The sequence below is a fragment of the Amycolatopsis sp. WAC 01376 genome, from assembly GCF_003947415.1.
Classification (GTDB): Bacteria; Actinomycetota; Actinomycetes; order Mycobacteriales; family Pseudonocardiaceae; genus Amycolatopsis.
This window is the reverse complement of the sequence record NZ_QHKL01000012.1, coordinates 114,170-170,190: the sequence shown is the minus strand read 5'-3', so window position 1 is coordinate 170,190 and position 56,021 is coordinate 114,170. Positions and strand designations below refer to the sequence as shown.

At 68.9% G+C, this 56,021-nt stretch carries 51 protein-coding genes (1 of these 51 cut by a window edge); 29 read left to right on the top strand and 22 right to left on the bottom strand.

The features are described from left to right. On the top strand, positions 1 to 104 hold the end of the coding sequence (locus tag DMH03_RS39930) for an SDR family oxidoreductase (RefSeq protein WP_125797190.1). 655 nt of this gene lie to the left of the window's left edge; 104 of the gene's 759 nt are visible here — the last part of the coding sequence; the start codon falls outside the window, past its left edge; the stop codon is at positions 102 to 104. On the opposite strand, the gene DMH03_RS39925 is transcribed toward DMH03_RS39930, so the two are convergent. Further along, complete coding sequence (locus tag DMH03_RS39925; protein ID WP_125797189.1) at positions 43 to 1,641, bottom strand: transposase; 1,599 nt, start codon at positions 1,639 to 1,641, stop codon at positions 43 to 45. The two genes, DMH03_RS39930 and DMH03_RS39925, sit on opposite strands and share 62 nt — an antisense overlap. Positions 1,642 to 1,784: 143 nt before the next feature. On the opposite strand from DMH03_RS39925, the gene DMH03_RS39920 reads away from it, so the two are divergent. The 4 genes from DMH03_RS39920 to DMH03_RS39905 all read left to right on the top strand — a co-directional run bounded on the left by DMH03_RS39920 (position 1,785) and on the right by DMH03_RS39905 (position 8,027). Continuing rightward, complete coding sequence (locus tag DMH03_RS39920) at positions 1,785 to 4,382, top strand: bifunctional FO biosynthesis protein CofGH (protein WP_125797188.1); 2,598 nt, start codon at positions 1,785 to 1,787, stop codon at positions 4,380 to 4,382. Between the two features lie 151 nt (positions 4,383 to 4,533). Further along, positions 4,534 to 5,385 (top strand): arpA protein, encoded by an 852-nt coding sequence (locus DMH03_RS39915; RefSeq protein WP_125797187.1) that lies wholly within the window; start codon positions 4,534 to 4,536, stop codon positions 5,383 to 5,385. 21 nt (positions 5,386 to 5,406) lie between these two features. Next, positions 5,407 to 6,249: a class I SAM-dependent methyltransferase gene (locus tag DMH03_RS39910; RefSeq protein ID WP_125797202.1), complete on the top strand. Its 843-nt coding sequence runs from the start codon at positions 5,407 to 5,409 to the stop codon at positions 6,247 to 6,249. Beyond that, positions 6,246 to 8,027 carry a choline/carnitine O-acyltransferase gene (locus DMH03_RS39905; RefSeq protein ID WP_199749206.1) on the top strand — a complete coding sequence of 594 codons (1,782 nt, stop codon included), beginning with the start codon at positions 6,246 to 6,248 and terminating at the stop codon, positions 8,025 to 8,027. The genes DMH03_RS39910 and DMH03_RS39905 overlap by 4 nt, the downstream gene beginning before the upstream one ends. 66 nt (positions 8,028 to 8,093) lie before the next feature. Here the strand turns inward: DMH03_RS39905 and DMH03_RS39900 are convergent, their stop codons facing one another. Next, complete coding sequence (locus DMH03_RS39900; protein ID WP_125797185.1) at positions 8,094 to 8,531, bottom strand: hypothetical protein; 438 nt, start codon at positions 8,529 to 8,531, stop codon at positions 8,094 to 8,096. Positions 8,532 to 8,545: 14 nt separating this feature from the next. Then, positions 8,546 to 9,883, bottom strand: a complete 1,338-nt coding sequence (locus DMH03_RS39895; RefSeq protein WP_199749209.1) for a hypothetical protein — start codon at positions 9,881 to 9,883, stop codon at positions 8,546 to 8,548. 100 nt (positions 9,884 to 9,983) lie between these two features. On the opposite strand from DMH03_RS39895, the gene DMH03_RS39890 reads away from it, so the two are divergent. Continuing rightward, positions 9,984 to 11,426 (top strand): ABC transporter substrate-binding protein, encoded by a 1,443-nt coding sequence (locus DMH03_RS39890; protein WP_125797201.1) that lies wholly within the window; start codon positions 9,984 to 9,986, stop codon positions 11,424 to 11,426. On the opposite strand, the gene DMH03_RS39885 is transcribed toward DMH03_RS39890, so the two are convergent. Further along, entirely contained in the window at positions 11,406 to 12,305 is a 900-nt protein-coding gene (locus DMH03_RS39885; protein ID WP_125797183.1) for a LysR family transcriptional regulator, read from the bottom strand. The genes DMH03_RS39890 and DMH03_RS39885 overlap by 21 nt on opposite strands. A 71-nt stretch (positions 12,306 to 12,376) precedes the next feature. Between DMH03_RS39885 and DMH03_RS39880 the strand changes: the two genes are divergently transcribed. Continuing rightward, the gene (locus DMH03_RS39880) at positions 12,377 to 13,411 is read left to right on the top strand and encodes an SDR family oxidoreductase (RefSeq protein ID WP_125797182.1); all 1,035 of its coding nucleotides are present in this window, start codon (positions 12,377 to 12,379) and stop codon (positions 13,409 to 13,411) included. 210 nt (positions 13,412 to 13,621) lie between these two features. Here DMH03_RS39880 and DMH03_RS39875 read toward each other — a convergent pair whose 3' ends face one another. Then, on the bottom strand, positions 13,622 to 14,362 hold the full coding sequence (locus DMH03_RS39875; protein ID WP_125797181.1) for an SDR family oxidoreductase: 741 nt from the start codon (positions 14,360 to 14,362) through the stop codon (positions 13,622 to 13,624). A 221-nt stretch (positions 14,363 to 14,583) separates the two neighbouring features. Between DMH03_RS39875 and DMH03_RS39870 the strand changes: the two genes are divergently transcribed. Further along, positions 14,584 to 14,991 carry a DUF1508 domain-containing protein gene (locus tag DMH03_RS39870; protein ID WP_125797180.1) on the top strand — a complete coding sequence of 136 codons (408 nt, stop codon included), beginning with the start codon at positions 14,584 to 14,586 and terminating at the stop codon, positions 14,989 to 14,991. A 157-nt stretch (positions 14,992 to 15,148) separates the two neighbouring features. Beyond that, entirely contained in the window at positions 15,149 to 16,237 is a 1,089-nt protein-coding gene (locus tag DMH03_RS39865; RefSeq protein WP_125797179.1) for a substrate-binding domain-containing protein, read from the top strand. Positions 16,238 to 16,315: 78 nt separating this feature from the next. Here DMH03_RS39865 and DMH03_RS39860 read toward each other — a convergent pair whose 3' ends face one another. The 3 genes from DMH03_RS39860 to DMH03_RS39850 form a co-directional block, all read right to left on the bottom strand. Further along, positions 16,316 to 18,214, bottom strand: coding sequence for a S8 family serine peptidase (locus DMH03_RS39860; protein WP_125797178.1), 1,899 nt, complete (start codon positions 18,212 to 18,214; stop codon positions 16,316 to 16,318). A gap of 229 nt (positions 18,215 to 18,443) precedes the next feature. Further along, positions 18,444 to 19,328: a sortase gene (locus DMH03_RS39855; protein WP_125797177.1), complete on the bottom strand. Its 885-nt coding sequence runs from the start codon at positions 19,326 to 19,328 to the stop codon at positions 18,444 to 18,446. Then, a complete protein-coding gene (locus tag DMH03_RS39850) occupies positions 19,325 to 21,706 on the bottom strand; it encodes a hypothetical protein (protein ID WP_233611864.1) in 2,382 nt (793 codons plus the stop codon). Before DMH03_RS39850 ends, DMH03_RS39855 begins: the two co-directional genes overlap by 4 nt. A gap of 196 nt (positions 21,707 to 21,902) precedes the next feature. On the opposite strand from DMH03_RS39850, the gene pstC reads away from it, so the two are divergent. From pstC to DMH03_RS39830, 4 genes are read left to right on the top strand one after another with little or no spacing between them, the layout of a single operon-like run. Then, positions 21,903 to 22,892 (top strand): phosphate ABC transporter permease subunit PstC, encoded by a 990-nt coding sequence (gene pstC, locus DMH03_RS39845; RefSeq protein ID WP_125797176.1) that lies wholly within the window; start codon positions 21,903 to 21,905, stop codon positions 22,890 to 22,892. Beyond that, a complete protein-coding gene (gene pstA, locus DMH03_RS39840; protein ID WP_125797175.1) occupies positions 22,889 to 24,025 on the top strand; it encodes a phosphate ABC transporter permease PstA in 1,137 nt (378 codons plus the stop codon). Before pstC ends, pstA begins: the two co-directional genes overlap by 4 nt. Positions 24,026 to 24,069: 44 nt before the next feature. Next, on the top strand, positions 24,070 to 24,867 hold the full coding sequence (locus DMH03_RS39835; RefSeq protein WP_255431278.1) for a phosphate ABC transporter ATP-binding protein: 798 nt from the start codon (positions 24,070 to 24,072) through the stop codon (positions 24,865 to 24,867). Next, positions 24,864 to 26,393: a substrate-binding domain-containing protein gene (locus DMH03_RS39830; protein WP_125797173.1), complete on the top strand. Its 1,530-nt coding sequence runs from the start codon at positions 24,864 to 24,866 to the stop codon at positions 26,391 to 26,393. Before DMH03_RS39835 ends, DMH03_RS39830 begins: the two co-directional genes overlap by 4 nt. A gap of 292 nt (positions 26,394 to 26,685) precedes the next feature. Here DMH03_RS39830 and DMH03_RS39825 read toward each other — a convergent pair whose 3' ends face one another. Then, entirely contained in the window at positions 26,686 to 27,597 is a 912-nt protein-coding gene (locus DMH03_RS39825) for an NADP-dependent oxidoreductase (protein ID WP_125797199.1), read from the bottom strand. Between the two features lie 100 nt (positions 27,598 to 27,697). On the opposite strand from DMH03_RS39825, the gene DMH03_RS39820 reads away from it, so the two are divergent. Next, positions 27,698 to 28,159 carry a GNAT family N-acetyltransferase gene (locus tag DMH03_RS39820; RefSeq protein WP_125797172.1) on the top strand — a complete coding sequence of 154 codons (462 nt, stop codon included), beginning with the start codon at positions 27,698 to 27,700 and terminating at the stop codon, positions 28,157 to 28,159. Here the strand turns inward: DMH03_RS39820 and DMH03_RS39815 are convergent. Then, entirely contained in the window at positions 28,137 to 29,090 is a 954-nt protein-coding gene (locus DMH03_RS39815; RefSeq protein ID WP_125797171.1) for a YafY family protein, read from the bottom strand. The two genes, DMH03_RS39820 and DMH03_RS39815, sit on opposite strands and share 23 nt — an antisense overlap. A 62-nt stretch (positions 29,091 to 29,152) precedes the next feature. Between DMH03_RS39815 and DMH03_RS39810 the strand changes: the two genes are divergently transcribed. The 3 genes from DMH03_RS39810 (at position 29,153) to DMH03_RS39800 (ending at position 31,734) form a co-directional block, all read left to right on the top strand. Then, positions 29,153 to 30,280 carry an epoxide hydrolase family protein gene (locus DMH03_RS39810; protein ID WP_125797170.1) on the top strand — a complete coding sequence of 376 codons (1,128 nt, stop codon included), beginning with the start codon at positions 29,153 to 29,155 and terminating at the stop codon, positions 30,278 to 30,280. A 2-nt stretch (positions 30,281 to 30,282) separates the two neighbouring features. Continuing rightward, positions 30,283 to 31,362: a winged helix DNA-binding domain-containing protein gene (locus DMH03_RS39805; RefSeq protein ID WP_199749205.1), complete on the top strand. Its 1,080-nt coding sequence runs from the start codon at positions 30,283 to 30,285 to the stop codon at positions 31,360 to 31,362. A gap of 75 nt (positions 31,363 to 31,437) precedes the next feature. Next, entirely contained in the window at positions 31,438 to 31,734 is a 297-nt protein-coding gene (locus DMH03_RS39800; protein ID WP_125797169.1) for a hypothetical protein, read from the top strand. Positions 31,735 to 31,751: 17 nt separating this feature from the next. On the opposite strand, the gene DMH03_RS39795 is transcribed toward DMH03_RS39800, so the two are convergent. Next, positions 31,752 to 32,522, bottom strand: a complete 771-nt coding sequence (locus DMH03_RS39795; RefSeq protein ID WP_125797168.1) for an FHA domain-containing protein — start codon at positions 32,520 to 32,522, stop codon at positions 31,752 to 31,754. An 84-nt stretch (positions 32,523 to 32,606) separates the two neighbouring features. Here DMH03_RS39795 and DMH03_RS39790 point away from each other — a divergent pair, with 84 nt between their 5' ends. Further along, positions 32,607 to 32,978, top strand: a complete 372-nt coding sequence (locus tag DMH03_RS39790) for a PH domain-containing protein (protein WP_125787591.1) — start codon at positions 32,607 to 32,609, stop codon at positions 32,976 to 32,978. Between the two features lie 240 nt (positions 32,979 to 33,218). Here the strand turns inward: DMH03_RS39790 and lpdA are convergent, their stop codons facing one another. From lpdA to pip, 3 genes are all read right to left on the bottom strand, one after another. Next, complete coding sequence (gene lpdA / locus DMH03_RS39785) at positions 33,219 to 34,604, bottom strand: dihydrolipoyl dehydrogenase (protein WP_125797167.1); 1,386 nt, start codon at positions 34,602 to 34,604, stop codon at positions 33,219 to 33,221. 47 nt (positions 34,605 to 34,651) lie between these two features. Further along, positions 34,652 to 35,422: a 1-acyl-sn-glycerol-3-phosphate acyltransferase gene (locus DMH03_RS39780; RefSeq protein ID WP_125797166.1), complete on the bottom strand. Its 771-nt coding sequence runs from the start codon at positions 35,420 to 35,422 to the stop codon at positions 34,652 to 34,654. A gap of 63 nt (positions 35,423 to 35,485) precedes the next feature. Continuing rightward, entirely contained in the window at positions 35,486 to 36,898 is a 1,413-nt protein-coding gene (gene pip, locus DMH03_RS39775) for a prolyl aminopeptidase (protein ID WP_125797165.1), read from the bottom strand. A gap of 38 nt (positions 36,899 to 36,936) precedes the next feature. Between pip and DMH03_RS39770 the strand changes: the two genes are divergently transcribed. The 5 genes from DMH03_RS39770 (at position 36,937) to DMH03_RS39750 (ending at position 42,510) form a co-directional block, all read left to right on the top strand. Beyond that, positions 36,937 to 37,977, top strand: a complete 1,041-nt coding sequence (locus DMH03_RS39770; RefSeq protein ID WP_125797164.1) for a LacI family DNA-binding transcriptional regulator — start codon at positions 36,937 to 36,939, stop codon at positions 37,975 to 37,977. A gap of 251 nt (positions 37,978 to 38,228) precedes the next feature. Next, positions 38,229 to 39,380: a dihydrodipicolinate synthase family protein gene (locus tag DMH03_RS39765; RefSeq protein WP_199749204.1), complete on the top strand. Its 1,152-nt coding sequence runs from the start codon at positions 38,229 to 38,231 to the stop codon at positions 39,378 to 39,380. Further along, on the top strand, positions 39,380 to 40,186 hold the full coding sequence (locus tag DMH03_RS39760) for a sugar phosphate isomerase/epimerase (protein WP_125797163.1): 807 nt from the start codon (positions 39,380 to 39,382) through the stop codon (positions 40,184 to 40,186). Before DMH03_RS39765 ends, DMH03_RS39760 begins: the two co-directional genes overlap by 1 nt. 70 nt (positions 40,187 to 40,256) lie before the next feature. Then, the gene (locus DMH03_RS39755) at positions 40,257 to 41,729 is read left to right on the top strand and encodes a nitrilase-related carbon-nitrogen hydrolase (protein WP_125797162.1); all 1,473 of its coding nucleotides are present in this window, start codon (positions 40,257 to 40,259) and stop codon (positions 41,727 to 41,729) included. Positions 41,730 to 41,805: 76 nt separating this feature from the next. Further along, entirely contained in the window at positions 41,806 to 42,510 is a 705-nt protein-coding gene (locus tag DMH03_RS39750; protein ID WP_125797161.1) for a response regulator transcription factor, read from the top strand. Here the strand turns inward: DMH03_RS39750 and DMH03_RS39745 are convergent. The 3 genes from DMH03_RS39745 to DMH03_RS39735 are packed head-to-tail and all read right to left on the bottom strand — an operon-like array spanning position 42,504 to position 44,787. After that, positions 42,504 to 43,607 (bottom strand): FtsX-like permease family protein, encoded by a 1,104-nt coding sequence (locus tag DMH03_RS39745; RefSeq protein ID WP_233611862.1) that lies wholly within the window; start codon positions 43,605 to 43,607, stop codon positions 42,504 to 42,506. The genes DMH03_RS39750 and DMH03_RS39745 overlap by 7 nt on opposite strands. An 8-nt stretch (positions 43,608 to 43,615) precedes the next feature. Continuing rightward, on the bottom strand, positions 43,616 to 44,275 hold the full coding sequence (locus DMH03_RS39740) for an ATP-binding cassette domain-containing protein (RefSeq protein WP_125797159.1): 660 nt from the start codon (positions 44,273 to 44,275) through the stop codon (positions 43,616 to 43,618). Further along, positions 44,272 to 44,787 carry a lipoprotein ABC transporter ATP-binding protein gene (locus DMH03_RS39735; protein ID WP_233611861.1) on the bottom strand — a complete coding sequence of 172 codons (516 nt, stop codon included), beginning with the start codon at positions 44,785 to 44,787 and terminating at the stop codon, positions 44,272 to 44,274. The genes DMH03_RS39740 and DMH03_RS39735 overlap by 4 nt, the downstream gene beginning before the upstream one ends. 77 nt (positions 44,788 to 44,864) lie before the next feature. On the opposite strand from DMH03_RS39735, the gene DMH03_RS39730 reads away from it, so the two are divergent. Both DMH03_RS39730 and DMH03_RS39725 read left to right on the top strand, forming a co-directional pair. Continuing rightward, positions 44,865 to 46,202, top strand: a complete 1,338-nt coding sequence (locus tag DMH03_RS39730) for a HAMP domain-containing sensor histidine kinase (protein WP_125797158.1) — start codon at positions 44,865 to 44,867, stop codon at positions 46,200 to 46,202. 225 nt (positions 46,203 to 46,427) lie between these two features. Then, entirely contained in the window at positions 46,428 to 47,063 is a 636-nt protein-coding gene (locus tag DMH03_RS39725) for a TetR/AcrR family transcriptional regulator (protein WP_125797157.1), read from the top strand. Between the two features lie 94 nt (positions 47,064 to 47,157). Here the strand turns inward: DMH03_RS39725 and DMH03_RS39720 are convergent, their stop codons facing one another. After that, a complete protein-coding gene (locus DMH03_RS39720; RefSeq protein WP_125797156.1) occupies positions 47,158 to 47,895 on the bottom strand; it encodes a TetR/AcrR family transcriptional regulator in 738 nt (245 codons plus the stop codon). Positions 47,896 to 47,955: 60 nt separating this feature from the next. Between DMH03_RS39720 and DMH03_RS39715 the strand changes: the two genes are divergently transcribed. Continuing rightward, positions 47,956 to 48,825 carry an alpha/beta fold hydrolase gene (locus tag DMH03_RS39715; protein WP_125797155.1) on the top strand — a complete coding sequence of 290 codons (870 nt, stop codon included), beginning with the start codon at positions 47,956 to 47,958 and terminating at the stop codon, positions 48,823 to 48,825. 375 nt (positions 48,826 to 49,200) lie between these two features. After that, complete coding sequence (locus tag DMH03_RS39710) at positions 49,201 to 49,683, top strand: hypothetical protein (RefSeq protein WP_125797154.1); 483 nt, start codon at positions 49,201 to 49,203, stop codon at positions 49,681 to 49,683. Here the strand turns inward: DMH03_RS39710 and DMH03_RS39705 are convergent. After that, positions 49,632 to 51,122 (bottom strand): carotenoid oxygenase family protein, encoded by a 1,491-nt coding sequence (locus tag DMH03_RS39705; RefSeq protein WP_125797153.1) that lies wholly within the window; start codon positions 51,120 to 51,122, stop codon positions 49,632 to 49,634. The genes DMH03_RS39710 and DMH03_RS39705 overlap by 52 nt on opposite strands. Positions 51,123 to 51,251: 129 nt before the next feature. On the opposite strand from DMH03_RS39705, the gene DMH03_RS39700 reads away from it, so the two are divergent. Both DMH03_RS39700 and DMH03_RS39695 read left to right on the top strand, forming a co-directional pair. Then, on the top strand, positions 51,252 to 52,217 hold the full coding sequence (locus DMH03_RS39700; protein ID WP_125797152.1) for a helix-turn-helix domain-containing protein: 966 nt from the start codon (positions 51,252 to 51,254) through the stop codon (positions 52,215 to 52,217). A 74-nt stretch (positions 52,218 to 52,291) separates the two neighbouring features. Beyond that, positions 52,292 to 52,480, top strand: coding sequence for a DUF5302 domain-containing protein (locus DMH03_RS39695; protein WP_076164687.1), 189 nt, complete (start codon positions 52,292 to 52,294; stop codon positions 52,478 to 52,480). 236 nt (positions 52,481 to 52,716) lie between these two features. Here the strand turns inward: DMH03_RS39695 and DMH03_RS39690 are convergent, their stop codons facing one another. The 3 genes from DMH03_RS39690 to DMH03_RS39680 all read right to left on the bottom strand — a co-directional run bounded on the left by DMH03_RS39690 (position 52,717) and on the right by DMH03_RS39680 (position 55,919). Next, entirely contained in the window at positions 52,717 to 53,787 is a 1,071-nt protein-coding gene (locus tag DMH03_RS39690) for a Glu/Leu/Phe/Val dehydrogenase (RefSeq protein ID WP_125797151.1), read from the bottom strand. A 159-nt stretch (positions 53,788 to 53,946) separates the two neighbouring features. Then, positions 53,947 to 55,140: a kynureninase gene (locus DMH03_RS39685; protein ID WP_125797150.1), complete on the bottom strand. Its 1,194-nt coding sequence runs from the start codon at positions 55,138 to 55,140 to the stop codon at positions 53,947 to 53,949. Further along, entirely contained in the window at positions 55,137 to 55,919 is a 783-nt protein-coding gene (locus tag DMH03_RS39680; protein WP_125797149.1) for a tryptophan 2,3-dioxygenase, read from the bottom strand. The genes DMH03_RS39685 and DMH03_RS39680 overlap by 4 nt, the downstream gene beginning before the upstream one ends. Positions 55,920 to 56,021: the final 102 nt, after the last annotated feature.

Sequence of the window (56,021 nt, the reverse complement as noted above, 5' to 3'; positions counted from 1 at the left end):
TCTTCTGGGCGGCTTCGCAGCCGGAGCACGTGAACATCAACGTCATCGAGTTGATGCCGGTGGTGCAGAGCTTCTCCGCCTTGCATATCCATCGGGAGAGCTGAGACCGAAGAGGTCGAAGAGCGCCTGCTGTTCCGGGCTCCGCTCGGTCAGCAGGCGCCGGGTCCGCGGGCGGCCGCCGGTGGACGGGTAGCGCAGCACCGTCTCCCCTATCCCCGCGAGACTGTCCATCAGCTCGCGGACCGACAGGTTCATCCCGGCGCGGTCGGCCTCGCGCCGCATGAGGTGCGTGACCGTGGACGCGAGCACCGTGACCAGCGTGTGCACCGCGATCCGGTGCGGGGTCCAGTCCCAGCGCGGGGCCGGGCCGGCGACGGCGGGTCCGGTCAGCCAGCGGAACGTCGAGTCGAGGTGGGTCCTGGCCCGATACGCGGTGACGACCTCGGACACCGGCCAGTCGTGGTCGGTGACCAGCACCTGTTTGCCGAAGAACTCGTCGTGCAGCCGCGACACTGCGGCGTCGTCGACCTTCCAGGTCAGCCGGATCTCCCCCGGTTTCGTCCCCGTCAAGGAAGGGGAGAGCACCCGTTCGACGCGGCGGCCGCGGGTGATCCGCGCGATTTCGGCGTTCACCTGGCTCCGGTCGCCGCGATACGTGCCGGCGGCCAGTGCGGCGTCGAGGCCGGCGAGTTCACGCGTCGCGGTGCTCAGTTCCTCGCCGAGCGCGCGCGCCTGCGCGTTGTGCAGGGTCTCCGAATGGGTCAGGATCACGCGCCGCCGGACGCCCGCGACCACGGCTCTGGTGTCGAGAGCGGTCAGCCCGGCGAAGCGTTCCGGGTCGACGGGTTTGCGCGCGGACGGCGGTTTCGCCAGCAGCTCCGGATGCTCCGAAAGCGGGAGCGCGCCGACGAAATGCCGCCCGAGGTCCAGTTGCGCGGCCTGGCCGGCGGTGAAGATCAGCGTGACGGGGTACAGCGAGCGGAGATCCTCGGCGAGCGCGGCGAACGGCGGCGCCCCTTCCCGCGGATACACGTGCGATGCCAGCGGGATCGCGCCGTCCTTGGTCACCACGAGGCCGAGCCCGGCGAGTTCGCAGCGGCAGGGCTCGGCCGTGGTGAAGGTGGCGAACTGCGGCACGTCGACGGCGAGCGCGGCGTTCCCCGTCCCCAGCCAGGAGAGCACCGCTTCGGCGACCGTGGTCTCGATCCGCGCGATCCGTTCCGGGGTGAGCCGTTGCAGCGCTCGCCGATGATTCGCCAGGTCGGCTTTGAGGAATTCGCGTGCGACACCGTCCTCCCACCAGGTGGCGAGGTCCGTGTCCGGGGCTGTCGCCCGGTGCAGGACGGCGAGCGCGAGATGCGTCCCCAGTGTGGTCGCGGCGCGCTGGGCTCCGACGGCTTCGTCGACCCGGCGCACGAAGTCGAGCTGTCGCAAAGTGGCCCACACAGCCGCGACGTCACCGAAGGTCCGGTGACGCGCTTCGCCGGGGGCGGAGACCTCGCCGTCCATCGCACGCCCGATCTCCTCGGCCGTGCCGAGGTAGCGCTGCGACACGACCCTGGGCTCGCCGTCGACCCGTGCGGAGGTGACGAGGTAGTAGTACGTCCGCCCGCCTGCCTTCTTGCCGATCACCGAAGCCACACTTTAGGTAATACACGCCGGCCCGGTGATCGGCAACCAAGATCACGCTCTGACCAGCGAGAACGGTGACCACGCCCGCGTGGGTGACGCGGTGGCGGGATGCGCACTGGCAGGTGGAGCGAGTCCGGCCATAGCGTGCGGGAATGGCATCCCCTGCTGACGCGAACGCCCCCACCACCTCGGCGATGCGCCGGGCACTCGCCAGGGCGCGCGACGGGAAGACCCTCGACCTGACCGAGGCCTCGATCCTGCTCCAGGCGCGCGGCGACGACCTCAAGACGCTGTCCGGGCACGCCTCCCGGATCCGTGACGCCGGGCTCGTCGCGGCGGGCCGTCCCGGCGTGGTCACCTACAGCCGTTCGGTGTTCATCCCGCTGACCCGGTTGTGCCGGGACCGGTGTGGTTACTGCACCTTCGCGACCGTCCCCGGCCGGGTCGAGTCGCCGTTCCTCTCCCCCGACGAGGTACTCGACATCGCCCGCAAGGGTGCCGCGATGGGGGTCAAGGAAGCGCTGTTCACCCTCGGCGACCGTCCGGAGGACCGCTGGACGGCGGCGAAGGACTGGCTCGACGCGCACGGGTACGACGACACGCTGTCCTACGTCCGGGCGATGGCGATCCGGGTATTGGAGGAGACCGGCGTCCTGCCGCACCTCAACCCCGGTGTGCTGACCTGGCAGGACTTCCAGCGGCTGAAGCCGGTCTCGGCGTCGATGGGCATGATGCTGGAGACGACGGCGAAGCGGCTGTACACCGAGAAGGGGGGCCCGCACTACGGTTCGCCCGACAAGGACCCCGACGTGCGCCTGCGGGTGCTGGAGGACGCCGGCCGCAGTTCGGTGCCGTTCACCACGGGCATCCTGATCGGCATCGGCGAGAACTTCGAGGAACGCGCCGACTCGCTGTTCGCGATCCGCAAGGTCGCGAAGACCTACGGCGGCATCCAGGAAGTGATCGTCCAGAACTTCCGCGCGAAACCGGACACCAAGATGCGCGCGACCCCGGACGCCGATCTCGAGGAACTCGCCGCGACCATCGCCGTCGCGCGGCTCGCGCTCGGCCCGAAGATGCGCATCCAGGCGCCGCCGAACCTGATCGGCCAGCAGTACGAACTGATGCTGAACGCCGGGATCGACGACTGGGGCGGCGTCTCGCCGCTGACCCCCGACCACGTGAACCCCGAACGCGCGTGGCCGCAGATCGACGAACTCAAACGCCGCACCGAGGCACTCGGCTTCACCGTGCGCGAGCGGCTCCCGATCTACCCGGAGTACGTCAAGGCCGGCGAACCGTGGCTGGACCCGCGGATGAACGCGCATCTCGCGCCGCTGACCGACACCGAGACCGGGCTCGCGATCGAAGAGGCCATCCCGGTGGGCATCCCGTGGCAGGAGCCCGATGGCGGCTGGAAGGAGGCCGGGCGCACCGATCTGCACGTCGAGGTCGACACGATCGGGCGTACGGAAGACCGCCGCAGCGACTTCGACTCGGTCTACGGCGACTGGGCCGAGATCAAGGGCAACATCAAGACCGCGCCGCAGCGGTTCGACCTCGACATCCGGGATGCTTTGCGCAGCGCGGAAAAGAACCCCGCCGGACTGTCGGACGACGAGGCGCTGGCGCTGCTGCACGCCGACGGGCCGGAGCTCGACGCCTTCACCAAGATCGCCGACGACCTGCGGCGTGAGGTGAACGGCGACGACATCACCTTCGTCGTCACGCGGAACATCAACTTCACCAACGTCTGCTACACCGGTTGCCGGTTCTGCGCGTTCGCCCAGCGGCGCACCGACGCCGACGCGTACACGCTTTCGCTGGAGCAGGTCGGCGACCGGGTCGACGAGGCGTGGGCCGCGGGCGCGACCGAGATCTGCATGCAGGGCGGCATCCACCCGGATCTGCCGGGGACCGCGTACTTCGACCTCGCGGCCGAGGTGAAACGCCGTCAGCCGGACATCCACCTGCACTCGTACTCGCCGATGGAGGTCGTCAACGGCGCTTCGCGGACCAACCTCTCGATCGAGGACTGGCTGGCGCGCGCGAAGGAAGCCGGCGTCGACTCGCTGCCGGGCACGGCCGCGGAAATCCTCGACGACGACGTCCGCTGGGTGCTGACGAAGGGCAAGCTGCCGACGTCGGAATGGATCAACGTCGTCACCACCGCGCACAAACTCGGCATCACCACGACGTCGACGATGATGTACGGCCACGTCGACACGCCGTCGCACTGGGTCGGGCACCTGAAGCTGCTGGCGAAACTGCAGCGGGAAGGCCTGGAGCGCAACGGGCGACGCGGGTTCAGCGAGTTCGTGCTGCTGCCGTTCATCCACCAGAGTTCCCCGATCTACCTCGCCGGGCTCGCCAGGGCCGGGACGACGCTGCGCGAGAACCGCGCGGTGCACGCGCTGGCCCGGCTGCTGCTGCACGGGACGATCGACAACATCCAGAGTTCCTGGGTGAAACTCGGCGAAGAGGGCAGCCGCGCGGTGCTCCAGGGCGGGGTCAACGACATCGGCGGGACGCTGATGGAGGAGACGATCAGCCGGATGGCGGGGGCGGCCAACGGGTCGTACAAGACGATCAGCGACATGCGCGCGATGGTCGAACCGCTGGGCCGTCCGCTGCGGCAGCGGACCACCGAGTACGGCACTCCGACGGCGGAGCGGATCGCCGCTTCCCAGGCGTCCGACGGCGTCGCGACCGCGGTGCGGCGGCCGCTTCTGCCGCTTGTCACCAGCTGACGAAAGCTCCATGACGGCCCCCTTATCCGCGTACGAACGCGGATAAGGGGGCCGTCACGTTCCGTGTGGCACCGCTCACAAGGCGCGGGGGTCGTGGGCGTTTTCTGTGCTAAACCCGAGAATCACTTCCGGGCCAGCCGAGAGGACGTCGATGACCGCGAGCGCAGTCCAGGTGGCCGACACCGCCCGCTATCCGTTGTCCGCCCCGGGAAGCCCGGCGTGGCGCGAAATCGTTTCCCGGACCCGTGCCGAACTGCGGGAAACGGGCTGCAGTGTGCTGACCGACTTCATCCGTCCGGAGCTGCGTGACGCCCTTCGCCATGAAGGCGCGGAGATCGCTCCGGAGGCGTACGCGAAGGTCGAACGCGTCAACGCCTACAACATCGCCATCGACACTCCCCTGCCGGAAGGCCACCCCGGCCGCACGATCATGGAACGCGGCAATGCCTTCGTGGCACGCGACCGGATCCCGGCGACCGCGATCATCCAGCAGCTGTACGCGAGCAGCGAGTTCCAGCGGTTCGTCGCCGACTGCTTCGAGCTCCCCGAACTGCACGAACTCGCCGATCCACTGGCAGGCCTGGTGCTCAACGTGATCGAACCGGGCCGCTCGCATCCGTGGCATTTCGACACCAACGAGTACACCGTCAGCATGCTCACGCAGCAGGCGGCCGAGGGCGGCGTCTTCGAATATTGCCCGAACATCCGCTCCGAAACGGCGGAGAACTTCGACGACGTCCGTGCCGTGCTGGCGGGCGAAGGGGATCACCTGATCCGACGGCTCACTCTGCGTCCCGGCGATCTTCAGCTGTTTCGCGGACGCTTCGCGCTGCACCGGGTGAGTAGTGTTCAAGGGGCAGTCGCCCGCCATTCCGCGATCTTCGCGTACAGCGAGCGTCCTGGGGTCATCGGCAGTCCGGAGCGGACGAGACAGCTGTTCGGCCGGGTCCTGCCGGAACACGTCGCGTCCGCGGCGGTCCGGGGCGATCAGCTGCTCGACTAAGTCAGGAGCTTGGCCGTGCCATTGGATTCGACCGGCAAGATCTCTTTCGATCACATCTACACCGAGCCCGATCCTCGTGCGTTCTTCGGCACCTTGCGCAGACTGGACTACTCCATCCCCCAGCAGGCGAAGGCCTACTTCGCGAAACTGATCGACGAATACCGCGCGGAGACCGACGTCAAGGTCCCGACGGTGCTCGACCTCGGCTGTTCCTACGGCGTCAACGCGGCGCTGCATCGTTGTGACACGTCGATGGAGCGGCTGTACGACCACTACCGGGACAGCGAAGCGCTGAGCCGGGACGAACTGATCGCGCGCGATCGGCGGATGGTCGAGGAGCTCGCCGTGAGCGACAAGGTCCGCTTCATCGGCCTCGACGCCTCCGCGCCCGCGTTGGACTACGCGCTCGCCGCGGGCTTCATCGACGACGCGATCCACGCGGATCTGGAGAGCGAAGACCCGACAGAGCAGCAGCGCGCGCTGCTGGCCGAAGTCGACATCGTCATCTCGACCGGCTGCGTCGGCTACGTCACCGAGAAGACCCTCGTCCGGATCGCGCGGGAGAACCGGCCGTGGATGGCGCATTTCGTGCTGCGGATGTTCTCCTACGCGTCGGTCGCCGAAAGCCTCGCCGAACTGGAGTACGACACGACCGGGGCCGACGGCGTCTTCCGGCAGCGGAGGTTCGCCTCGGCCGAGGAACGGACGCAGATCCTGGACAATCTGTCCGTCGCGGGTGTCGACCCGCGTGGGCTGGAGTCCGACGGCCGGCTGTACGCGCGGCTGTTCGTCTCCCGCCCGGACGGCGCGGCCGGCGAACTCGCCGCCGCGCTGAACGCCCTTCCCCTTCGAGATCAAGGATGATCGTGAGCAGTCCGGAACCGTCCACCCGCACGTTCGGCAACGAGGAGGTCCTGCCGAGGGTCCCCGTCCCCAGCTTGGAGGACACCTGCCGCCGGTTTCTCGAGTGGTGCTCGCCGCTGCTCAGCCCCGGCGAGCTCGCGGAGACCGAAGGCGCCGTCGCCGAATTCCTCGCGGAAGGAAGCCCGGCGCACGAACTGCAAAGCGCGCTCGAAGCCTTCGACAAGCGGGAAGGCGTCCAGAGCTGGCTCGACACCTTCTGGCCGTACCGCTACCTCGGCCGCCGCGACCGGATCGCGCTCAACGCGAACTTCTTCTTCCTGTTCACCGAATCCCCGCTGGGACAGCTGGAACGCGCGGCCGAACTGGCGGCGTCGGCGGTGGACTACAAGCTGAAACTGGACGAGGAACTGGTGCCGCCGATCATGCTGCGCGGGCAGCCGCAGTCGATGGTGCAGCACAAGTACCTGTTCTCGGCGACGCGGATCCCCGGCGCCGTGCAGGACACCTCGCGCAGGCCGTACAGCGAGGAGTGGCCCGGACCGTCGAGGGCGCGGCACGTCGTGGTGTTCCACCGCGGCACCCCGTTCCGGATGGACGTCATCGCACCCGACGGTCGCCCGTACTCCCCCGAACAGCTGGTCGCGGGGCTGCAGGTGATCGTCAAGTCCGGCAACTTCGTCGAAGACCCGCAGACCTCGGCCGGGCATTTCACCACCAAGGCGAGGGCGGAGTGGGCGGCGACGCGGGAAGCGCTGCTCGCCGGCGGGAACGCGGCCGCGCTCGACGACATCGAGACGGCGTTGTTCTGCCTGTGCCTGGAGGACTTCGCGCCGGCGGACACGCAGGAAGCGTGCGACAAGCTGCTGCACGGCGACAGCGGGAACCGCTGGTTCGACAAGGCCGTGTCGCTGATCGTGTTCGAGGACGGCACGGCGGGGATCAACGTCGAGCACTGCGAACTCGACGGGACCACGATCCTCGGGTTCACCGACGCGCTGCTGAGCGGAACACGACTGGAGCGGCCGCCCGCCGACGGCGTCCCGGCGTCCGAGGTCATCGAGTTCGTCCTGGGTGACGCGCTGCGCGAGGACGCCCGTGCCGCGGCGGTGGCCTTCGCCGAGTACGCCGACGCGACCGCTACGAAGACGGTGTCCTTCACCGACTTCGGCGCGAAGCGGGCGAAGGAGCTGGGGATGTCCCCCGACGCCTTCGCGCAGATGGCGTATCAGCTCGCGCACAAGCGTGCGAAGGGGATCACCGGCACGACGTACGAGTCGATCGCGACGCGGCAGTACCAGAACGGGCGCACCGAAGCGATGCGGGTCGTGACGCCCGAGGTGCAGTGGTTCGTCCGGGTGATGGACGATCCGCACGCCGACCGGCAGACACGTCAGGCGGCTTTCCGCGCGGCGGCCGCGAAGCACGTCACGCGGGCGAAGGAATGCCAGGCGGGCGACGCGCCGGAGCAGCACCTGTGGGAGCTGCAACTGATCCAGAAACGGCGTGGCGTCGAGGACTCCCCGTCGCTGTACTCGTCGCCGGGCTGGCTGAAGATGCGCAACGACTACCTGAGCACCAGCTCGGCGCCGTCGGTGAACATCCGGTACTTCGGCTTCGGGTCGACCAGCCCGCAGTGCATCGGCGTCGCGTACGTGCTGCTGCCGGACTCGCTGAATCTGTACCTGTGCACGCCGAAGCACGTGGCGCACGAGATGGAGCTGTTCGCGACGGAACTCGACGCCGCCATCCGTGAGCTGCAGGAGTTGCTCGCCTCTTGAGGGTGTCGCGAGTGGGGATTCGGGTCAGAACCCGAATCCCCACTCACGACCCTGAGCACTGACCCGCTACATCGTCGTCGACATCAGGAACGCCTGTTCGGAGCCGTCGACCACGAACGCCGTCCGCGATTTGGTGGTCGTGGGCAGCTCGCAGGAGAGCCACTTCACGCCGGACGGCACGAGCGTTTCCAGCTGTTCCGGCGCCGGCGGGGCCCCGGCATGACACTTGAGATCGCTGATCACCTTCGACACGGCTTCGAGCCGAAGCTTCACCAGCGCGAACAGCCGGAGGTCGGAGGGCCCGGGCGCTTCGATCCGGCCTTCGGAGACGCCCAACCGCTCCTCCACCCAGTGTGCCTCGACGATCTCTCCGACGTCCGGGAAGTCCTCGGCGACCGGAGCCGTATCGGTGCGGACGGCCATTTTCTCCGGCGGTTCCGGGGCACAGGCCGCGATCAGGACGATCGCGGCCAGGCTCCCCAAGGTCTTCCCCATGGTGCGCATGGGGACATCTTCGCTCAGACGGTGAGCTTCAGGATGTCGATTCCGCGAGTGTTGTCGGCGACATAGACGTAACCCTTGTGCCAGTAGGGCGCCCACGCGCTGGCGTCCGCCGGGCGGAAGTAGGCGATCTGCTTCGGGTCGGTCGGGTCGCTGACGTCGAGGAAGCGCGTGCCCTGCCCGTAGAACGACTGCACCAGGACCTTGCCGCGGATGTCGAAGTAGTGCGCGGAGCAGTCGCCCGACGCCGGGTCGCTGCCCTCCTGACCGGCGACGCTCCAGGTGCCGACGGATTCGAGGCGGAACGGCTTCTCCGGCGTCGAGCGCCAGCCCTCGCCGTTGTACGAGTTCTTCAGCGACGAGATCGTCAGCACGCCGTCACCGGCGCACCCGTCGAGGAAGCTCTCTTCGGTGGCGTAGATGAGGTCGCGGCCGCGCCAGCGGTTCGAGTCGGCGCCGTCGGCCGAGCGGTGTCCCGCCGGGTGGAAGCTGTTGTGCATGAACTTCGACGGCGCCGCCGTCTCCTCGACCCCGCCGCCCGCGTAGGGCACCGGGTCGAACGCCGTCGCGCGGCGGACCTTGCCCTGGACGGGGTCGCGGTGGAAGCCGTTGGTCCAGTAGCCGCGGACACCGCCTCGTCCGGACACCCACGCCACGCCCTCGTCGTCGACCTGGACGTCGTGCACGTAGTCGGTCTTGCCGTCGTTGCGCGCGAGTTCGATCGGGTTCGGGAACGTCTTGGGGTTGCGCGGATCGCGGATGTCGGTCACCCAGATCGGGCGGCCTCCCCAGTCCGCGGGCTGGTTCGCGGCCTTCGCGGGACCGCCGGTCCAGAGGTAGCGGCAGTCGTCGACGCAGCTGGTCGTGTGGCCGGCGGGCACCTTGGTGTAGCTCAGGATGGCCGGTTTGTCCGGGTTCTTGAGGTCGATGATGTAGATGCCGGACTCGCCGGTCTGCGTGGTGCCGCCGTAGGCCCGCGGGTCCCGCGCGAGGAAGACGAGCTTGCGCTTGACGTCGACCTCGGTGTCCTCGGTCTCCCAGAGGCCGGGCAGGCTGACCTCGCCGATCAGCTTCGGCGCCGTGGGATTCTTCGTGAGGTCGTAGACCTTCAGGCCGAACTCGCCGGAAACCGCCATGACGTCGCGCTTGCCGTACTGCAGGAACCCCATCGCGATGGCGCCTTGCGCGTCGGGCACGTTGCCGACGGCCTTGACGTTCTTCACCGCGCCGGGCGCACCCGCGACCCGGACCTTCTCGTTGGCCGGTTTGTCCTCTTCGCCGCACGCGGCGGCGGGCAGGCCGGTGGCGATCAAGGTCGCGGTGACCGTGGTGAGCGCCAAGCACGAACGGAGCAACCAGTTTCCTCGCACAGAAACCTCCCAGGCTGGTCCCCTCACCATAAGATCACCACTTTGCCCGCACAACCACCGTTGGTCGGTGCCGGACTGCTATGACATGACCATGCGCTTGCGTCTTCTGGCCCCGCTCCTCGCCGCCGCACTGGCCGCGGCGGGCTGCACGGAATCCGGTGAACCGCCCGCACCGGACGTTCTCCGCGTGGGCTTGGCCGCCCCGGCGACCCTCCTGCCCGCCGATGTCCGCGACCAGCCCGGACGCCTGCTCGCCGGCGCGTTGTGGACGCCGCTCTCCGATTACGACCCCGCGACGGGAAAGCTGACGCCGCGCGCGGCGGAATCGGTCACCAGCGCCGACCGGATCACCTGGACGGTCAAGCTCAGGGACGGCGGGAAGTTCCACGACGGCACGCCGGTGACCGCCCAGTCCTATGTGGACACCTGGCAGGCGATCGGCGCGGAGCGGTGGCAGGCGTCGCGCGTGGTCAAGGATCTCCTGCGGGCCAAGGAGATCACCGCGCCGGATCCGCTGACCATCCGGCTCGTGCTCGACCGGCCGTCCGGGCAGGTCCCGGCGCTGCTCTCGTCGCCCGCGCTCGTCCCGCTGCCCGCGTCGGTGCTGAAGTCGCGCGATTGGCCGGGGTTCGCGCAGCGGCCGGTCGGCAACGGGCCGTTCCGGCTGGACGGCGCCTGGCAGCCGTCCGGCGGCAAACTGATCCGAATGGCGGACGCGCCGGGCAAGGCGCGCGTGATCGAACTGAAGACCGGCGACGCGGCGGCGCAGTACGACGAGGTCAAGGCCGGGAAGCTCGACCTCTCCACGTTCGTCCCCGGTGATCGCCACGAGGCCATGCACGCGGATTTCGCGCAGCGGCACGTGATGTGGGCGCTGCCGACCGCCGCCTACCTCGGATTTCCCTTGACCGCGAAGCATTTCTCCGACGCGACGGTTCGTCACGGCTTCGCGCTCGGGATCGACCGCGCGGCACTGGAGGCCGGCGCTCTCGGCAAGCAGGTGGACCCGGCGAAGTCGCTCCTGCCGCCCGCCGTCGCCCCCGGTGAACGCAGCAGCACCTGCCGCCCCTGCACTTTCGACGCCGGAGCCGGGAAGTCCCTGTTGACGCAGGCGGAGTTCCCGACCACGCCCGTCCACTTCGGACAGTCACCGGCGAGCTGGCTGCGCCCGCTGGCGGATCAGGTCAGCGCGGCCGTCGGTGTCCCGCTGGCCGCCGAGCCCGGGGAGGGACCGTTCGCGCTCGACGTCGCCCTGATGACGCCGAGCCCACAGGAGACGCTGGCCGAGATCGTGAAGGCCACTGGGTACTCCAGCGACGGGTTCGCCGACCTGCTCAAGTCGGCCGAGGAGACCGACGCCGCCGATAGCGGCGAGGTGTACCGGCTGGTGGAGAACCAGTTGCTGCGGGATCTCCCGGTCGCGCCGCTGTGGTCCGGGCACGGGCACGCCGTCTGGGCGGAGCGCGCCGGCGAGGTGAAGGCGACGCCGTTCGGCGGCGTGGACCTGTCAGGCGTTTCGGTGCGGTGAGCCGAGCGTGCACTCCCCCGCGACGACGTCGATGAAAGCCGAGGTCAGCGGGTCGGGCGTACTGCGGCAGTAGGCGGCGAGCGTGCGCCGGATCGCCGGTTCGGGCCGCAGGACACGGCCGTGGAAACCTTCGGGCAGCACGTTGGCCGGCACCAGCGCGGGACCGAGTCCCGCCGCCGCGAGCACCGGCGCCGCCGCGGTCTGTTCGGTCCGGACCGCGGCCCTCGGCTGGAATCCCGCCGCGGCACACGCCTGGTCGACGAGATCGGCCAGGCCGTTGCCCGGCGCGTAGTGCACCCACGCGCAGTCCGCGAGGGTCGCCAGGTCGACGACGCCGGAGCCGTCGTCCTCGCGCGGCCCGTCGATCGGCAGGACCACGACGAACTCCTCGGCGCCGAGTTCGCGGACCGGTCCGTCCCAGCCCGGCGGGACCGGGCCGACCGCGACGTCGGCCTCCCCCGCCGCCATGGCCTCCCGGAGTTCGTCCGCGTGCCGGAACTCCACCAGGCGGACGTCGACGTCCGGCCGCTCCCTGCGCCACACCCGCAACGCCGCGGGCAGGACGCCGAGGCCGACCGAATAGACCGTGGCGATCTGCAATTCCCCGGCTTCCAGCCCGGACGCCTGCCGGGCCGCGCACCGCGCGCGTTCGGCGTCGGCGAGGGTGGCGTGGGCGTGCGGCAGCATGGCCCGCCCCATCGGGGTGAGCCGGACGCTGCGCGGCAACCGTTCGAGCAGTGGTCCGCCGACACCCTTCTCCAGCGCGCGCATCTGATGCGACAGCGCGGGCTGGGTCACGTGCAGCAACTCCGCGGCCCTGGTGAAGGAGCCGGTGTCGACGACGGTCACCAGGTACTCGAGTTGGCGCAGGCTGGTCATGAAGAAAGTTTATCGGAGTGGTGATATCTATGCCTTGGACTTATCGCAACGCCGGGTCCAGGCTTGAGGACATGAACGAAGAACGCAAGGTCGCCCTGGTCGCCGGGGCCAACGGGGTCATCGGCAAGAACCTGATCGAGCACCTGGAGACCCTGCCGGGCTGGCGCGTCATCGGCCTGTCGCGACGCGGCGGCCCCGGCCAGATCGCTGTCGACCTCCTCGACGCGGACGACACTCGCGCGAAGCTCGGCGGCCTGGACGACGTCACGCACGTGTTCTACGCGGCCTATGTCGACAAGCCGACCTGGGCCGAACTGGTCGCGCCGAACCTGGCGATGCTGACCAACCTCGTCGACGCGATCGAGCCTGTTGCGCCAGGGCTGCGCCACATCAGCCTCATGCAGGGCTACAAGGTCTACGGCGCCCACCTCGGCCCGTTCAAGACCCCGGCACGCGAAGACGACGCGGGCCATATGCCGCCCGAGTTCAATGTGGACCAGCAGGACTTCCTGGAACGCCGTCAGGCCGGGAAATCCTGGACATGGTCGGCGATCCGGCCGTCGGTGGTCGGCGGCACCGCGCTGGGCAACCCGATGAACCTGGCGCTGGCCATCGCCGTGTACGCCTCGATCTCGAAGGAACTCGGCCTGCCGCTGCGCTTCCCCGGCAAACCCGGCGCGTACGACAGCCTCCTGGAGATGACCGACGCCGGACTGCTCGCGAAGGCCACCGTCTGGGCCACCGGCTCGGAGAACGAGGCGTACAACATCGCGAACGGCGACCTGTTCCGGTGGAGCGACCTCTGGCCGCGGATCGCGCGGTACTTCGACCTGGAGGTGGCGCCGCCGCTGCCGATGTCGCTCGACGTCGTCATGGCGGACAAGGAGGAACTCTGGACGTCGATCGCCGCGAAGTACGGCCTCGAGGTGCCCTACAGCGCGGTCTCGTCGTCGTGGGCGTTCGCGGACTTCGTGTTCGGCTGGGACTACGACATGTTCGCGGACGGCTCGAAGGCCCGGCGGGCCGGTTTCCACGAATACGCGGAGACTTCGGCGATGTTCTTCCGGCTGTTCGACGAATTCCGGAAGGCGAAGGTGATCCCCTGACTCGCCGCTCGGTTCTGGGTCGTGAGCTGCTCGAGGCACGCGTCAAGCCCCCTGAGTGTCCACAAGGGACACTTTCGAGCGGTGAAATGTCTGATTGATGGCTAGATGCGCGGTTCTCGAGGGGGTCGTGAGTGGTAATGAGCGTTCTAACGACACTTACCACTCACGACCCCGCCGCGTGGTCCGTGACGGCAAGCCGGGCCAGAACGCCTAACCCCGCCCGATGTACGGCATCGCGGTCGCCGTGACGGTCAGGAAGCCGACGTTCGCGTCCAGCGGCAGCCCGGCCATGTACAGCACGGCGTCCGCGACGTGCCGGGCGTCGAAGGTCGGCTCGACCTTGACGCTGCCGTCGGCCTGCGGGATCCCGTTCGCCATCCGCAGCGTCATCTCGGTGGCGGCGTTGCCGATGTCGATCTGTCCACAAGCGACGTTCCAGGCCCGGCCGTCGAGCGAGATCGACTTCGTCAGCCCGGTGACCGCGTGTTTCGTCGCGGTGTAGGCGACGGACGCGGGGCGCGGGGCGTGTGCGGAGATCGAGCCGTTGTTGATGATCCGGCCGCCGCGCGGGTCCTGCGCCTTCATCAGCCGCACGGCCTGCTGCGCGCACAGGAACATCCCGGTCAGGTTGGTGTCGACGGCGCGTTTCCAGTCCGCGAAGGACAGTTCGTCGACGGTCCCGCCCACCGACACACCCGCGTTGTTCACCAGGAGGTCCAGCCGCCCCCATTCCGCGCGGACCGTTTCGAACAACGCGGCGACGGAATCGGGATCGGCGACGTCGGCAGGCACGGGGAGCGCGTTCACGTCACCGCCTGCGGTCTCGGCGAGCGCGTCGCCGCGGCGGCCCGCGAGTGCGACGCGGTAGCCGGCGCCGAGTAACGCGCGGGAGATCTCCCTGCCGAGCCCGGAACCCGCTCCGGTGACGACCGCGGTCCTGCCGTTGCCCATCGATCCTCCTCGCAGACCGTGCCGGAGCGAACCGGCTCGGTCATCGTTTTCCGATTACCCGCGTCCGTTCAGGCTAGCGCGCCGCCGTCAACGGAAAACGTTCACCCGGCGGCCGTCGCCCCTTAAGGAAAACCGGTAACCCCTTCACCACATCGCGGCGATTCACCGGATGTGCCCAGGGGGAATTCACACCGTTCACCTCGTCGCCGGAGCGGTGAACAGTGACGAAGAATCCACGTTTCCAGCTGGTCCAGACCGGCGAACGGACCATCCGATGGCGGCTGCTCGGCGGCAACAACGTGTCGCTGGGTTCGGCGCCCGCCGACTGTCCACGCGCCGAGGAATGTCTCGCCGCCATCGCCTGGCTCAGCGCGAACATCACCGAGCTGACCAGCGATTTCAGTCATCTCAGCGGCGGTCGCTGGCGCTGGCGCCTGCATACGGAAGACCGGATCGTGGCGATCGCCAGCCACGCCTACGGGCGGCGTATCGAGGCGCAACGCGGCCTCGACCGATTCCGGTCCGCCACCACCGAAGCCTCCATCGGCGAAGGGATCGAGACCATAACCGATTGGCGCCGGAAATACCGCCGCGATTCCGACGGATATTCACCGAATCGTTCTCGGTGACGGCCGATCACGGAAAGTGCGTTACCCGGACATTAACCACCAGGACGTCGGGCGGGAACGCGGAACACCGCCGCCGGACAGTGTTGCGGAGCGAGGATTGGCGGCAAGTCACGGAATCCCGTGACGACTTGGGGACTAGAGAAAGAGTGCAAACAAGATGCGTGCTCGTACCACTCGGTTTCTCGGCGCCACCGCGATCGCCGCATGCGCCTGCCTCACCCTGACCGGCACCGCCTCGGCGGTCGCCCCGGCCAACGGCCTCGGTGAGGTCATCGCCGCGGCCGGCTCGGACACCACCGTCGACATCACCGGCGCGATCCTGGCCAACGCGAACGGCGGCGCCTGGAACAGCGACCCCGACAACTTCGTCAACGTGCCGCCGCTGCTGTCCGGCACCCAGACGTTCACCGTCCCGGCCGACCCGTTCGCCGACGAGGTCGTCTACAGCGCCGGCAACCCCGCCCCGAACGGTTCTTCGCAGGGCAAGGCCGCGCTGAAGGCGTCGGCCGAAGCGGGCGACGGCAAGATCGACATCGCGCGGTCGTCCTCGGCCCGCGGCTCGTCCGACCCCGCCACCTTCGAGTACTTCGCCTTCGCGACCGACGGCGTCACCTGGGCCTCTTCGGCCACCGGTTCGGGCGCGGGCCTGAGCCTGACGCTGGCGCAGCTGCGCGGCATCTACGACGGCTCCATCACCAACTGGAACCAGGTCGGCGGCGCCAACTCCCCCATCGCGGTCTACCTGCCGCAGACCGGTTCCGGCACGCTGAGCTTCTTCACCGGCACCGTCCTCGGCTTCGACCCGACCACCAAACCGGTCACCATCAAGCGGTTCCAGGAGCACGACGGCAACTCCATCCCGGTCGGCGACCGCGCCACCGCCATCGCGCCGTTCTCCATCGCGCAGTGGATCGCGCAGGGCAACACGGTCGTCGCGGACAAGCGGGCGGGCTTCACCGTCAACCCGCTGACCGGGGCGGGCTTCAACGGCTCCCCGGTCTCCGGTTCCGCCGGTAACTACACCCCCGCCTTCACCACGGCGTTCCTGGGTTCGCGCAGTGTCTACAACATCGTCGACTCCCGCACCCCCAGCTACGACCAGGCCAAGCGCGCCGTCGGCTTCGACGACGGCGACTCGGCTTCGACCGCCAGCCCGCTGTGCGGCGGCCAGCTCGCCGCCACGATCCAGCGGTACGGCTTCCTGACCGTGTCGGGCCCGAACGGCCTGTCCTGCGTCAAGTCCTGACCCTCTCCTAGCGCGTGAAGGCCCCCTTCCCTCGGCTGAGCCGAGGGAAGGGGGCCTTCACGCGCGAAAGGGTGTTACTCAGGGGGACTTCGGGGCGACGCCGAGGGCGGCGAGCGCCGGATCGGTCATGATCACGCCAGCCCCGGTCACCGGGTCGAAGCCGGGGGCGCCGAGGTCGATCGCGGTCGACGTCAACGCCGTGCGGATCTCCGCCGGGGTGGCGGTCGGCTTGCCCTGCATGAGCAGCGCGGCGATGGCGGCGGCGCTCGGCGCGGCGGCGGAGGTCCCGAAGAACGGCTGGAAGCCGGTCACCGAGGTCGCGACGCCGTCGGCCGCGGTGATGTCGGGCTTGTTCCGCGTCGCACCACCGGTCGAGGACACGTTGCCGGGGGTGATCACCGAACCGTCCGGGTTGTAGAACTGGTGACGGCGACCGTCCGAAGTGAACCGCTCCCATTTGCTGGCGGCGGTGAACAGCCCCGGGTACGGGCCTGCCGGGTTCGCCGGGTCACCGGTCTCGAGCGCGCGGCCGAAGGCGCCGGCGGCCGGGGCGGCCGCGACGCTGAAGGCGTTGACGGCTGCCGAGTGGCCGGAGGTGACACCGTTGGTGCTGAAGGCTTTCAGCTCGCCCGAGGTGACGAAGCGGCCGCGGATGACGTTGAGCGCGATGAACCGGTCGGAGCCGCTGTACTTGACCACGGCGACCTTGAAGCCCGAGCCGCTGGCCGGGACCTGGGCGATCTCGTACGGGTTCTGGGTGCCGTTCTGCGAACCTTCGCTGGACGCGACGACCGAGCCGGCCGAGTTCAGGACGAACAGGTCGTAGTCGCTGGTGGCCTTGCCCCACGGGTCGGACCAGAACAGGGTGACGTAGCGGCCGACCGAGTTCGGCGAAAGCGCGTTGTACAGCTGGGTCGTGCTGCTCGGGTCGAAGTCGTGCGGCGTGCCGGTGATCCCGGAGATCTTGCTGGCCGAGCCGCGGAAGTCGCCCTCGTAGTAGCCGCTGGTGCCGTCGGTCAGGTTGCCCGAGTTCCCGGCGGAGGAGAAGTAGAGCGCGCCCGCCGCGGTCACGTCGTTGACGGCCTGCGCGACCGGGCCGTCCTGGAACGGCGACTCGTCGAAGTAGGAGACGTCGTCGACGATGATCGTGCACTTGCCGGTCGTGCGCAGCGCGCGGATGTTGTCGGCGAAGCTCTGCTCGCTGGTGAAGGCGGTCGCGAAACCGAGGGCGGCGCCGGGCGCCATGTCGTGGATGATCTCCAGCATCGCGGTGCCCTCGTCACCGCTGCCCGCCTGGCCGGGGAGGACGTCGACGGCGGGCAGTTCGCCGGCGGTCTGGGACGCCTTGAGCGACTTGATGCCGTCCGAGAGCACGCAGACCTTCTGGCCCGCGCCGGTGACGCCGTATTTGGTGCGGGCGGTGTCGTTGCCGTGCGCCTTGTCGCCCTCGGCGACCTGCAGCGCGGCGGCGGTCTGCTTGGCGGCGGCCTGCCGACGGTCCTGCGGGGCGGACTCGTTCCAGGTCATGGCCTGGGAAGCGGCCTTGACCTCGGCGACGTCCCCGCGTCCGGCGATCGTGTCGACGGCGTTCAGTGGCAGGTCGGCGCGGATCGCGCCGGCGGGAGAGGCGTGGCGGACGGTGCCACCGGCCGCCTTGACGGCGTCCACGAGTGACTGGCCCGCGCCCTTGATGTCCACCGCGACCGTGCCGGCGTCACTGACGCCCAGCCCGGTCCGGTACTCGGGCAGCTTGCCCGCCAGGCCCTTGTCGGCGCGGAGGCGCTTCTCGATGACGAGCTGGCTCGACTGCTTGCGCTCGGCCGGGGTGAGGCTCTTCTTGATGCTCTGCAGCGCGGTGATCCCGGTCTGCGTGCGCGCCTCCTCCGACGGCTGGGCACCGGACACCGCGGTCGACAGCAGCAAAGCGCCGACCGCGACCGGAACCGAGCATGTGACCACCCGGCTGAATCTGCTCATCGAACTCTCCCTGTTTTCAGCAATCCAGTCGCGCTCCGGCTAAAGCACGCTGGTGGCATGACACTCCGTCAGAAGAATTCCTTCGGTTGCCCGAATGAGTTACCCCTGACCGGGTGTAATGGGGAGAATCTAAAGAGCCGTCGGTGATCAGTCCACCGACCAAAGTCGGGAACGGGCGAAGATCCACATGCTGAGAGCGAGTCCGGTCCGAAAAGACCGAAATCCTGGATTACGCCCAAGCCGGAAAGAGCCGCCACAGCGCCAATGCCGCCAGCGCGGCGAAAGTGAGCAGGACCGGCCCGGTGATGACATAGGTCGAAACCGGACGCCACCGGCGATAAAGGAAAGTCGCCCCGGCCGCCGCCACCACGAATCCGCCGAAGGCCAGCACCAGCCCCGCCCACGCGTCACCGTCGCCGGTCCGGCCGTCCTGAGCGTCCGCCTTGCCGTTCTGCGGGGTCGGGCGGAACGGCCTGCCCTCCAGTGCGGCGGTCACCACCGTCGCCTCGGCCGAGGCCAGCGGCCACCACGACGCCGAGGTCACCAGCGTCAGCCGATCGTTCTCGGTCTTGCCGTAGTCGGCGCCCTCGTCGAGGGACCGGGTGGCCGTGCCGGTCACCCGGTAGACGGACTTGCCCTGCGTCGTCGCGACGACGATCTCGTCACCCTTCGCCAAGGCGTCGAGTGAGCCGAACGGGCCGCCGAACCCGGCGTTGCGGGCGGCGATCACGGCGTTGCCCGGCTGCCCCAGCCCGGCCGTCCCGGGGACGTGGCCGGGTCCGGACGCGGTTTCCCCGCTCGACGCGCCCTCGATGACGACCTGTTGCACCTTCAAGGCCGGGATCTCCAGGACGGCCACCGGCTTGCCGAATTCGACGGGTTCGGCGGGCGGCGCCGCGCCGAACAGGCTCTGGCTCGCGCCCAGCGCCACGCCGATCTCGGCGCGGATCTCCGTCAGCGCCTTCCGCTGATCACTCGACTGCAGCATCGGGCCCAGCGCGTAGACCACCAGCGCCAGCGCCACCAGAGTGGTGACCAGCCACGCGAACACGACGGCACCGATCCAGCCGGGACCGAACCGCAGGAACTCCCTTTCTTCGACCTCGGTGCTCACGCCACGCCACCCGAGGGCTTACGGCGCAGGAGAGCCAACAGCATGGCGAACGCGGCACCGATCCCGGCCAGCGCCCTGGTCAGCCAGGACGGCACCGGCCGTCCGGCCGCGAGGTACGCCGTCGCGGACGGCAAGGTCGCCAGGATCACCAGCGCCACCAGGGGAATCAGGGCACCAAGCGCGCCGGCGCCCGCGAACTTCGGGATGTCGATCGACTCGGCGAGGTTCTTCGCCGCGGCCACGCTTTCCGGGGACGGGGCGACCGCGGGCGCCGGTCCGGTGGCGGCCGCCACCGGCGTGCCGGCGGACGAACCGGGTCCCCCGGAGGGGCCGCCCAAGGAAGAATTGGCGGCCGGTGTTGCACCGGTCGCGCCCGGCGGCGGCGGGTTCTTCGCCTCTTCCTTTTCCTGACAGGCTTTTTCGGCGGTTCCGGTACCGATCTTGCCGATGCGCTCGCCGGCGGTGGCGGCCAGCCCGGGGCTCAACCGGACCATTCCGGGAGGAAGCAGCGCCTGCCCGAATCCGGCCGCGAGGCCGGCGAACGACTTCAGCTGCTCCTGCTTCTCCTTCATCGGCTGACAGTTCGCGTCGATCAACGGGTTGATCGGAACGGCCATGTACTCGACGAAGGTGAGCGGGTACGCGCCGTCCTGGGAAACGGTGCCGGTCTCGGCCGTTCCGTCGGGACCGATCGTCATCGCGTCGGCCGCCAGCCGCAGGCTCTGCTCGGTCGGCGCGACGAAGTTCCCCTTGCCGTCCGGGAGCGCCACCGGCGTCCAGCGGTTGACCGTCGCCGTCGCGAGGTCGGTGATCACCCAGTTCATGCAGCCGCCGGCGCAGTCCGCGCCCCTGCCGACGACGGCGTTGTCGACGGTCTTGCGCACCGACAGCTGACCGGTCTTCGCGTCGACGTTGTTGATCCGGAACTCGCCGGGGTCCAGCGCGTTCAGGTCGGTGATCACCCCCGGTGACTTCCCGTCCAGGTCACCGAAGTAGCGCTTCCCCTTCTCCGGGAAGACCCAGGCTCCGGGTGCCGATCGGACGAGGGCCCGGCTCAGGGTGACCGGGACCGTGCCCGGTCCGGACTCCCCGGTCGCGCCGAAGAAGTCGGTGTTGCCGCCGTAACCCGACCGGGCGTTCACCGCGATCACCCCGGCGGGCTGGCCGTCCTTGATGGCCGCGAGCGCCGGATTCCTGGTGACCAGCGGGGAACCGTTCTTGAAGATGCCGCCGCGCCCCTCGGCGTCGGGGACCTGCCCGCCCTTCGTGAACATGTTCGCCACTTCGTCGTAGGCGAAGGACAGGGCTCCGGTGAACTTCGAATTGAGCGGGCTGCCCCCGTCGTTGACGTCGGTCGGGGACCAGCCGACCGCGGCGATCACCGCCGCGTTGATCCCGACCGGGACGTATTCCCTGGACCGCACGGACTGCGCGGCCAGCGCGTTCCCGCTGCCGGTGATCATGAGATCGGAGGCGCCCTTGTCGAACGCGGTCAGCCCGATGTCCTCGGTCTCGCTCACGATGTTGGTGGGCTGGTCGGATCGCGTGGGAGCGCACAGCGCCTGGTTCCAGGCGACCGCGGTCCGGCCGAGCCGCTCCGGCATGCTGGCGTTGAGCGTGTTCCGGCCGATCCCCTTGCAGCCCTTGACCCCGATGCCCGGCAGGTACGGCGTGAACTTGAGGGATTCGTCGACCCAGGTCACCGTCTTGCCCGCGGCGTCCTGTGCGGTGATCTGGATCGTGACGGTGCACGGATTGTTCTCGTCACAGGTGAAGGAGAACTGCCTTCTGGTCTTCGCGCCGGTCACCGGATCGACGACGACGGGATTGTCCGCCCACGGCACCTTCGGGAATTTGTCGCCGGGATTCACCGCTTTTTCATAAGTGGTGTAAAGCGGATCCCAGGCCACCGCATGCGGGCGCAAGGTACCGCGCGGGATCGTCGTGTCGAAGACGATGTCGCCGGTCGTGCTGCTCCGCACCCTTTCCATCGACTGCATTCCCGCGGCCTTGCCGGTGAATTCGTCGCCGAATTCGTCCTGGCAGTAGGCCTGCACCCGGGTGAGCAGCGTGCTGTCCTTGCTCCACGGCGGGACATACACCTTCTTCATGAGATTGTCCGGCACATCCTTCGGGCAGACGACGAGTTTCGCCTTCGCCCCCTTGGGCAGGCCCGAGAGCGTGATCCGCAGTGGATCGCCGTTCTGCACCGCCGACAGGTCGGCGGGCTCGGTCTTGAGCTTGTACGGCGGATTCGCGGGCGCCTGCGCCTGCGCGGCGGGGACGGACACACCCGCGACCGCCAGTATCCCGCAGATCAGCACGACCCCGGCTCGTCTCGCCCGGACCAGGAACACGGACGACTCCCCAGATTTCACGGGATCCAACGTCCACGAGTCACCCGTTCGGGGTCAACCGGCTCGGACCGTCTGCCGCACTGATTCACAAACGCCCCGTCGGGCGTTCCCCGGGTGGACACCTTTCCCTGCCACGGGCACCACATACTGGCCGCATCGAGGGGCGACGTGGTGTGCCCTGAACTCCTTTACTTGCCAACACGAAGGAAGGCCGCCCGTGACCATCGCGCCACCCCGGCCCGACCCGCCCCCACCCGGAACCCCGGTACGGCGGGTGATCACCGAAGTCCTGTCACGGGCCGACCGCGCCTTCCGCCGCGTCACCACCGGCGCCGGGCTGACCATGCTGGCGATCCTGGTGGTCATCGGTTTCTTCCTCGTCTACCGATCCGGGTCGGCCTTCGAGGCCAGCGGTTTCGGCTTCTTCACCACGATCCGGTTCGATCCGGCCTCGGGTGTCCTCGGCGTGCTCGGCCTGCTCTACGGGACCATCGTGGTCGCGCTGATCGCCATCCTGATCGCGGTCCCGCTGAGCATCCTGGCCGCGTTGTTCATCACCGAGTACTCGAGCGGGCGGATCCGCGGGTTCCTGACCGGGCTCGTCGACCTGCTCGCCGCGATCCCCAGCCTGCTGTACGGCCTGTGGGGATTCGCCTTCCTCGGCCCGCAGATCGTGCCCGTCTCGCTGTGGCTCACCGAAAACCTCGGCTGGTTCCCGTTGTTCTCGTCGAAGGAGAACGCGCTGTACATCCAGTCCATGTTCATCGCGGGTCTGGTGGTCTCACTGATGGTCCTCCCGATCACGACGTCGGTGATCCGGGAGGTGTTCGCGCAGACGCCGCCCGGTGAGAAGGAGGCGGCGCTCGCGCTGGGCAGCACGCGATGGGGAATGGTCAGGACGGTGGTCCTGCCCTTCGGCCGAGGCGGCGTGATCGGTGGCTCGATGCTCGGGCTCGGCCGCGCGCTCGGCGAGACGATCGCGGTTTCGCTGCTGCTGCCCCAGGTTCCGGAGATCACGAAGCACGTCCTCCAGTTCGGCGGCGCGACGATCTCCGGGTTCATCGCCAACAACTCCGGCGCGTCGGGGCTCGCGCTGTCCGGGCTGATGGCCGCGGGCCTGGTGCTGTTCGTCTTCACCCTGGCGACGAACTTCACCGCGTCGGTGATCATCTCCAGGAGCCGTTCGGGCGCGGGGGTGGACGCGTGACCACGACCTTGACTCCGCCGGTCACCCCTTCCCCGCGCAAGCTCGTCAAACGCCGTCCGTCGGAGACGACCAGGCAGGACCGGCTCGCGGCGCTCGGCTGCGCGGTGTCGGCCACGCTGCTCACCTGGTTCGTCATGCATCTGCTGCTGGATTCTCCCGGCTGGCTGGCCGACCTGATCGTCGCGTACCTGCTGTACCTGTCGATGCTCTACCTGGTCACCCGCGACCGGCTGGGCAAACTCGCCGCGTCGGACCGGCTGGTTTCCACCGTCGTCGTCAGCGGGGCGCTGATCCTCCTCGCGCCGCTGCTGTCCCTGCTGATCTACATCGTCGCGGAAGGCGCGCCGTATCTGCGGCTGGCGTTCTTCACCCACGACATGTCCACGGTCGCGCCGACGGATCCGGTGACCGACACCGGCGGCCTGCACGCCGTCATCGGCACCTTGCAGCAGACCGCGCTGACGTTGGTCCTGGTCGTCCCGCTGGGCGTGCTCACCGCCGTCTTCCTGAACGAGACCCGGTCACGGTTCCGCCGTCCGGTGCGGATCATGGTCGACGCGATGAGCGGCCTTCCGTCCATTGTGGCCGGTCTGTTCGTCTACGCGGCCTTGATCATCCCGGGCATCCAGGCGGGGGTGGGCTTGTTCAGCTACAACGGGATGATGGCCACGCTCGCCTTGACGATGGTCATGCTGCCGACCGTCACGCGGACCGTGGACGTCGTGCTCCGCCTGGTCCCGGACGGCCTGCGCGAGGCGTCGTTGGCACTCGGCGCGAGCCGGGCCCGGACGGTGTGGTCGGTGGTACTCCCGACCGCGCGAACCGGCGTCACCACCGCCGTGATCCTCGGCATCGCCCGGGTGGCCGGTGAAACCGCGCCGCTGCTGTTCACCTCGTTCGGCGCGCTCGGCATGAACGCCAACCCGTTCTCCGATCCGCAGGAGAGCATCCCGCTGTTCATCTACCGCTTCATCAAACAGCCGCTGGAGAACGTCCAGCAGCGCGGCTACGTCGGCGCGCTCGTGCTGATCCTGCTCATCTTCGGCCTGTTCGCGATCGCCCGCGTGGTGGGCCGCGACCGGTCCAAGCGCAAGGCGAAGAGAACCACCGTCAAGACACAGGAGAACCGGTGACCGACACTGAAGTGTCCTACGTGGACAGTCCGGCGCGCCCGCTGGTGGCACTGACCGGCGGTCCGCCGCCCGGCGCGGCGGAACTCGAATCCCGCGAGATCGGCGCCTGGTTCGGTGAGCGGCTGGTGCTCGAAGGGGTATCGCTGCGGATGCCCGCGAAAGAGGTGACCGCGCTCATCGGCCCGTCCGGCTGCGGCAAGTCGACCTTCCTGCGCATCCTCAACCGGATGCACGAGCTGGTGCCGTCGGCGTCGCTGACCGGTGAGGTCCTGTTGGACGGCAAGGACATCTACGCCGACGGGACGCGTCCGCAGCAGGTGCGGCTGCGGATCGGCATGGTGTTCCAGAAGCCCAACCCGTTCCCGGCGATGTCCATTCGCGACAACGTGCTGGCCGGGTTGAAGCTCGCCGGCGTCAAATGCGGTGACAAGGACGCGCTCGTCGAGCAGAGCCTCGAACGAGCCGGGCTGTGGCGCGAGGTCCGCGACCGGCTGAGCTCCCCCGGCGGCGCGCTGTCCGGCGGGCAGCAGCAACGGCTCTGCATCGCGCGATCGCTGGCCGTGCAGCCGAACGTGCTGCTGATGGACGAGCCCTGTTCCGCGCTCGACCCGACGTCGACCCGGCGGATCGAGCAGACCATCGCCGAGATCGGGCACGAGGTGACGGTCGTGATCGTCACGCACAACATGCAGCAGGCCCAACGGGTTTCGGATCACTGCGCGTTCTTCCTCGCGGCCGAGAACGAACCCGGCCGGGTGATCGAACACGGTCCGACGGACACCATCTTCAACGCGCCGTCGGACGAGCGCACCTTCGACTACGTGAACGGGCGATTCGGATGATCCGGCGGCTGGCCGCGCTGGGCGGGGTCACGGTGTTGCTGTCGCTGGTGATCACTCCCGGCGCCGCGGCGCTGTCCAGGGTCACCGGCTCCGGCTCCAGCTACGTGGGCCCGGCGATGAACGACTGGCAGAACGGCGCGACGTCACGCGGTATCCCGGTCAACTACTCGGCCACCAACTCCCCCGCCGGGGTCAACCAGTACGGCGACCGGACGGTGGACTTCGGCGGGACCGAGGCCGAGGTGTCCTCGCTCATCGCGGCCGGTGGTGGCGGACTTTCCGCGCAGACCCGCGGCTACCAGTACGTCCCGGACGTCGCGGGCGCGGTCGCCGTGATGTACAACGTGACCGACCAGGGCGGGAAGCGCGTCGACTACCTGCACCTCACCCGGGAGGTGATCGGCCGCATCTTCAGCCGGGACATCACCCGCTGGAGCGATCCGGCCATCACCGCGACCAACGGCGGCAAGCCGCTGCCCGATCAGCCCATCACGCTGGTCGGCCGGACCGGGCAGTCCGGGACGACGGCGTTGTTCTACGACTTCATCGCCCACGCCGCACCGGCCGCCTACAACCGGTTCGTCTCCCGCAACATCGGGAACGGCATGGGGAACCTGCCAGCGGGTGTGCGTCCCATCCAGCTTCCCGGACAGGGGCCAGACGCCGAGTGGTACCGGCTGCTCGCGGACTCGGACCAGATCGCGAAGTCCGTGGGTTCGGGCAGCATCCCGTTCTCCATCGCTTACGACGAATTCGCCTACGCCCAGCTCTACAAGGTGCCGGCGGCGTGGGTGCAGAACGGCGCGGGCCAGTACACGCAGCCCTACGCGGAGAACATCGCTGCCGCGTTGAAGCACGCGGAACTGCGGCCGGACCTGAGCCAGAAACTGGACAAGGTCTACTCGAACACCGATCCGAAGTCGTACCCGATCTCGGCGTACTCGTACGTCATGATGCCGTGCACCAGCGGCCGTGACACCTGCCGCGGCGGCTACGGCGACCCGGGCAAGACCGACACGATGACCGCGTTCCTCGAGCACGTCGCCTGCGACGGCCAGATCAACATGGCCCGGATCGGCTATTCGCCGCTGCCGCCGAACCTGTCGCAGGAGATCATGAACTCCAACGCGCGACTCACCGGGCGACCGGCGAAGCAGCTCAACGCGGGCAACTGCGGCAACCCGACCTTCCACGGCAGCCTGGGCGCCGGTGCCGCCAGCCCGCCAGATCCGCTGGTGACCGGCGGGATCATCAACCCGGACGGCAAACCCAAGGCGGGCACCTCGGGTCCCAAAACCTCCGCCGGGCCCAGCACCGGCCCGGCCACCGGCGACAAGACCGCGACCGCCACGGCCAACCCCGACGAAGAGTCGGCGGGCGGCGGCTCGAAGAACTGGCGGGAGGCCGCACCGGCGGCTTACGACGAGGGCGGTTTCGGCGGCTTCGGGGGCTGGGCAGCGTTGGTGCTCTTCGTGGCGATCGTCGCGCCGCTCGTGATGCGCGGGGTGGTTCGGAAGTTGCGGTGAGCGTGAGGCTCGGCACCAGCGCCCTTACCCCGCCTGAGTACATGAAGGACCCCTTCCTTGCGCCTAGGTACAGGAAGGGGTCCTTCATGTACCTCGGCAAGGTGCGAAGGTCGAGTTTCCTCGGCTGAGCCGAGGGAAGGGGGCCTTCACGCGCCACTGCTGTGACCACTGGTGCCGGTGGGGCGAACGTGGCGATCACCGAAGTCCGTGAAGGCCTCCTTGAGGGACTCTGGATCCCTCAAGGAGGCCTTCACGGACCGGACCCGGCATCAAACCGCAGCCGGAACGAGGCTCACGGGAAGGTCAGCACGACCTTGCCCCGCCCGTGCCCGGTCTCGATCTCCCGATGCGCCGCCGCGGCCTCGCCGAACGGATACGTCCGCCGCACCAGGAACCGCAGTTCCCCCTTGGCGTACAACGACGCCAGCATCCCCAGCCGCTCCGCCGACCGCGTCCCGGTGACCATTCGCGCTCCCGCCTCGGGCGCGCGGGCGTGCTCGACCAGGGTGAGCACGCGGTCCGGGTTCCCGACCAGCTCCAGCGACAGGTCGAAGGCGACCCCGCCCGCACCGTCGAGCGCCGCGTCGATGCCGGACGGCGCGAGGGCACGCACCCGGTCGGCGAGGCCGTCGCCGTAGACCACCGGTTCGGCGCCGAGCGAGCGGACGTAATCCTGGTTCGCCTCGCTCGCCGTCCCGATCACCCTGGCCCCACGCAACACGGCGAGCTGGACCGCGGCTGTGCCCACCGCACCCGCCGCCCCATGGACCAGCAACGTCTCGCCACGGGCGACCCGCAGGCCGTCCAGCGCCAGGTAGGCGGTCTGCGTCCCCGCCGTGAAGCCGCCCGCGACCTCCCACGGCATCTCCGCCGGCTTCGGCGTGACGTTCTCCGCGGGCACCACGATGTACTCGGCGTACGCCTGCACGGCGGTGAAGCCGAGCACCTCGGCCCCGGCGACGAGGCCGGTCACCCCCGGACCGACCTCGTCGACGACCCCGGCGAACTCGTTCCCCGGGACACGCGGCCAGCTCAGCTCGAACCCCGCGGGTTCCCAGCCCGCCCGCACGGCCGCGTCGTACGGCTGCACGCCCGCCGCCTTCACCCGCACCCGGACCTCTCCCGCCCCGGCGTGCGGCTCCTCCAGCTCCAGCACCCGGAGCACTTCCGGGCCACCGGCTTCCGTGAACGCGGCCGCTTTCATCTCGTTCCTCCAGTTCGTTCCCCAGTTGACCGCGTTCAGCTTCATACCTCCAGATAGGTGGAGGTCAAGAACTGTCGGTGTGACGTTCTAAGCTGCGCTCGTGACGAGCTACCGCATCTCCAGGGCAAGCGCTTCCGACGCAGGCAGGGTGACAGCGCTGTTGCACGAATCGGCCGCCTATCAAGGGGAGTACGCGTCGATCCTCGAGGGTTACCGGGTCACCGAGGACTACCTCGCCACCCATCCCGCGTTCGTCGCCCACGCGCAGCGTGACGTGGTCGGCTTCTACAGCCTCATCGAGTACCCGGCCGAGCTGGACCTGCTGTTCGTCGCCGATTCCGCACAGGGCACGGGCATCGGCGCGTGGCTGGTCGAGCATATGCTCAAGCAGGCCGCGGACCTGGGCATGACCGAGATCCGCGTCGTCTCCCATCCGCCCGCCGCCGGGTTCTACGAGCGGATGGGCGCCCGTCGCGTCGGGGTCGTGCCGCCCAGCCCGCCGAAGATCACCTGGGAGCGCCCGGACCTGGTCTTCGACGTCAAGAGTCCACCGCGCGGCTGAACCGCCCGATCAGTTTGCGCAGGTGCCCGGCGAATTCAGGGGAGTCGACGACGTCGAAGTCGGTGTCGAGCATGCCCAGGTAGAGCGCCAGGTACTCCAGCGTGTCCGCTCCCGCCTTGAGCAGGCAGGTCCGCTCGTCGACGGCTTCGACGACGACGGCGGGCGGTACCTTCGCCGCGGCTTCGGCGGCCGGGGCGTGCAGCCGGATCGTCGCGTGGTGCCGCCACAGCGCCGCGCCCACACCACGTTGGAGGTACGCGACCACGCCGCCTTCGGGTGGTTCGCGTTCCTCGAAACGTCGTCCGTTGGGCGCACGCGGCCGCACGCGATCCGCGCGGAACGTGCGCCAGTCCTGCCTGTCGGCGTCCCATCCGACGAGGTACCACCGGCGGCTCATATGTACGAGGCGGTGCGGCTCGACCTGGCGCCGCGTCTCGGATCCGTTGTGTCCCACGTAATCGAACCGCAGTGTCTCGCGATCACGGCAGGCGTTGGCGATGACCGACAGCACCTCGGCGTCGACCGTCGGCCCGCCGCCTCGCACCGCGAGCGTCGCGGAATTCAGCGCCTCGACACGGCGCCGCAGCCGTGACGGCAGCACCTGCTCCAGTTTCGCCAGCGCGCGGACCGACGTCTCCTCGATTCCCGCGATCGTCCCGCCCGCGGCCGTGCGCAGGCCCATCGCCACCGCGACGGCCTCCTCGTCGTCGAGCAGCAGCGGCGGCATGGCCGCGCCGGCGCCCAGGCTGTACCCGCCGGAGACGCCGGGAGTCGCGTCGACCGGATAGCCCAAGCCGCGTAGCCGCTCGACATCGTTCCGGATGGTCCTGGTCGTGACGTCGAGCCGCTCCGCCAGTTCCGGACCCGTCCAGTGCCGCCTGGCCTGCAGCAACGACAGGAGCCGCAGCAGTCTCGCCGAAGTTTCCGCCATGAATCCCACCTTGTCCGCAATCGCGGAACGAACCTTTCCGCAATTGTTCCTAATCTAGCCCCATGACCGAGATCAAGCCCTTCCGTATCGCCGTCGACCAGGCCGAACTGGACGACCTCAAGGACCGACTGAACCGCACCCGCTGGCCGCGCGAGGTCACCGGCGGCTGGAGCAGAGGTGTCCCGGTCGCGTACCTCAAGAACCTCGCCGAGTACTGGGCCGACGGCTTCGACTGGCGTGCCCATGAGGCGGAACTGAACGAGTTCCCGCAGTTCACCACCGAAATCGACGGCCAGACCATCCACTTCCTGCACATCCGCTCGGCCGCCCCGGACGCGCTACCCGTACTCCTGACGCATGGCTGGCCGAGCTCGCCGTTCGAGTTCCGGCAGGTCATCGGCGAGCTCAGCGACGAGTTCAACCTGATCATCCCGTCCCTGCCCGGTTACGGATTCTCGAACCCGGTGCGCGGCCCCGGCTGGGGCAACCTCTTCCGCGTCGCGCAGGCGTGGACCACGCTGATGGACCGCCTCGGCTACGAACGCTTCGGCGTCCACGGCACCGACGCCGGCGCCGGGGTCGCGGGCATCCTGGCGATGATCGCCCCGCACCGGGTCGTCGGCGTGCACCTCACCGGGACCAGCGCGGGTATGCCGTTCGGGCCCGCTGTCGAACTGGACGGCCTCAGCGAAAAGGACCGCGAACGCGGAGAGCGCTTCAACCGGTTCCAAGCCGACGGCCTCGGCTACCTGCACCTTCAGGCGACCCGGCCGCAGACGCTGGCCTACTCGTTGAACGACTCCCCCACCGGCCAGCTCGCGTGGATCGTGGAGAAGTTCGCCGAGTGGACCGATCCGGCCAAGGAACTGCCGGACGACGCCGTCGATCGCGATCACCTGCTGACTTCGGTGAGCCTGTTCTGGTTCACCGGCGCGGGCGCCTCCTCCGCGCACGCCGTGTACGAGGGCATGGAGGTCTACCGGCAGCTGTCCCAAGGCGAGTGGAGCGAGGCGCCCGCCGGCCCGCCTCGCGGGATCGCCGTCTTCGCCGGGGACACCACGATCCGGAGTTTCCAGGACGGGCCGGTGGCACACTGGGCCGAGTACGACACCGGCGGCCACTTCCCCGCGATGGAGGTCCCCGGCCTGTTCGCCGAAGACCTCCGTTCCTTCCTGCGAAAGTGCGGCTGACGATGGAACTTCTGAGCCCCCGGGCCCTCAACCGCGCGACCCTGGCCAGGCAGCTCCTGCTCGACCGCGCCGATCTGCCCGCCGTCACCGCGATCGAGCGGCTGGCCGGCCTCCAGGCGCAGGCACCCGACGCGTCCTACGTCGGGCTGTGGTCGCGGCTTGGGGATTTCGAAGTGGACGAGCTGGCGAAACCGCTGGCCGCCCGCGAAGTCGTCCGGTCGACGTTGATGCGCGGCACGGTGCACCTGGTGACGGCCTCGGACGGCCTCGCCCTGTGGCCCACCATCAAACCGGTGGTCGAGCGGGGTTTCCTCGGCCACTATTCGCGGGAGGTCGCCGGACTCGATCTCGCCGCGATCGCCGAAGCGGGGCGGGCCCTGCTGGCCGAGCGGCCCCGCACGCGCGCCGAGATCCGCGCCGCGCTGGCGGACCGATGGCCGGACGCCGACCCGACCACCCTCGCCTACGCGATCCAGAGCCTTCTCCCCCTCGCGCACGTGACCCCGCGTGGCCTGTGGGGCCAAACCGGCCCGGCCGCGTTCGCCCTGCTCGAAGAGTGGGCCGGCGCACCGATCACCGACGGCATCACGCTCGACGATCTGGTGCTGCGCTACCTCGAGGCGTTGGGTCCGGCGACCGTCCGCGACGCGCAGGTCTGGTCGGGGCTCACCAAGCTCAAGGAGGTCTTCGAGCGGCTCCGGCCGCGGCTGCGCACCTTCACCGGCACCGACGGGAAGGAACTGTTCGACCTCCCCGACTCGCCGCGTCCCGACCCGGAAACCCCGGCGCCGCCCCGGTTCCTGCCCGAATACGACAACGTCCTGCTCTCCCACGCCGACCGCGTGCGGGTGATCCCGGACGGCCGCCGCGTGCCGCTGCCACCGGGCAACGGCGGCCGCCGGGGCACCCTGCTCGTCGATGGTGAATTCCTGGCCATTTGGGCGATCAAAGGGGCGACACTGACGATCGAATCACCGAAACCCTTGCGGGATCAGGATTCGATCGCCGAAGAGGGCGTGCGGCTGCTGCAATTCGTAGTGCCGGATCAGGACCACGACGTACGTTTCGACATCGGCGGATAACGGTCCGGCCTTTTGCCGTAACGAAGGGCGGCGTTCGGGCGAAGCATGGCGCGTGGAGCCTGAAGGGAGCGGGCCATGGGCAAGAACTACGGATTCATGACGGTGCTTGCGGGGCTGAGCGCGCTCGCGGTCATCACGGTGGCGGCGGTCATGCGGTACCCGAGCACGTCGGACGTCACGGCGGTGATCACCGCGGCGGGGACGGTGATCGGCACCGTGGTGGGTGCCTTCTTCGGCGTGAACGCGGCTTCGGCGGGACGCGTGAAGGCCGAGGAAAGCCGCGATCAAGCGACCGCGGCGCTGGTGAAAGTCGCTAGCGAGGCGGACAAGGGCAGCGACGTCGCGAAGGCGGCGATGGAAGGCGTGAGCTGACAGTCCTCTGTGGACACTCAGTCGAGCGCGTCGAGCAGGGCGAGGTCCGGCGGGACGAGCGTCGTGGACAACACGAGCTCACGCAACAGGTTGTCGTTCAACGCGTTGCCGACCGGTTCGCCGACCTCTTCGCGCCGTAAACCGTAAACGCCGCCGGCGGACAACCGCCCCCGGACGTCGATGACGACGTGCTCGACCCGGCGACTGGTCCACGTCTCGGCAGGACGGAGTTCCGCGAGAATCTCGGCCGTCTGCTGACGGGACAACGGCTGCGGATTGAGGTCGTGCAGGAGATAACGCTGCCCGAAGACGACCAGGACCAGGCGTTCTTCCGCGCTGAGGCGCCAGCGGCGGGGCGGCACGGTGACGTCGTCGTGCCGGGTGGCGGGCTGCCCACCGTCAGGACCGGCGACGTACAACTCGAGCAGATGCTCCCGCCTGCCCGAACCACGGACGAACAGCGGCGTGTACCCGTCCGACAGGGGGATCGGCTCCTCGCCGCGAGAAAGCCAGCGGGAATTCGGCATCCGGATGGGCAACTGGCCGGTGTTGCTGACCCACCACCGCCCGCCGGTGAAGTTCAACAGCCCGTGCCTGCGGCTGACCTGCACATCGTTCTCGCCCACACAGACGTCGACCTGCGGCCGATTCCGCCCGAAGGAGATCTCGCCGCCCTCACCCGGATCGACGGACACCCCGCCCGCAAGCGTGAGAGCGAACACCGCGCCGGGAGCCGACGGGGGCACGCCGAGCGCCAAACTCTCATGCGTCGTCGTGAGCCGCTTCATCGTGCCTCCTCCAGTACCCCGGCAGTATGCGGGACCCCGCCGGGGACGGGTCCCCGTGTCGCGTTCATCCGTATGTTGGACTACATGATTGACTTCTCCAAGGACACCGTCTTCAAGCTCACGCCCTGCAAACCGAAGGACATCGCGCCGACGGTGCAGCCGATCATCATCCCCGGTGAACAGATCATCTCGTCATTCAAAGCGGTGCGCGACTTCGTGGTGTTCACGAACAAGCGGCTGATCGCCGTGAACGTCCAGGGCATGACAGGCAAGAAGAAGGACTTCACTTCGCTGCCGTACAACAGGATCCAGGCCTTCTCGATCGAAACCGCGGGCACCTTCGACCTCGATGCCGAACTGGACCTCTGGTTCAGCGGGCTGGGGAACGTGCGGCTGGAGTTCCGCGGGTCGGACATCCGGGCCATCGGCCAGCTGATCGCCACGCACACGCTTTAGCGTTTGGGCGTTTGGGCGTTTGGGCGTTTGGGCGTTTGGGCGTTTGGGCCTGACGATGTAGGAATTGGGACGTTGAGTGTCCCGTTTCCTACATCGTCGGGCCTTGGGTTTATCGGCGGAAGATTGGGGACGTCGAGTGTCCCCGATCCTCCGTTGATCTAGGTCGCGCCAGCCGGTGTGGCGTTGAGTGGGGAAGATTTGGGACGTTGAACGTCCCAAATCTTCCCCGCTCGGCGCCTTCTACATGTTGATCATGTGCCCGGCAAGACCGTGCACGGCTTCCTTCACCGCTTCCCCCAAAGTCGGGTGAGCGTGCACGTTCCGCGAAATCTCGTGCACCGTCAGGTCCCACTGCTGCGCCAGGGTGAGCTCCGGCAGCAGTTCGGTCACCTCGGGGCCGATCAAGTGCGCGCCCAGAAGCTCGCCGTGCGTAGCGTCGCTCAGGATCTTCACGAAACCGACGGCCTCGCCGAGGCCGTGTGCCTTTCCGTTGGCGGTGAAGGGGAACTTCGCCACCTGGACGTCGAAGCCCTTTTCGCGGGCTTGTTCTTCGGTCCAGCCGAAGCTGGCGATCTGCGGCTGGCAGTAGGTCGCGCGCGGGATCATCACGAAGTCGAGTTCCATGGTCTCGGCGCCGGCGATGGTTTCGGCGGCGACGACGCCCATGGACTCCGAGGCGTGCGCGAGCATCAGTTTCGCGGTGACGTCGCCGATCGCGAAGATGTGCGGGACGTTGGTGCGGCCGCGCGAGTCGATGGCGATGGCGCCGCGGTCGGTCAGTTCCACGCCGGTCTTGTCCAGGCCGTAGCCCTCGACCCGCGGCTGGAAACCGATGGCCTGCAACACCTTGTCCGCTTCAAGGACGCGTTGCTCGCCGTTCTTCGACACGGTCACCAGGACCTGCTCGCCGGTGTCGTCGATCGTCTCGACCTTGGTGGAGGTCAGCACCTCGATGCCGAGCTTCCGGTAGCGGCGCGCGAGTTCCGCGGAGACCTCGGCGTCCTCGAGCGGGACCATGCGGTCGAGGTATTCGACGATGGTCACCTTCACGCCGTAGTTGTGCAGCACGTAGGCGAATTCGACGCCGATCGCGCCCGCGCCGGCGATGATGATGCTTTCCGGCAGTTCGTTTTCCATGATCTGCTGTTCGTAGGTGACCACGCGGTCGCTGCGCGTGGTTCCCGGCAGCAGGCGCGCGGTGGCGCCGGTGGCGATCACGCAGTTGTCGAAGGTGATCCGCTCGCCGTTGACCTCGATGGTGTTGGCGTCGACGAAGGTGCCGTGCCCGTCGTATTCGGTGATCTTGTTCTTCTTCATCAGGAAGTGCACGCCCTTGACGCGACCGTCCGCGACCTTGCGGCTGCGGTCGAAGGCGGCCTGGTAGTCGAAGCTGACCTTGCCTTCGACCTGGATCCCGAAGGATTTCGCCTCTTTGGTCACGATGTGCGCGAGTTCGGCGTTGCGCAGCAGTGCCTTCGACGGGATGCACCCGACGTTGAGGCAGACCCCGCCCCAGTATTTCTCCTCCACGACCGCCGCGCTCAGCCCCAGTTGCGACGCCCGGATGGCGGCCACGTAACCGCCGACCCCGGCGCCCAGGACAACGACGTCATAATGTGCGCTCATACTTCGAAACCTACCCCTGACCGGGACGGTCCGAAGGGTGAGACTGCCTACTCAGGGCGGGAACCGCGGATCCCGATCAGCAGGTCGGTCACCGCGGTCATGATCCGCTGGGTCGCCTCCTCCAGCACCTCGCGCGACGGCGTGTGCGTCAGGAGATCCGAGAGATCCACCGGCGGACCGGCGACCAGGTTCACCGTCTTGCGCGGGAAGGCGCGCGGGAGCACGGCGTCCGACGGCAGCAGGTGGTGGGTGCCCCAGTTCGCCAGCGGGATCACCGGGACCCCGGTCTCCAGCGCGATCCGCGCGATCCCGGTCTTGCCGCGCATGGGCCACCCGTCCGGGTGATCTGTGAAGGTGGCCTCCGGGAAGATGGCGACGCATTCACCCTCACGGACGGCTTTGACGGCGTCGCGGTACGCGTCCGACGCGGTGGCCGCCCCGCGGTAGACGGGGATGTGCTTGCCGGAGCGCATGACCGAGCCGATGACGGGCGCGTCCCACAGGCTCGCCTTCGCCAGGTAGCGCGGCACGCGGCCGTGCGCGAGGCAGTACGCGGTCACGGTCGTCGGGTCGGCGAAGGACAGATGGTTCGACGCGACCAGGAAGCCGCCCGACGCGGGCAGGTGCTCGCCGCCGCGCACCCGGAACCGGGTGAACAGCACCAGGAACGGCCAGACGACGTTGATCGCGAGGCTGTACCAGGCGCCCCGGCCGGCGCGGGCGAAGCGCCGGCCGAAGGCGATCATCTGGCGGAACGTCAGCGGGTCACCCGAAACGGGGCTCAGCGCGGTCCAGCGTTCACGGGGTCTCAGCACCATGGACGTAATTCGTAGCCGAACCAGGCCCGGTTCGGCTGAAACCACGCGCGAACGCGGCGCGGATCACACGCGCTCGAGAACCACCACGGGGATCTCACGGTCGGTCTTCTTCGCGTACTCGTTGTAGTCCGGCCAGACGGCGGCGAGTTTCTCCCACAGCTTCGCGCGCTCCTCACCTTCCAGGGTCCGGGCCCGCGCGGTGAACTTGTCCGCCTTGACCTGGGCCTTGACCTCGGGGTTGGCCTGCAGGTTCTTGTACCAGCCCGGGTCATCCGGCGCGCCGCCCTTGGACGCCACGATCACCGGGTTGCCGTCGTCGTCGAACTGGTAGATCAGCGCGAACTTGCGGTCCTCGCCGGTCTTGCGGCCCTTGGTCGTGAGGACGAGGCAGGGCGCGCCCTTCTCCCAGTCGTGGCCCACCTCGCCGTCGGTCTCTTCGTAGCGACGGACGTGCTCGTCACCGAAAAGCATGTCTGCGTTCCTCTCCTCGTCCTGGCGTGTACCGGCGCCCTGCCAGTCTGACCCGAATCGGTCGGTCGCGCTGATCAACTCGTGCAGGGTGCCGGGCTCGTCGAACGCGTGACCCGAGTCGCCGATCATCTTCAGTTCCGCGGTCGGCAGCACCTGGCTGAGCTCCCACGCGGTGATGGCCGGGGTGACCACGTCGTAGCGTCCCTGGACCAGAACGCACGGGATGTCCCGGAGCTTCCCGGCGTCACGTAGCAGCTGGTCCTCGGCCAGCCAGCCGCCGTGCCGGAAGTAGTGGTTCTCGATCCTCGCGATCGCGAGGGCGAACGAGGGATCGGTGAACCCGTCGATCACCTCGTCCCGCGGACGCAGTTTGACCGTCTCCCCCTCCCAGCGGCTCCACGCGATCGCGGCGGGCCCGTGCACGGCGGGATCCGGATGGCTCAGCAGTTCGTGGTACACCTCGATGAGGTTCTCCTGACGGCGCGAAAACGGCACCGGCGCCAGGAACCGCGACCACGCCTCGGGAAAGAGGTACGCCGCTCCCCCGCCGTAGAGCCATTGCAGTTCCTTCACCCGCAAGGTGGCCACGCCGCGGAGGACGAGTTCCGTGACCCGCCCGGGGTGGGTTTCGGCGTAGGTCAGCCCGAGCACACTCCCCCACGAGCCGCCGAACACCATCCAGTGTTCGATGTCGAGATGTTCGCGCAACCGTTCGATGTCGGCCACCAGATGCCACGTCGTGTTGACCGAAAGATCGACTTCCGGCGTGGCGCAGTTCGGCGTGCTGCGCCCGCAGCCGCGCTGATCGAAAAGGACGATCCGGTACCGCGCGGGATCGAACAGTCTGCGATGTCTGGCGCTCGAACCGCTTCCGGGGCCGCCGTGCAGGAAAATCACCGGCTTGCCATCGGGGTCGCCGCATTCCTCCCAATAGATCTCGTTGCCGTCACCGACAGGCAACATCCCTTGGACGTAAGGTTCGATTTCCGGGTAAAGGCCGAGCATGTCCGCCACTATGCCCCAAACGCCAGCTTGGAGGATCGATGAAGGCCCGCCCCCACGTGACGCTGGAAGATGTGGCCCGCACCGCGGACGTCTCGCTCGCGACCGCGTCCCGCGTACTCAACGGAACCGCCACCGTCCGGGGAGATCTCCGCGAACGAGTGATCGCCGCGGCCGCCGAACTGTCTTATACGCCTAATGCTCACGCTCAGGCATTGGCCGGTGGCTCACAGCCCACCGTGGGAGTGATCTGCCACGACGTCGGCGACCCGTATTTCGCCGCGATCGCCGGCGGGGTCATGCGAGTGGCGAGTGAAAACGATCTTCTGGTGATGCTCGCGAGCACGTTCCGCGATCCGGCCAAGGAGGTCGCCTACGTTTCGACGCTGCGTGCCCAGCGCGCGTCGGCCATTCTGCTGATCGGTTCCGCGTTCGAAGACAAGGCGTGGGAAAAGGCGATGGCCGCCGAACTCGAACCGTACCGGCGCGGCGGCGGGCACGTCGCCGCGGTCAGCAGGCACCGCGGGCTCAAAGTGGACACCGTCCAGCCCGACAACCGGGGCGGCGGCGCCGAACTGGCGAAGGCACTGCTGGCCATGGGGCACCGCCGGTTCGCCGCGCTCGCCGGGCCGAGGAGCCTGACGACCGTCGTCGACCGTCTCGACGGTTTCGCCGCGGAACTGCTGGCGCAGGGCGTCGAGCTGGCCGAGGACGACATCGCCGAGGCGGCGTTCACCCGCGACGGTGGCTACGAGGCGATGGAGAAGATCCTCGCCAAGCCGCGGAAACAGTGGCCGACCTGCGTGTTCGCGGTGACCGACGTGATGGCCATCGGCGCGATGTCGGCGCTGCGCGACGCCGGCGTCTCCATCCCCGGCGAGATGTCGATCGCCGGTTTCGACGACATCCCGGTAGTGCGCGATCTCACGCCGGCGCTGAGCACGGTCGCGCTGCCGCTGGAGAAGCTGGGCGAACGGGCCATGGACCTGGCACTCAAGGCCGCCCCCGGCACCCGGCCGCGGATGGTGCGGATGTCCGGTGAGGTCGTCCTGCGCCGCAGCACCGCCGCTCCCGCTCGCTGAGCCTGTTGGCGGAGCTGAAGACAGACCTGCAAAGGCGACCGAGCGTGAACCCGCCCCGGCCGAAGGCCCCGCTATCGCGGTGGCAGGGCGCCTTGTCCACATCCGTGACGTGGACGACCGAACAGCGCCCTGCCGACGTCGATCGCGGACGCGGGTTCACCAATAGACGCTGAGCCCCTTGTGTGCGGCCTACGAGGTGACTTAACGTGGAATGAGAAAGCGCTTTCTCACCCCCGTGCCACGGAGACCCGATGACCTTGATCGCCCTGCCCACCGCCGACGGCGGCCTGGTGGAGTGGACGCCGCGAGGGGCGGAAACGCCCGCGAAACCGGCCTCGCCGCCGACCTCCCGGATCGCTTACGCGGCAGCACACGTCGTCGCCGACCCGCTCGCGCCCGCCGACCCCGAAGAAGGCGCCGTGCTGGATTGGGACACCACGCTCGCCTTCCGCGAGCACCTGTGGTCCTGCGGTCTCGGCGTGGCCGAAGCGATGGACACCGCACAGCGCGGGATGGGCCTGGACTGGGACACCACCAAGGACCTCATCCGGCGCACCGGGGCGCTCGCCGCCGGACGGCCGTGGGTGGCGGGCGTCGGCACCGATCAGCTTCCCGGCGGGGAGGCCACCGCCGAGTCCATTGTGGACGCCTGGCACGAGCAGCTCGACCTGGTCGGCGAGGCCGGGGCGATCCCCGTCGTGATGGCCAGCCGCGCGCTGGCCGCGTCGGCGTCCGGACCCGCGGATTACCATGCCGCGTACGGGAAACTGCTCTCCGGCGCCGACCGTCCGGTCCTGCTGCACTGGCTGGGCGAGCAGTTCGATCCGGCGCTGGCGGGTTACTGGGGCCACGGTGACGTCCGCGAGGCCGCCAAGGAACTGGGCAGGCTCTGCGCCGAGCACGCCGGCGTGATCGCCGGGGTCAAGGTTTCGGTGCTCGACGCGTCGATCGAGACCGAGTTCCGCCGGGCGCTGCCCGAAGGCGTCAAGTGCTACACCGGCGACGACTTCAACTACCCGGAACTGATCGCCGGGGACGATCAGGGCCACAGCGAAGCACTTCTGGGCATTTTCGACGCCGTCGCGCAGGTCGCCGCCGCCGCGCTCGCCCGGCTCGACGAAGGCGACAAGGCGGGCTTCCACGGCCTGCTGGACCCGACGGTGGCGCTGAGCCGCGCCATCTTCCGTGCGCCCACCAGGAACTACAAGACCGGCGTCGTGTTCCTCGCCTACCTCAACGGGCACCAGGAGCACTTCCGGATGGTCGCCGGCCGCGAATCAGCCCGGTCCATCACGCATCTGGCCGAACTGCTGCGCCTGGCCGACGCCGCCGGGGCGCTCGCCGACCCGGATCTCGCCGTCGCGCGGATGCGTCCGCTGCTCGCCGCGGCGGGGGTGGCCTGATGGACCGGTTGAGCCTGAACCAGATCACCACCAAGGCGTGGTCGCTGCCGGAGGCCGTCGCGGGCTGCGCCGAAGCGGGTGTCCGCTGGATCGGCCTGTGGCGGGACAAGGTCGCCGAGACCGGTGTCGAGGAGACCGCGCGGCTGCTCAAGGAGTACGACGTCGGCGTGTCGTCGTTGTGCCGTGGCGGTTTCTTCACCGGGATCACCCCGGAAGGGTCTCCTGTGGACGGTCTCGCGCAGACCAGGGAGGCGATCGACGAAGCCGCCGCGCTGGGCGCCGGCGTCCTCGTCCTGGTCGTGGGCGGGGTGAACGGCGACCTGGCGTCGTCGCGGCAGCGGGTCGCGGACGCGGTCGGTGAGCTGGCGCCGTACGCTGGTGAGCGCGGGGTCCGCCTCGGCTTGGAACCACTGCACCCCATGCAGTGCGCCGAACGTTCGGTGCTGTCCACTGTGGAGCAGGCGCTGGCGATCGCGCTGGAGCATCCCGCCGGACAGGTCGGCGTGATCGTCGACGAGTTCCACGTGTGGTGGGATCCGCGGATCGAGGAATCGATCGCCGCGGCGGCCGGGCGGATCGCCGGATTCCACGTCTGCGACCAGAAGGTGCCGCTCACCGACACCCTGCTCGGCCGGGCGCTGCCCGGTGACGGCCCGATCGACCACCGGCACCTGAAGGCCTGCGTCGAGGCCGCCGGGTACACCGGGCCGATCGAGGTCGAGGTGTTCGACGCCGATCTCTGGCGCCGTCCCGGTGGTGAAGTGCTCGCGGAGACCATCACGGCCTACCGGGACCACGTTTCCTGACGAAAGTAAGGGGCACTCGCTGCCCAAGGTCCGCTGTCGGGGCGGCCGTGGTTTTCCTACCGTTCGCGGCATGAAACCACGGCTGCTCTGGTTGCTGGGCACAGCACTGCTCCTGCTCGCCGTCCACACCGACTGGAACGTCCCGCTCGCGGCGTGGGTGTTCCCGGTCTTCCTGCTCCGCTACGCCCGCCAGGTGCCCGCGCGGCGCGCGGTCGTGATGGTGGGCCTGTCCCTGCTGATCGGGCAACTCTTCTGGCTCGGGGTCACCGGCCTGCTGTTCGTGCTCTCCGCGCTGCTCGCGTTCACCCTGCTCGCGGTGGTGCAGACGACGGCGTTCCTGGCCGACCGCCTGCTCGCCGACCGTGCGGGGGTGTTGAGGACACTGGTGTTCCCGGTGACGCTCGTCGCGGGCGAGTACCTCTTCACGGTGATCACCGGATTCGGGGATTTCGGCGCGCTCGGCAGCACCCAGTCCGGGAATCTGCCGCTGCTCCAGACGGCGTCGGTGACCGGCGTGTACGGCCTCACCTTCGTCCTCGCGTGGTTCGCGTCGGTCGCGAACACGGTGTGGGCGGAGGGATGGCCGCGGGCCAAGCGCACGGTCCTCGTCCACGTTTGCCTGCTCGGCCTGGTGTTCGCCGCCGGTGGCGCGCGGTTGCTGTTCGACGCTCCCACGACGAAGACGGTGCGGATCGCGGGGATCAGCCCCTCGGCCGAGGCCGACCGGTCGAGTTCCGACGCACTGGAGCGGATCGGGGTCAAGTATTGGCGGGCGCAAGAAGTCGGCGCGGCGGATCCGGCCGCGGTCGGCGCCGCCTTCGCCCCGGTCACCGAGGATCTCGTGACCAGGACCCGGCAGCAGTCGTCGGCGGGGGCGAAGATCGTGCTCTGGCCGGAAACGCACGCCAGGGTGCTGGAACGCGACCAGGCGGCGCTGCTGAGGCGAGTCGGCGCCGAAGCGAAACAGGCGGGCATCCACGTCGGCCTCGCGTACGCGCTCTACACCGCGCAGGCGCCTTACATTCGCAACGTGGCCGTGCTCGTCGGGCCGACCGGCGAGGTGTCGTGGACCTACGACAAGACGCATCCCACGCCGATGGAACCGATGACTCCCGGTCCGGGCATCGTGCCCACCGCGGATTCGCCGTACGGACGGCTCGCGACGGTCATCTGTTACGACGCGGACTTCCCGGGCCTCATGCGCCAGGCCGCGGACAAGGGAACCTCGCTGATGCTCGTCCCCGCCAACGACTGGGCGGGATTCGGCTCGCTGCATGCGGAAAAAGCCACCTTCCGCGCGGTGGAGAACGGTTACGCGCTCTTCCGGCACTCCACCCACGGGAATTCCACAGCTGTGGACAGCCAAGGGCGTGTGCTCGGGCATGCCGACTACCACCGCACGGATCAGCAGACGCTCGTCGCGGATCTTCCGGTGCAGTCGCGAACACAGACCGTGTACGGCCGTGTCGGTGACGTGTTCGCCTGGCTGTGTCTCGCGGCGGCCGCGCTCTGTCCTTTATGGACATATCGAAGGAACCGTTAGCGCGCTGTTACGGAAGAGGTGGTGTTCGTAACGTCTCAGCCGAAAAGAACAGTGTTCAACGGTTAAGCTGCCCCGCATGCCGAAATTGCTGGTGGTCGAAGACGACGACGCGATCGGCGGTGTCCTCGAATCGACGCTCCGTCTGCACGGCTACGAGGTTTCCTGGCAGCGCGACGGCCGCACCGAGCTCGCGGCCGCGGCGGAGGGCGACATCGACTTCGTCCTGCTCGACCTCGGCCTGCCGGATCTGGACGGGGTCGAGGTCTGCCGACGGCTGCGGGCGGAACTGCCCGGCGCCGTCCTGGTCATCCTGACCGCCCGGCAGGAGGAGATGGACGTCGTCGTCGGCCTGGAGGCAGGCGCCGACGACTACCTCACCAAACCCATCCGTCTCGGTGAGCTGCTCGCCAGGGTGCGGGCGCATCTGCGGCGCGGGACGGCCCCGCCCGAAAGCAGGCCCGCGATCGCCGTCGGCCATCTGCGGGTGGACACCGCCGGACGGCGGGTCAGCGTCGGTGGACGGGAGATCCCGTTGCGGGCCAAGGAGTTCGACCTGCTCGCCCGGCTGGCCGAGCAGCCGGGTGTCGCGGTCAGCCGGGACACCCTGATGTCGGAGGTGTGGGACGCGCACTGGTACGGCTCCACGAAGACCCTGGACGTGCACATCGCCGCGCTGCGCCGGAAGCTGACCGAGTCGGCGCCCACGCCCGAGCAGGCGCCGCGGATTTCGACGTTGCGCGGCCACGGGTACCGCCTCGAACAGCCTCTCGAAGCTCAGTAGTCGCGCAGGTCTGATACCTCGTCGCGGGCGGCGAGCTGCGCGATCCGCGCCGACGCCGCGACGCACGACACGATCACCACCACCGCGAGCAACCCGAAGTACCCGTGCGGCGAAGGCGTTCTCTCCACCTGCGCGACGAAGACGAACAGCACGCCGAGCAGGTGGCCGGCGATCAGGCCCCCGCCGCCGACGACCAGCGCGTCACCCGCGATGAACGCCGCCACCTGACGCCGTTTCCCGCCGAGTGTGCTCACGATCAGCAGGTCGCGGCGGCGTTCGTTGAGCGCCGCTCCGAACGAGGGGCCTGCCGCGGCGGCCGCGAGGATCAGGGACGCGATCAGATCGACCTCGGCCTCGCCGCAGCCGTCCTTGGTGAGAGCGGTCGAAATGGCGAAGGCCACCGCCAGCGCGACCAGCACCACCGATCGCGCCAGGAGCGCGCTCCGCCACGAAATGGACAGCGCGATCACGCCCGCGAGCCCCGAAACGAGCGGCCGGAGTATCCCGCCGATCACCCGCTTCCCCTTCCGCAGCCCCAGCTCCACCAATCGCCACAACAGCATCGTGCCGCCCGCCCAGCCGAACAGCGGCCAGACCAAGGCGAGCGCGAGCAGGATGAAGTCGATGCCGTAGGGCGACCACCAGGGCGGCCCGCCGTCGGCCGGGACGAAGTACCACTCGCGCAGCACCGGGGGCAGGATGGCGAGTGCCGCGACGAGCAGCCCGGCGACCAGCAAGAGAACGATTTCCCGGACGAGCGCTACGCCGCTGCCGGTCGAGAAGCCACAGGCCAGGGACAGTGCCACCCCGGTCACGCCGCCGGTGAGGCCCGCCGCCGCGGCTTCGGCGGCGGCCAGTCCGAACACCTGACCGCCGGTGGCGCCTCGGGCGCGCAGCAGGTCCTGATCCGCCCGCAGCACCCGCGCCGAGGGGGTGGCCAGCAGCACCACGAGCACCATCGCCGGTATCCAGCGCGGTGCCGGGGTCCAGGTCCAGTCGTGCACCGCGAGCAGCGTGGTCACGATCGCGACCCCGGCGGCGGGCACGCCGAGCCTGGCGGGGCGCACACGCGCGATCCCGCCGACCCACAACGCCATCGCCGCCATCATCGGTCCCGCACCAGCTTCCCGTCGACCATCGCCCACTGTTCGCCGAACAGCCCGGCAGGCGCCGGTTCGGCGGTGGCCACCAGCAGTCCGGCGGCCAGCCGGTCCGCGGCCTGCACGAGCCTGCCGAGGAGCCGCTCCCCCGCGCGCTGGTCCAGCCAGCCCGCCGGGTCGTCGGCGAGGATGAGTTTCGGTGCGGGCGCGAGCGCCCTGGCCAGGATGGCGAGCCGGATCTGCTCACCGGTCAGGTCACGAGGCGCCTTCTTGGCGAAACCGGCGAGGCCCACGAGCTCCAGCGCGCCGTCGACGGCGTCACGGACCGCGGTGCCGGTGCGGCCCGCGAGGACCAGCGGCAGGGCGACGTTGAGCCGGACGTCGAGATCGCGCAGCAGCCCGCCGTCCTGCAGCACCAGCCCGATCAGGTCGGGCCCCGGCGGCGACGGCTCGAACGCGGGCCACTCGATGGTGCCCGCCGTCGGTTTCTTCATCCCGGCGAGCAGATGCAGCAGCGTGGTCTTCCCGGCGCCGGCCCTGCCGTTCACGACCGCGCGGGTCTCCGCGCCGATCACGCAGGTGACGCCGTGTACGGCGACCACCGCGGTCAGGCCGGAACCATAGGTGTGCGCCAGCTCGTCGGTGCGGACCAGTGGTGGCCTCACGCCACTCTCACGATCCGGTGCGCGGCCGCCGCGATCTGGTGGTCACGGGTCGCCACGACGACGGCCGTCCCGCGGGCCGCGACAGCGCACAGCAGATCCATGAGTTCGAGCGCGGCGAGCCCGTCGAGTTCTCCGGCCGGTTCGTCGGCGACCACGATCTCGGGTGCCCCGGCCAGCGCGACGGCGACTCCGGCCCGCGCGCCTTCCAGGGGCGACAGCGTGTCCGGATAGGTGTCGCCGCGGCCGGCGAGTCCGACCAGTTCGAGCAGGTCGCCGGCATCGCGCAGGGAGCGACGGCCGGCGAGCCTTCCCGCCAGCACGACGTTCTGCCCGACGGTGAGATGACCGAAGAGGTTCCCGCGTCTGAGCAGCACTCCGACACCGGGAGAACCGGCGGGGGCGTCGCCACTTCCGGCGGGCAGCACGGCCACACACTCGCCCGGGACGGCGAACCGGACGAGGGGGACGGATCCGGGCCCCGGGCCTGCCATGACGGCGGCACGTCGGCGCATGGCCCCAAGGTAAAGCGAACGGGGTCAACATCGCCTTGAACTCAGGTCAACGGACGGCAAAATATCGCGTCGGGTGGGTGATCCTCTCCCTCTTCGGCCACACTCTGTCCGTGCGCCGCCGGATCGTCACCCTCACCGTGCTGGCCGCGGTGCTGGCGATCACCCTCTTCGGGGCGCCGCTGGCCATCGCGGTCGCGAGGTTCCACGAGGGCAACTCGACCCACGACCTCGAACGGGTCGCCGACACGGTCGTGCTCGACGTGACCGGCGATCTCGCCAACGGCCGGGTCCCGGAGCTCCGGCCGATCAAACCGGACAAGGACCGTATCCGCGGGATCAGGGTCGCGGTCTACACCCCGACAGGCAGGCTCCTGGCCGGTAATGGCCCGGCCAGTGAAGACCGATACGTCCGCGAAGCGCACTACACCGACATGGCGACCGGGACCCGCGAAGACGAGGTCGTCCTGGCCGTCCCGGTGCTCAGCGGGCAGTCGCTGGTCGGCGTGGTCCGCGCCGCCCACCCCCGGTCCGAACTGGACGCCCGGATCCGGCTGACCTGGATCAAGATGATCGTGCTCGCCGGGCTCGCGATCGGGGCCAGCTGGCTGATCGGACGCCGGATCGCCACCCGGCTGGCGCGGCCGCTGGAGGATCTGGCCGCCACCGCCGAGCGACTCGGCGAGGGCGACTTCACCGTCCGCGCCCGCCGGACGGGGATCCGCGAGATCGACCAGGTCGCCGAAGCGCTCGACGTCACGTCCGAGCGGATCGGCGAGACGCTAGAACGCGAGCGGACCTTCTCCTCCGACGCCTCGCACCAGTTGCGGACGCCGTTGACCGGGCTGCGGCTGCAACTGGAGGCGGCGCTGGAGAGCCCCGATCGCGACCCCTACGCGACGATCCGCGACGGCATCGCGTCGGCCGACCGGCTGGAACGCACCATCGACGACCTGCTGGCGCTGGCCAAACAGACCAGGGCTCCGCGTGCGCTGCTCGACCTCGGCAAACTTTTCGAAGAGGTCCGCCAGACCTGGCACGGTCTGCTCGCCGGACGCGGCCGAGCGCTGCGGATCAGCGGCCGCGAGGCCCTGCCGGCGCGGGCGGCGGACGCGGCCGTACGGCAGGTGCTCGCCGTGCTGCTGGACAACGCGGCGACGCACGGACGCGGCACGGTCACCGTCCTCGCCCGCGACGCCGGGGACGCGCTGGCCATCGACGTGAGCGACGAGGGCACGATCGCGGACGGTCACGATCCGTTCGTGACCGGGGAACGATCCGAAGAGCGCGAAGGCCACGGGATCGGGCTGCGGCTGGCGCGGAGCCTCGCCGAGGCGGAAGGCGGGCGGCTGCGGCTGACCAGCCCGTCGCCGGCGACGTTCACGCTGCTCCTGCCCGCCGAACGTCCGTCGCGATAAGAAGGCCCGGGCCTGGCGAGCTAGGGGGGGTTACTCGCCAGGCCGGGCCGGTAGGAGGCAAACGCGCCCCGACAGCGCGCACGGCATGCCACCTGAATGAAGACGGTAAAGACCAGCGGGCCAACAGACGGTACACGCCGGATTAACTGACACTTTGCTTTTGAATGTCACAGCAATAAGGCCGTTGTCCGGCCGCGCTGAATCGATCGTGGGAAGATTGACCGCATGACCACCGAGCCGGCGCCGAGATGGCGGAGACTGGAACCGGACGAACGCAAGGAGCAGATCTTCGCCTGCGCGGCCCGCCTTTTCGCGGACCGTCCCTACTCGGAAGTGTCCACTTCGGACATCGCGGCGGCGGCCGGGGTCGCCAGGGGGTTGATCAACCACTACTTCGGCACCAAACGCGAGCTGTACCTGGAGATCATCCGCCGCGCGCTGACCGTGCCGAGGCTCGCCGTCGACATCCTGCCGGAGGGCCCGCTCGAACTGCGCGCCGACGTCGCCATCGACTGGTTCCTGGACATGGTCACCAGTCAGGAGAAGATGTGGCTGGCCGCGATCGCGCCGGAGGGCATCGGCCGGGACCTCGAGGTCGAACGGATCCTCGAAGAGGCCGATCGCGAATCGGCCGACCGGGTGCTCGAAGCCGTCGGCCTCTCCCGCGAGAGTGAACACGGGCAGGAGCTGAACGCGCTGGTCCGCGCGTTCGGCGGGATGGTCAAGGCGGCGGGCCGCGAATGGCTCGTCCGCGGTTCGCTCAACCGGGCGCAGGTGCACACACTGCTCAGCAAGTCACTGGTCACGTTGGTCGGCGAGGTCTTCCCCGAGATCCAGCGCGCCGCCCCGCGTCACGGATAAAGAAGCCCCCGGCACCTCGAGGGGGAGGTTGGTGCCAGGGGCTTCGGGACCGGTGACGAGCACCGGTATTCCTCCACACTACGCCGATTCGCTGTCACGGCTCTGTCAAACTTCCGAGAGCGTTCAACTGGGTGAGCCGAAGTTCGAGCCCGTCAAGACAGCGCTGCACGGCGTAACCGTAGAGCCGCTCGTAGTAACCCGCGGCGAGATCGGGATCCGCGACCAGCGCCGAAATCGACTCGCCCAGCGCCGCCATCCCCGGCAGATCCTCGCGGGTGCGGTACGCCGCGTAGCCCTCGGACCGGTCGAGCTGGAGCGCCATCGCGCTCTCGCGGTCGTCCTCCATCGCGACGAACTGGCAGGCGGTGGCGAGCAGCAGGTTGTAGGCGAACGGCGCCTCGGTGCCGAAGCCCGCCGCGAGCAGACGGCCGATGCCGGTGTTCATGGTCGGCACGGCGGCGGCGACCGACGGCCCGAACAGGGCCAGCCGCCGCGCCGAACCGGGATAGCGGCGCAACACTTTCCGCACGGTCGGCAGGAACTCGTCGAACCAGTCCCGCCACGGCAGGGTCTCGTCGGGCAAGATCAGTTCGCCGACCACCCGGTCCAGCACCGCGACCACGACGGTGTCGCGGTCGCCCACGTGGTGGTAGACCACCGCGGGGTAGGCGTCGACGGCGGCCGCCAGCTGCCGCAGCGTCCAGTTCTCCAGGCCGGACTCGGCCGAAAGCTCCAGTGCCGCGTCGACGATACGGTCCTTGGTGACCGCCTGCCGTCCGGAAGCCGCGCGCGACCTCGGCCGGGAACCCGCGTCTTCGGAGAAAGTCGGCATGCGGGTTACCGTATCCGTCTTCGCCTGGTCCGATGGTGGGGGTTCCGGCAGGATCGTGGCATGCCCCGCGCGCGTGTGAACGGTCTCGAACTCGAATACGACACCTTCGGCTCCCCCGCGGATCCGCCGCTCGTCCTGGTGATGGGTCTCGGCGCCCAGATGGTGACGTGGGAAGTCGGCTTCTGCGAACTGCTCGCCGAGGGCGGGTTCCACGTCGTCCGGTTCGACAACCGCGACATCGGCCTCTCGTCCTATCTGGACGATCTCCCCGCGCCGGACCTGGCCGCACTCGCCGCCGGCGACCTGACCTCCGCGCCGTACCTCCTTTCCGATCTCGCCGCCGACGTCACCGGGCTGTTCGACGCGCTCGGCTTCGGGCGGGCGCACGTCGTCGGCGCCTCGATGGGCGGGATGATCGTGCAGCAGCTCGCGATCGACGCGCCGGAACGGCTGCTGAGCCTCACCTCGATCATGTCGACCACCGGGGATCCCTCGGTCGGGCATCCGGAGCCCGCCGCGCTCGCCGGGCTGACGCGCCCGCCGGCCGCCACCCGGGAGCAGGCGATCGAGGACGGCGTCGAATGGTTCAAGCTCGTGGGCTCGCCCGGGCACCCGTCCGACGACGAATTCCTGCGGATGAAGTCCGCCCGCAACTACGACCGGGCCAATCACCCCGCGGGCGCGTTGCGGCAGGCGGCCGCCGTCGTCGCTTCGGGTGACCGCACGGCGAAGCTGCGCGAGGTCCACGTCCCGACGCTCGTCATCCACGGCGAGAGCGACCCGCTGATCAACGTCAGCGGCGGGAAGGCGACCGCGGAAGCGATCCCGGACGCCGAACTGCTGCTGTTCCCCGGAATGGGGCACGAACTGCCGCGGCAGTTGTGGCCCGCGATCGCCGACGCGATCATCGCGCACGCGCGGAAGGCTTGAGGGGTAAGGCAAAGGGGGCGTGGTCGGTGCCGGGGGTCGTGAGTGGCCAGTGTCCTTGCCCGCCTGAGTACATGAAGGACCCCTTCCTTGCGCCTAGGTACAGGAAGGGGTCCTTCATGTACCTCGGCAAGGTGCGAAGGTCGAGTTTCCTCGGCTGAGCCGAGGGAAGGGGGCCTTCACGCGCCACTGCTGTGACCACTGGTGCCGGTGGGGCGTGGCGATCATCGAGTCCGTGACCAACCGCAGCCGGAATCCACGTAGATACCTAAGACACCCTTCACCTTCTCCTCAATATGGCGTCAAAAATCCCGGCCGACGCGTAGGGAACCCGTTCACGCGGACGGCACGTCCGGTGACGTGGAGTTGACTGGGCGGATGAGGAAAACCGAGTGCTTCGGCTTCCCGTTCGGTTGTGTCTCCGTCGTCGTCGCGGCGTCGGTGGCCGGGCTACTCGGTTCCGCCCGACATCACGCCTTTTCCTTGGTGGCCTTGGGTTTCGTCGTGCTCGTCACCGGCGCCGTGACCAGTCGGGCCGCGGCGGCCGGGACGGCGCTGATCGCCTGGAGTGTCCATTCGGGATTCGTCGTCGGCACGATGGGAGAGCTTCAATTCACCGCCGAGACCGGTGTCGCCGCGATCGTGTTCGCCACCGCGACCGCGGTCGGCGCGCTCGCCGGGGCGGTACGGCGTGCCGTGCGAAAGGCCGTGTCCGAGTCGCCCCACCCCCTGGAAGGGGCGACTCGGACACGGCTTCCCGGCGTGCGCGCACCTGCCCACTCCCCTCCGGTGGGCGGATGCGAAGGGGATCATCGGCTACCGGAAGGTTCCAGCTGGTCCGCCCGGACCCAGGTCGCGTGAAAACCGAGCGGGACACGCTGGGGCAAAAGGACCCTGGCCACGGGTCCGGCAGCGAGATCGGCGGCGTCGAAGATGTCCAGTTCCGAGCGCCCCTCGCGCTCGTCCTGGACGAAGGTCACCAGATAGCCGTCAGCGGAATCGGCGGCCGCGCCGTCGCGGGGTGCGAACGGCGCCTCACTGCCCCACCGGCCCGGACCGAAGCGATATTCGGTCTTGGCGCCGGCACGATTGTCGTAGCACACCAGGCCGTCGAACTTGAGCGTCGAATCCGGCGAGATGTGCACCGCGTAGGAAAAGCGATTCCGGCCGCCGACCACCCTCGAGTCGACGGACGGAAACTCGGTGTTGTCGTCGTCGAGCTGATCCTCCAGGCACTGCCCGGTCCGCAGGTTGAACCGGTAGCGGTGCGGTGAGGCGTCCAGCCGCAGGTACGACAGCATCTTGGCGAGCGGGGTGCGTGCGTCGGCTGCCGGGGCGGCCAATTGATCATGCGGCCGCTGGACGCGGCAGACGTCGAGGACGATTTCCTCGCCCTGCTCCCAGGCGTTGACGACGTGGTAGATGTAGCACGGGCTGGCTTCGAACCAGCGGATCTGGCTACCGTTACCGTAGCGAGGCAGCACCCCGAACCGGCTCGGCAGCGACCGGTCGAACACCAGCTTGTGACGGCCGTTGCGCGCCGCCTCCCTGTCCTGCACCAGCGGCAAGTCCATCAGGATCGCGTAGTTCTCGGTGATCGCCATGTCGTGCGGCAGGCGCGGACCGGGGAGTTCGATCTCGGTCGTGCTCGCGACCCTGCCGTCGGCGCTGATCACGCCGTAGCGCAGGTACGGCGGCCGCGGCCCGTAGTCGAACCAGAACATCTCGCCGGTGCGCTCGTCGACCTTCGGATGCGCCATCATGTCGCCGACCAGCGTGCCGAGGAAGTCCTCCGCGCCCAGCGTCTCCAGCGACAGCGGGTCGACCGCGTACGGCTCGCCGCACATGTACCAGGTGGAAAGCACCTTGCCACGATGGAAGATCAGGTCGGTGTTGGCGCTGTCCTTGACGTTCAGGCCGTGCGAGTTGCCGAACGGGTTGCTCTTGGGCGACTCCATGACGCCCTTCCAGAGCGCCTTGCCCGCTTCGGATTCGGCCTCGAACGCCTTGGTGCGGATCCAGCGGTTGCGGTAGCGGGCCTTGCCGTTCTCCAGGTGGACGGCGTGGATCATGCCGTCGCCGTCGAACCAGTGGTAACGGCCCTCCGGCGCGAATCGCGGGTTGGGGCCGTTGCGCAGGTACACGCCGTTCAGGTCCGCGGGGATCTTGCCGATGACCTCGAGCTCACTCGCGTCGAGCTCTTCGCCGACCGGGGCGTAGACGCCCAGCAGGTACGGGTTGACCTCGGGTTCTCCGGCGGCGGCTGCCACCAGGACCGGCTGCTCGGAGGTACTGGTCATCGGTTCTCCCCGGCTGGTTCGCGTTGACCGATTGCCGAGACACTATGATTTCTGTAGTCAGCTGTCAACAGACTTCTTCTGCTGTAGTCAGTAGTACGCTGACAGCGACATCACCGGAGAGGCACGTACGTGACAGAGGCGACGGCGCACCGCGTCCGGCCGGCGGGCGATCCGTTGCGCCGGGCGCTCGAACTGCTCGGCGACCAGTGGACCTTGCTGATCCTGCAGAGCCTGTTCCTGCGTTTCCGCCGGTACGAGGAACTCCGGCTGCGGCTCGGCATCTCCCCCACCGCGTTGTCCGGGCGGCTGCGCGAAATGGTCGACGGCGGCATGCTCGTCCGCACGCCGTACCGGGACGCGCGCCGCACCCGGCACGAGTACCGGCTCACCGAACGCGGCCTCGCGTTGTGGCCGCTGCTGATCTCGATCTGGGCGTGGGAACGGGAATGGGTCGAGGGACGGCGTGCCGTGCTGCCGACGCTGATCCACCTCGACTGCGAACTGCCGACCTCGGCGCCGCTCGGCTGCGCCTCCTGCGAACGCCGGGTCGACGCCCGCGACGTCCGCGCGCGGCGGCTCGACGACACCGGCGTCGTCGAAGCGACGGCGACGAAACGCTTCCGCCGCAAGGACGCCGAGTCTCTCGCGGGCGATCCGCTGATGTTCTTCCCCGACACCATGGAACTCCTCGGCGACCGATGGTCGACCGGGCTCGTCGTGAGCGCGCTGCTCGGGGCACGGCACTTCTCGGAGTTCGAACGCGAACTCGGCATCGGCCCGAGCGTGCTTTCGGGGCGGCTGTCGAAACTCGTGGACGTCGGCGTACTGCGGACCGGGACCGCGAAGACCCGCACCGACGCGCACGACTACCGGCTGACGGCGAAAGGGCTCGCGTTCTTCCCCGCGCTGGCGTTCATCGCCGAGTGGTCGCGGGGCTTCGAGGTGCCGGGACAGGAACCGGACATCACACTGGAGCACGTGGACTGCGGCAACCGGCTGAAGCCGATCCTGCTGTGCGACCACTGCTGGCGGCCGCTGCTGCGCGACCGGGTCCGGTTCGGCGGCCCGGTCCGGCTGCCCACGCCGCCCAGGTGACGTAAATCGACTCGCCAATCCGGATGGTTCCTGACAGGGTGAGAACGTCACATGTCGTCACCTCGGAGGTAGTAATGACTGAACCGGCACCGTCCCCAGCGGATGGCGAAGAGGACGACACCAAGCGCAAGTTCCGCGAGGCCCTGGAGCGCAAGCAGGCCCAGGCCCGTTCGGGCTCGGCACACGAGAACGCCGGCGGCAAGAACCTGCACGCCCACGGCCCGGCCGCGAACAAGCGCACCTTCCGTCGCAAGAGCGGCTGAGTCCCCGCGCCCAAGTGCAATGAAGGGGCCTTTCATAGCAAATTTTGCTATGAAAGGCCCCTTCATTGCACTTGCGGGACACCTGGTGTCCTGAAAGTGGCTTTCGCAACCCCTCGGACCGGCACCGCACCACACCGGCCACCTCCGAGCCCCCTGTGGCCACGTCCCCAGTGCTATGAAAGGTCCTTTCCTTGCAAATTTTGCAAGGAAAGGACCTTTCATAGCGTTTCAGAGAGCTACACCGTCAGGATCGACCGCAGTCCGCCGACCTCGGCCATCCGGCGCTCCGCCAGCCGGGCGGCCGCCGTCGACGGCGGGACCCCGTCGGCCTTGGCCAGCGCGAACACCGCCTTGGTGGTGTCGAAGATGGCCGTCGTCTTGCGCTTGGCCCGCGCGAAGTCGAAGCCGTGCCGCTCGTCGTCGACCTGGATCACGCCACCGGCGTTGACCAGGTAGTCCGGCGCGAAGAGGATGCCGCGGTCGTCGAGTTGCTTGCCGATGCCCGGGTGCGCGAGCTGGTTGTTGGCCGCGCCGCAGACGATCTTGCTGCGCAGCAGCTCGACGGTCTCGTCGTTGAGCACGCCGCCCAGCGCGCACGGCGCGAAGACGTCGAGTTCGGTGCGGATCAGCCTGTCGAGGTCTTCGACGACCTCGACCCCGGGGTACGCCGCGCGGGTGCGTTCGATCGCCGCGGGCGACACGTCGGTGATGACCACCTGCGCGCCCGCCTCGATGAGATGCCCGACCAGGATGTGCCCGACCTTGCCGACCCCGGCGACGCCGACCTTGCGGCCCGCGAGGTCCGGGACGCCCCAGACGGCGTCCGCGGAGGCGCGCATGCCCTGGTAGGTGCCGAAGGCGGTGAGCACCGAAGAGTCGCCGGCGCCGCCGTTCTCCGGCGAGCGGCCCGTGACGAACTCCGATTCGCGGGCGACGATGTCCATGTCCTGCACGTAGGTGCCGACGTCGCAGGCGGTGATGTAGCGGCCGCCCAGCGACTGGACGAACCGGCCGAAGGCGCGAAGCAGCGCTTCGGTCTTGTGTTTCTGGGGATCGCCGATGATGACGGCCTTGCCGCCGCCGAGGTCGAGCCCGGCGAGCGCGTTCTTGTAGGCCATTCCCTTCGACAGCGCGAGGACGTCCGCGAGCGCGGCTTCCTCGGACTCGTAGGGGTAGAACCGGGTTCCGCCGAGCGACGGACCCAGCGCCGTCGAGTAGATCCCGATGATGGCCTTCAGGCCGGTGGCCTGGTCTTGGCAGAAGACGACCTGTTCATGGCCGGTACCCTGGCCGAACACTTCGGTCACTGTGGTGACTCCTTGTCCTGGAGTGCACGCTGCTTGTGGCTCACGTGCGAAGTTCCTGCAACAAGGCACAGTCCCCGACGAAGGTCGTCCGGCGGCGACGGTGCCACATCGCAAACCTAGATCGCCCCGGTCCGTTCGCCAAACCGGGGCAGCGCCGTCTCAGCCGTTGACGACCTCTTGGAGGACGTGGAGCGCGGAGTCGAGCTGACGATCGGACAGGTACGGCGCCGGTCCGAACCTCAGGTACGGGCCGCGGCTGTCGGTCCGGACGCCGCGTCCGGCGAGAGCGGCCTGCAGCGCACCGGCGTCGGCGCACTTCAGTGACAGGAAACCGCCGATCCGGTCCAGCGGTGTCTCGCGGTCACGCGTGATGACCTTTTCGGGCAACCTGAGCTTGTCGAAGCCCTCGGCGAGGAAACCGACCTGGTGCCGCGAGACCTCCCGCAGGAACTCGGGCGTGAGCCCGTGCTCGGCGAAGAACCGGAAGACGCGAGCACCCCGGTAGTGGCTCGTCGGGTCGTAGGTCGCTCCGGCGAACCTGTCCGATCCGTAGGCGTAGGCGACCTGGCCTGGCCGGCGCTCGTCCGCGAGCGCGCCGAACTCGGCGTACCAGCCGGTGACGACCGGGCGCAGTTCCTGCGCGTGCGCGGGCATCCGCAGGAAGCAGTTGCCCTCACCGAGCTGGAGGTACTTGTAGCCGCCGCCGAGGACCCAGGCGTTGGTGAGCCCGAGGTCGTGCAGCGAGAACGGGACGACGCCGAGCGCGTGGTAGGCGTCGACGACGAGGTTCACCGACTTCGAAAGGCAGACGTCGGCGAGATGCGCGAGGCCCGGCACGAGCCGGGAGGTCTCGAACAGCACGGCCGAGACGAGCACGGCGGCGGTGTCTTCGGTGACCTCGGCCGCGACGCGTTCGGCCAGTGTGTTGATCGGCGTCGAGGGGACGCGGACGACCTCGACGCCTTCCTCGGCCAGCCGTGCCAGCTGACGGCGCAGCGTGTGGAACTCCCCGTCGGTGGTGACCAGCCGCGGACGGCGCGGGAGATCCATCGCCGAAAGGAACCGGATCACCAGATCGTGCGTGCTGGCGCCGAGCGCGATGGCGCCGTGCGGGTCACCGAGCAGCACCCGGAACCCGGCCCGCATCTCGTCGGCCTTCGCGAAGGCCCGGTCCCACTTCGTGTCGACCTCTTCGGCCGCGTCGGCGAAGGCATCGAGAAGGCCCTCCCGCGCGACGTCGGGCCAGGCCTGATGCGAGTGCCCGGTCAACAGGATCCGGTCCGCCACGCCGAATTCCGTGTAGTGCGCCGCGAGCGCGTTGGGGTCGCGGCGGAGTTCGTCGAGGTTCGTCAAAGCCTGCTCCGCACCGCCCAGAGGTCCGGGAACATCGGGGAGAAAAGCGTCGAACGCAGGTAGTGCGCGCCCGACGAACCCCCCGTCCCGGTCTTGTCTCCGATGGTCCGCTCGACCATCTTCACGTGCCGATACCGCCACTCCTGCATCCCTTCGTCCAGATCGACCAGGTGCTCCGCCACGACGGACGGCCCGGTGTCATCGCGGTAGACCCGCAACAGAACCTCTTGGAGCGCCGGAGAGGGTTCGAGTGGCTTGGTGACATCGCGCCCGGTCGGGACGTCGTACTCCTTCACCGCGAGGTAGGTGACGAAGGAATCGAAGAGCGACGGCCGTGACATCGCGTCGGAGATCTGGGCGCGCTGTTCACCGCCTTCGGGGTAATGCGCGAACACCCGCTCGTCCCGGCGGCCGAGAACGGCCTCCAGAACGCGGAATTGAGCCGACTGGAACCCGCTCGAAGCGTCGAGTCGCGCACGGAAACTGGTGAACTGGCTCGGAGTCATCGTCTCGAGCACATCTATCTGCGCGACCACCACCTTGAAGATAGTCAGGATTCGCCGCAGCGTGCGGACGGAGTGAGCGGTGTTACCCGCCTCGAGCTGCTCCTGCAGGTAAAGCGCCTCGTGGAGAACTTGTTTGAACCAAAGTTCATACACTTGGTGGATAACAATGAAGAGCAACTCGTCGTGTTCGTCGGAGCGGGGATGCTGCGCGTCCAGCAATTCGTCCAGCGAAAGGTAGGACGTGTAACTCAATGCGGCCTGAGTGTCGTTCATTTTTCTGTCACTCCATCGATATCGCGCCGACCGTGATCGCGCCGCCAGGGCGCACCTTTCGCGGTCAGGTCACCTTGCCCGCGATGGCGCCCTGCCATCGCG

What these genes read in the sequence shown, in the direction of transcription:
- DMH03_RS39920 (WP_125797188.1), top strand. Translation starts at nt 1,785, where the DNA reads ATGGCATCCCCTGCTGACGCGAACGCCCCCACCACCTCGGCGATGCGC.
- DMH03_RS39915 (WP_125797187.1), top strand. Translation starts at nt 4,534, where the DNA reads ATGACCGCGAGCGCAGTCCAGGTGGCCGACACCGCCCGCTATCCGTTG.
- DMH03_RS39905 (WP_199749206.1), top strand. Translation starts at nt 6,246, where the DNA reads ATGATCGTGAGCAGTCCGGAACCGTCCACCCGCACGTTCGGCAACGAG.
- DMH03_RS39900 (WP_125797185.1), bottom strand. Translation starts at nt 8,531, where the DNA reads ATGCGCACCATGGGGAAGACCTTGGGGAGCCTGGCCGCGATCGTCCTG.
- DMH03_RS39890 (WP_125797201.1), top strand. Translation starts at nt 9,984, where the DNA reads ATGACCATGCGCTTGCGTCTTCTGGCCCCGCTCCTCGCCGCCGCACTG.
- DMH03_RS39885 (WP_125797183.1), bottom strand. Translation starts at nt 12,305, where the DNA reads ATGACCAGCCTGCGCCAACTCGAGTACCTGGTGACCGTCGTCGACACC.
- DMH03_RS39880 (WP_125797182.1), top strand. Translation starts at nt 12,377, where the DNA reads ATGAACGAAGAACGCAAGGTCGCCCTGGTCGCCGGGGCCAACGGGGTC.
- DMH03_RS39875 (WP_125797181.1), bottom strand. Translation starts at nt 14,362, where the DNA reads ATGGGCAACGGCAGGACCGCGGTCGTCACCGGAGCGGGTTCCGGGCTC.
- DMH03_RS39865 (WP_125797179.1), top strand. Translation starts at nt 15,149, where the DNA reads ATGCGTGCTCGTACCACTCGGTTTCTCGGCGCCACCGCGATCGCCGCA.
- DMH03_RS39860 (WP_125797178.1), bottom strand. Translation starts at nt 18,214, where the DNA reads ATGAGCAGATTCAGCCGGGTGGTCACATGCTCGGTTCCGGTCGCGGTC.
- DMH03_RS39830 (WP_125797173.1), top strand. Translation starts at nt 24,864, where the DNA reads ATGATCCGGCGGCTGGCCGCGCTGGGCGGGGTCACGGTGTTGCTGTCG.
- DMH03_RS39825 (WP_125797199.1), bottom strand. Translation starts at nt 27,597, where the DNA reads ATGAAAGCGGCCGCGTTCACGGAAGCCGGTGGCCCGGAAGTGCTCCGG.
- DMH03_RS39815 (WP_125797171.1), bottom strand. Translation starts at nt 29,090, where the DNA reads ATGGCGGAAACTTCGGCGAGACTGCTGCGGCTCCTGTCGTTGCTGCAG.
- DMH03_RS39810 (WP_125797170.1), top strand. Translation starts at nt 29,153, where the DNA reads ATGACCGAGATCAAGCCCTTCCGTATCGCCGTCGACCAGGCCGAACTG.
- DMH03_RS39805 (WP_199749205.1), top strand. Translation starts at nt 30,283, where the DNA reads ATGGAACTTCTGAGCCCCCGGGCCCTCAACCGCGCGACCCTGGCCAGG.
- DMH03_RS39800 (WP_125797169.1), top strand. Translation starts at nt 31,438, where the DNA reads ATGGGCAAGAACTACGGATTCATGACGGTGCTTGCGGGGCTGAGCGCG.
- DMH03_RS39795 (WP_125797168.1), bottom strand. Translation starts at nt 32,522, where the DNA reads ATGAAGCGGCTCACGACGACGCATGAGAGTTTGGCGCTCGGCGTGCCC.
- DMH03_RS39790 (WP_125787591.1), top strand. Translation starts at nt 32,607, where the DNA reads ATGATTGACTTCTCCAAGGACACCGTCTTCAAGCTCACGCCCTGCAAA.
- lpdA (WP_125797167.1), bottom strand. Translation starts at nt 34,604, where the DNA reads ATGAGCGCACATTATGACGTCGTTGTCCTGGGCGCCGGGGTCGGCGGT.
- DMH03_RS39780 (WP_125797166.1), bottom strand. Translation starts at nt 35,422, where the DNA reads ATGGTGCTGAGACCCCGTGAACGCTGGACCGCGCTGAGCCCCGTTTCG.
- pip (WP_125797165.1), bottom strand. Translation starts at nt 36,898, where the DNA reads ATGCTCGGCCTTTACCCGGAAATCGAACCTTACGTCCAAGGGATGTTG.
- DMH03_RS39770 (WP_125797164.1), top strand. Translation starts at nt 36,937, where the DNA reads ATGAAGGCCCGCCCCCACGTGACGCTGGAAGATGTGGCCCGCACCGCG.
- DMH03_RS39765 (WP_199749204.1), top strand. Translation starts at nt 38,229, where the DNA reads ATGACCTTGATCGCCCTGCCCACCGCCGACGGCGGCCTGGTGGAGTGG.
- DMH03_RS39760 (WP_125797163.1), top strand. Translation starts at nt 39,380, where the DNA reads ATGGACCGGTTGAGCCTGAACCAGATCACCACCAAGGCGTGGTCGCTG.
- DMH03_RS39755 (WP_125797162.1), top strand. Translation starts at nt 40,257, where the DNA reads ATGAAACCACGGCTGCTCTGGTTGCTGGGCACAGCACTGCTCCTGCTC.
- DMH03_RS39750 (WP_125797161.1), top strand. Translation starts at nt 41,806, where the DNA reads ATGCCGAAATTGCTGGTGGTCGAAGACGACGACGCGATCGGCGGTGTC.
- DMH03_RS39745 (WP_233611862.1), bottom strand. Translation starts at nt 43,607, where the DNA reads ATGGCGTTGTGGGTCGGCGGGATCGCGCGTGTGCGCCCCGCCAGGCTC.
- DMH03_RS39735 (WP_233611861.1), bottom strand. Translation starts at nt 44,787, where the DNA reads ATGCGCCGACGTGCCGCCGTCATGGCAGGCCCGGGGCCCGGATCCGTC.
- DMH03_RS39725 (WP_125797157.1), top strand. Translation starts at nt 46,428, where the DNA reads ATGACCACCGAGCCGGCGCCGAGATGGCGGAGACTGGAACCGGACGAA.
- DMH03_RS39720 (WP_125797156.1), bottom strand. Translation starts at nt 47,895, where the DNA reads ATGCCGACTTTCTCCGAAGACGCGGGTTCCCGGCCGAGGTCGCGCGCG.
- DMH03_RS39715 (WP_125797155.1), top strand. Translation starts at nt 47,956, where the DNA reads ATGCCCCGCGCGCGTGTGAACGGTCTCGAACTCGAATACGACACCTTC.
- DMH03_RS39710 (WP_125797154.1), top strand. Translation starts at nt 49,201, where the DNA reads ATGAGGAAAACCGAGTGCTTCGGCTTCCCGTTCGGTTGTGTCTCCGTC.
- DMH03_RS39705 (WP_125797153.1), bottom strand. Translation starts at nt 51,122, where the DNA reads ATGACCAGTACCTCCGAGCAGCCGGTCCTGGTGGCAGCCGCCGCCGGA.
- DMH03_RS39695 (WP_076164687.1), top strand. Translation starts at nt 52,292, where the DNA reads ATGACTGAACCGGCACCGTCCCCAGCGGATGGCGAAGAGGACGACACC.
- DMH03_RS39680 (WP_125797149.1), bottom strand. Translation starts at nt 55,919, where the DNA reads ATGAACGACACTCAGGCCGCATTGAGTTACACGTCCTACCTTTCGCTG.